Origin of the sequence: Pseudoduganella rhizocola (assembly GCF_045984285.3) — a bacterium.
Classification (GTDB): Bacteria; Pseudomonadota; Gammaproteobacteria; order Burkholderiales; family Burkholderiaceae_D; genus Rugamonas.
The window spans coordinates 725,726-768,066 of sequence record NZ_JBJQIK030000002.1 but is presented as its reverse complement, the minus strand read 5'-3'; the positions used below and the strand labels follow the sequence as shown (position 1 = coordinate 768,066).

42 protein-coding genes (1 of these 42 cut by a window edge) are annotated in these 42,341 nt (G+C 65.4%); 13 read left to right on the top strand and 29 right to left on the bottom strand.

Annotation, left to right across the window (positions count from 1 at the left end; translation table 11 throughout):
- From ACJRPG_RS07245 to ACJRPG_RS07215, 7 genes are all read right to left on the bottom strand, one after another.
- Positions 1 to 676, bottom strand: a 676-nt coding sequence (locus ACJRPG_RS07245; RefSeq protein WP_407999366.1) for an MBL fold metallo-hydrolase, incomplete at its 3' end; no start/stop codon positions are given.
- A 73-nt stretch (positions 677 to 749) separates the two neighbouring features.
- Positions 750 to 2,054: an acetate kinase gene (locus tag ACJRPG_RS07240; RefSeq protein WP_407999365.1), complete on the bottom strand. Its 1,305-nt coding sequence runs from the start codon at positions 2,052 to 2,054 to the stop codon at positions 750 to 752.
- 28 nt (positions 2,055 to 2,082) lie between these two features.
- A complete protein-coding gene (locus ACJRPG_RS07235) occupies positions 2,083 to 2,490 on the bottom strand; it encodes a hypothetical protein (RefSeq protein ID WP_407999364.1) in 408 nt (135 codons plus the stop codon).
- A 9-nt stretch (positions 2,491 to 2,499) separates the two neighbouring features.
- Positions 2,500 to 3,171 carry a C39 family peptidase gene (locus ACJRPG_RS07230; protein WP_407999363.1) on the bottom strand — a complete coding sequence of 224 codons (672 nt, stop codon included), beginning with the start codon at positions 3,169 to 3,171 and terminating at the stop codon, positions 2,500 to 2,502.
- A complete protein-coding gene (locus tag ACJRPG_RS07225) occupies positions 3,168 to 3,602 on the bottom strand; it encodes a hypothetical protein (protein ID WP_407999362.1) in 435 nt (144 codons plus the stop codon). Before ACJRPG_RS07225 ends, ACJRPG_RS07230 begins: the two co-directional genes overlap by 4 nt.
- Entirely contained in the window at positions 3,599 to 5,329 is a 1,731-nt protein-coding gene (locus tag ACJRPG_RS07220; protein ID WP_407999361.1) for a hypothetical protein, read from the bottom strand. Before ACJRPG_RS07220 ends, ACJRPG_RS07225 begins: the two co-directional genes overlap by 4 nt.
- A 289-nt stretch (positions 5,330 to 5,618) precedes the next feature.
- A complete protein-coding gene (locus tag ACJRPG_RS07215) occupies positions 5,619 to 6,977 on the bottom strand; it encodes a sigma-54 dependent transcriptional regulator (protein WP_407999360.1) in 1,359 nt (452 codons plus the stop codon).
- A 205-nt stretch (positions 6,978 to 7,182) separates the two neighbouring features.
- Between ACJRPG_RS07215 and ACJRPG_RS07210 the strand changes: the two genes are divergently transcribed.
- The gene (locus ACJRPG_RS07210; protein ID WP_407999390.1) at positions 7,183 to 7,737 is read left to right on the top strand and encodes a 1-acyl-sn-glycerol-3-phosphate acyltransferase; all 555 of its coding nucleotides are present in this window, start codon (positions 7,183 to 7,185) and stop codon (positions 7,735 to 7,737) included.
- A 3-nt stretch (positions 7,738 to 7,740) separates the two neighbouring features.
- On the opposite strand, the gene ACJRPG_RS07205 is transcribed toward ACJRPG_RS07210, so the two are convergent.
- The 12 genes from ACJRPG_RS07205 to ACJRPG_RS07150 form a co-directional block, all read right to left on the bottom strand.
- The gene (locus ACJRPG_RS07205; RefSeq protein ID WP_407999359.1) at positions 7,741 to 8,307 is read right to left on the bottom strand and encodes a HupE/UreJ family protein; all 567 of its coding nucleotides are present in this window, start codon (positions 8,305 to 8,307) and stop codon (positions 7,741 to 7,743) included.
- The gene (gene ureG, locus ACJRPG_RS07200; RefSeq protein WP_407999358.1) at positions 8,304 to 8,948 is read right to left on the bottom strand and encodes an urease accessory protein UreG; all 645 of its coding nucleotides are present in this window, start codon (positions 8,946 to 8,948) and stop codon (positions 8,304 to 8,306) included. Before ureG ends, ACJRPG_RS07205 begins: the two co-directional genes overlap by 4 nt.
- Positions 8,949 to 8,958: 10 nt before the next feature.
- Complete coding sequence (locus tag ACJRPG_RS07195; protein ID WP_407999389.1) at positions 8,959 to 9,633, bottom strand: urease accessory protein UreF; 675 nt, start codon at positions 9,631 to 9,633, stop codon at positions 8,959 to 8,961.
- Entirely contained in the window at positions 9,633 to 10,136 is a 504-nt protein-coding gene (ureE, locus tag ACJRPG_RS07190) for an urease accessory protein UreE (protein ID WP_407999357.1), read from the bottom strand. Before ureE ends, ACJRPG_RS07195 begins: the two co-directional genes overlap by 1 nt.
- A gap of 19 nt (positions 10,137 to 10,155) precedes the next feature.
- Entirely contained in the window at positions 10,156 to 11,856 is a 1,701-nt protein-coding gene (gene ureC, locus ACJRPG_RS07185) for an urease subunit alpha (protein ID WP_407999356.1), read from the bottom strand.
- Between the two features lie 10 nt (positions 11,857 to 11,866).
- Positions 11,867 to 12,184 (bottom strand): urease subunit beta, encoded by a 318-nt coding sequence (locus ACJRPG_RS07180; RefSeq protein WP_407999388.1) that lies wholly within the window; start codon positions 12,182 to 12,184, stop codon positions 11,867 to 11,869.
- 18 nt (positions 12,185 to 12,202) lie between these two features.
- On the bottom strand, positions 12,203 to 12,505 hold the full coding sequence (locus ACJRPG_RS07175; protein ID WP_407999355.1) for an urease subunit gamma: 303 nt from the start codon (positions 12,503 to 12,505) through the stop codon (positions 12,203 to 12,205).
- 11 nt (positions 12,506 to 12,516) lie between these two features.
- The gene (locus tag ACJRPG_RS07170) at positions 12,517 to 13,380 is read right to left on the bottom strand and encodes an urease accessory protein UreD (protein ID WP_407999354.1); all 864 of its coding nucleotides are present in this window, start codon (positions 13,378 to 13,380) and stop codon (positions 12,517 to 12,519) included.
- A 211-nt stretch (positions 13,381 to 13,591) separates the two neighbouring features.
- Positions 13,592 to 15,070: a DUF885 domain-containing protein gene (locus tag ACJRPG_RS07165; protein WP_407999353.1), complete on the bottom strand. Its 1,479-nt coding sequence runs from the start codon at positions 15,068 to 15,070 to the stop codon at positions 13,592 to 13,594.
- A complete protein-coding gene (locus tag ACJRPG_RS07160) occupies positions 14,976 to 15,332 on the bottom strand; it encodes a hypothetical protein (protein ID WP_407999352.1) in 357 nt (118 codons plus the stop codon). The genes ACJRPG_RS07165 and ACJRPG_RS07160 overlap by 95 nt, the downstream gene beginning before the upstream one ends.
- Positions 15,329 to 16,978, bottom strand: coding sequence for a SulP family inorganic anion transporter (locus tag ACJRPG_RS07155; RefSeq protein ID WP_407999351.1), 1,650 nt, complete (start codon positions 16,976 to 16,978; stop codon positions 15,329 to 15,331). Before ACJRPG_RS07155 ends, ACJRPG_RS07160 begins: the two co-directional genes overlap by 4 nt.
- Before the next feature lie 92 nt (positions 16,979 to 17,070).
- Complete coding sequence (locus ACJRPG_RS07150; protein ID WP_407999350.1) at positions 17,071 to 17,637, bottom strand: TetR/AcrR family transcriptional regulator; 567 nt, start codon at positions 17,635 to 17,637, stop codon at positions 17,071 to 17,073.
- A gap of 96 nt (positions 17,638 to 17,733) precedes the next feature.
- On the opposite strand from ACJRPG_RS07150, the gene ACJRPG_RS07145 reads away from it, so the two are divergent.
- From ACJRPG_RS07145 to ku, 4 genes are all read left to right on the top strand, one after another.
- Positions 17,734 to 18,792, top strand: a complete 1,059-nt coding sequence (locus tag ACJRPG_RS07145) for an aldo/keto reductase (RefSeq protein ID WP_407999349.1) — start codon at positions 17,734 to 17,736, stop codon at positions 18,790 to 18,792.
- A gap of 10 nt (positions 18,793 to 18,802) precedes the next feature.
- On the top strand, positions 18,803 to 19,936 hold the full coding sequence (locus ACJRPG_RS07140; RefSeq protein ID WP_407999348.1) for a thiolase family protein: 1,134 nt from the start codon (positions 18,803 to 18,805) through the stop codon (positions 19,934 to 19,936).
- A 145-nt stretch (positions 19,937 to 20,081) separates the two neighbouring features.
- Positions 20,082 to 21,071, top strand: coding sequence for an SDR family oxidoreductase (locus tag ACJRPG_RS07135; RefSeq protein ID WP_407999347.1), 990 nt, complete (start codon positions 20,082 to 20,084; stop codon positions 21,069 to 21,071).
- 10 nt (positions 21,072 to 21,081) lie between these two features.
- The gene (gene ku, locus ACJRPG_RS07130) at positions 21,082 to 22,077 is read left to right on the top strand and encodes a non-homologous end joining protein Ku (RefSeq protein ID WP_407999346.1); all 996 of its coding nucleotides are present in this window, start codon (positions 21,082 to 21,084) and stop codon (positions 22,075 to 22,077) included.
- Positions 22,078 to 22,176: 99 nt separating this feature from the next.
- Here ku and ligD read toward each other — a convergent pair whose 3' ends face one another.
- The gene (gene ligD, locus ACJRPG_RS07125) at positions 22,177 to 24,831 is read right to left on the bottom strand and encodes a DNA ligase D (RefSeq protein WP_407999345.1); all 2,655 of its coding nucleotides are present in this window, start codon (positions 24,829 to 24,831) and stop codon (positions 22,177 to 22,179) included.
- Between the two features lie 168 nt (positions 24,832 to 24,999).
- On the opposite strand from ligD, the gene ACJRPG_RS07120 reads away from it, so the two are divergent.
- On the top strand, positions 25,000 to 25,365 hold the full coding sequence (locus ACJRPG_RS07120) for a hypothetical protein (RefSeq protein WP_407999344.1): 366 nt from the start codon (positions 25,000 to 25,002) through the stop codon (positions 25,363 to 25,365).
- Positions 25,366 to 25,422: 57 nt separating this feature from the next.
- On the opposite strand, the gene bla (ACJRPG_RS07115) is transcribed toward ACJRPG_RS07120, so the two are convergent.
- The 7 genes from bla (ACJRPG_RS07115) to ACJRPG_RS07085 form a co-directional block, all read right to left on the bottom strand.
- Entirely contained in the window at positions 25,423 to 26,265 is an 843-nt protein-coding gene (bla, locus tag ACJRPG_RS07115) for a subclass B3 metallo-beta-lactamase (protein ID WP_407999343.1), read from the bottom strand.
- A 7-nt stretch (positions 26,266 to 26,272) separates the two neighbouring features.
- Positions 26,273 to 26,932, bottom strand: coding sequence for a purine nucleoside phosphorylase YfiH/LACC1 family protein (locus ACJRPG_RS07110; protein ID WP_407999342.1), 660 nt, complete (start codon positions 26,930 to 26,932; stop codon positions 26,273 to 26,275).
- Positions 26,933 to 27,041: 109 nt separating this feature from the next.
- Complete coding sequence (locus ACJRPG_RS07105) at positions 27,042 to 28,520, bottom strand: efflux transporter outer membrane subunit (protein WP_407999341.1); 1,479 nt, start codon at positions 28,518 to 28,520, stop codon at positions 27,042 to 27,044.
- A 1-nt stretch (position 28,521) separates the two neighbouring features.
- Positions 28,522 to 31,704, bottom strand: coding sequence for an efflux RND transporter permease subunit (locus ACJRPG_RS07100; protein ID WP_407999340.1), 3,183 nt, complete (start codon positions 31,702 to 31,704; stop codon positions 28,522 to 28,524).
- Positions 31,705 to 31,716: 12 nt separating this feature from the next.
- The gene (locus ACJRPG_RS07095; RefSeq protein ID WP_510183104.1) at positions 31,717 to 32,940 is read right to left on the bottom strand and encodes an efflux RND transporter periplasmic adaptor subunit; all 1,224 of its coding nucleotides are present in this window, start codon (positions 32,938 to 32,940) and stop codon (positions 31,717 to 31,719) included.
- 219 nt (positions 32,941 to 33,159) lie between these two features.
- Positions 33,160 to 34,017 (bottom strand): alpha/beta hydrolase, encoded by an 858-nt coding sequence (locus tag ACJRPG_RS07090; RefSeq protein ID WP_407999338.1) that lies wholly within the window; start codon positions 34,015 to 34,017, stop codon positions 33,160 to 33,162.
- Positions 34,014 to 34,238, bottom strand: coding sequence for a hypothetical protein (locus ACJRPG_RS07085; RefSeq protein WP_407999337.1), 225 nt, complete (start codon positions 34,236 to 34,238; stop codon positions 34,014 to 34,016). The genes ACJRPG_RS07090 and ACJRPG_RS07085 overlap by 4 nt, the downstream gene beginning before the upstream one ends.
- A gap of 168 nt (positions 34,239 to 34,406) precedes the next feature.
- Here ACJRPG_RS07085 and ACJRPG_RS07080 point away from each other — a divergent pair, with 168 nt between their 5' ends.
- The 5 genes from ACJRPG_RS07080 to ACJRPG_RS07060 all read left to right on the top strand — a co-directional run bounded on the left by ACJRPG_RS07080 (position 34,407) and on the right by ACJRPG_RS07060 (position 38,769).
- Positions 34,407 to 35,357 (top strand): LysR family transcriptional regulator, encoded by a 951-nt coding sequence (locus tag ACJRPG_RS07080; protein WP_407999336.1) that lies wholly within the window; start codon positions 34,407 to 34,409, stop codon positions 35,355 to 35,357.
- Positions 35,354 to 36,304 carry a D-2-hydroxyacid dehydrogenase gene (locus tag ACJRPG_RS07075; RefSeq protein ID WP_407999335.1) on the top strand — a complete coding sequence of 317 codons (951 nt, stop codon included), beginning with the start codon at positions 35,354 to 35,356 and terminating at the stop codon, positions 36,302 to 36,304. Before ACJRPG_RS07080 ends, ACJRPG_RS07075 begins: the two co-directional genes overlap by 4 nt.
- A 115-nt stretch (positions 36,305 to 36,419) precedes the next feature.
- Positions 36,420 to 36,896, top strand: coding sequence for a nuclear transport factor 2 family protein (locus tag ACJRPG_RS07070; RefSeq protein WP_407999334.1), 477 nt, complete (start codon positions 36,420 to 36,422; stop codon positions 36,894 to 36,896).
- 11 nt (positions 36,897 to 36,907) lie between these two features.
- On the top strand, positions 36,908 to 38,029 hold the full coding sequence (locus tag ACJRPG_RS07065; protein ID WP_407999333.1) for a sensor histidine kinase: 1,122 nt from the start codon (positions 36,908 to 36,910) through the stop codon (positions 38,027 to 38,029).
- A complete protein-coding gene (locus tag ACJRPG_RS07060) occupies positions 38,026 to 38,769 on the top strand; it encodes a LytR/AlgR family response regulator transcription factor (protein WP_407999332.1) in 744 nt (247 codons plus the stop codon). The genes ACJRPG_RS07065 and ACJRPG_RS07060 overlap by 4 nt, the downstream gene beginning before the upstream one ends.
- On the opposite strand, the gene ACJRPG_RS07055 is transcribed toward ACJRPG_RS07060, so the two are convergent.
- Together ACJRPG_RS07055 and ACJRPG_RS07050 are read right to left on the bottom strand one after the other, a co-directional pair.
- Complete coding sequence (locus ACJRPG_RS07055; protein WP_407999331.1) at positions 38,756 to 39,532, bottom strand: LytR/AlgR family response regulator transcription factor; 777 nt, start codon at positions 39,530 to 39,532, stop codon at positions 38,756 to 38,758. The genes ACJRPG_RS07060 and ACJRPG_RS07055 overlap by 14 nt on opposite strands.
- On the bottom strand, positions 39,525 to 40,799 hold the full coding sequence (locus ACJRPG_RS07050) for a sensor histidine kinase (RefSeq protein WP_407999330.1): 1,275 nt from the start codon (positions 40,797 to 40,799) through the stop codon (positions 39,525 to 39,527). Before ACJRPG_RS07050 ends, ACJRPG_RS07055 begins: the two co-directional genes overlap by 8 nt.
- 186 nt (positions 40,800 to 40,985) lie before the next feature.
- On the opposite strand from ACJRPG_RS07050, the gene ypfJ reads away from it, so the two are divergent.
- Together ypfJ and bla (ACJRPG_RS07040) are read left to right on the top strand one after the other, a co-directional pair.
- Positions 40,986 to 41,855, top strand: a complete 870-nt coding sequence (gene ypfJ / locus ACJRPG_RS07045) for a KPN_02809 family neutral zinc metallopeptidase (RefSeq protein WP_407999329.1) — start codon at positions 40,986 to 40,988, stop codon at positions 41,853 to 41,855.
- A gap of 63 nt (positions 41,856 to 41,918) precedes the next feature.
- On the top strand, positions 41,919 to 42,341 hold the 5' end (the start) of the coding sequence (gene bla, locus ACJRPG_RS07040) for a class A beta-lactamase (protein ID WP_407999328.1). 447 nt of this gene lie beyond the right edge of the window; only the first 423 of its 870 coding nucleotides appear in the window; its start codon is at positions 41,919 to 41,921; its stop codon lies off the right edge, out of view.

Below are 42,341 nucleotides of genomic sequence, written 5' to 3'. Positions count from 1 at the left end.
GGCCGGGTGTGTGGCCGAAGCTGGAGCTGGCCTTGATGCCGGGCACCAGCTCGGTGCTGCCTTCGAAGGGCTGGAACTTGCCGGCATCCGCATACGGGCCGAAGGCGCCCATCGCGCCCTGGAAATAGCCTTTCTTGTCGGCCGGCGCTTTCTCCAGGTTCACCTTGCTCAGCCAGAAGTCGGCGTCGCGCTTGTCGGCGCGCACCACCGCGTTCGGGAAGGCCGCCTTGTCGCCCAGCACCAGGCCGGAGGCGTGGTCCGGATGCATGTGGGTGATATAGATCTCGTCGATCTGCTCGGGCTGGTAGCCGGCGGCTTTCAGGTTCGCGATCAGCTTGCCCAGGGTCGGGCCGAAGGCGCTGGCGGCGCCCGTGTCCACCAGCACCAGCTTGCTGCCGGTGTTGATCAGGAAGGCGTTGACCGAGGTTTCGATCGGCGCTTTCAGGAAGCTTTTCTTGAAGGCGGCTTCGGTCTTGGCCGGTTTGGCATGCAACAGCTTGTCCATCGGCAGGTCGACGGTGCCGTCGTTCAGGACGGTCACTTCGAAGTCGCCGAGCATGGTGCGGTAGTAGCCGGGCGCCTGGGTCTTGACCATGGGCGCGGCGGCGAAAGCCAGGCTGCCAGCCAGGGCCAGCGCGGTAAACAGTACGGTGCGGCGGGCCGCGAGAGTTTTCATCATTCTGAGTTCCCTATTCTGGATATTGCCGGGAACGCTAAGATAGCGTAAACGGCAAGATTCCGTCAGGGGCTCAGAAATTCATCGGCAGCCGCACGGAAAGCGTGATATCGGGTGTGTCGCGCGTGAGGCCGGCGCCGACCGCCACGTTCAGCGTCCGTTTGGCGTTCAGGCGGTAGGAAAATCCCATCAGCAAGGTGCCCAGCTGGGTGCGCACCGAGCCCGGCACCACGGCGCCGTTCTGTTTGGTGCGTCCCATGGACGCATGGTCGTAGCCCAGGCTCAGCGAGGCGCGTTCGTTCAGCGCCAGACCCATGCCGAAATTGAAGCCCACCACGCCGCCCGGCTTCACCTCGCCCAGCGGTTCGAATTCCCCCGCCAGCACCTGGCGGCTGAGATTGCTGCGCTTGAAGTTGTGCAGGTAGCTGATGCTGCCGAAGAAGATCGCCGGGTCGCTCGGGAACAGCCAGGTCAGGTTGGGCTGGAGGCTGTAGAAGCCCGAGCCGGTGGGCAGGTCCAGCGGCAGGCCGGTGCCGCTGGCGTTCTCGCCCACGCAGCGCCGGGTGCAGTCGGTGACGACTTCGAAGGGATCGCGCCCGGTGCGGGTCTTCACGCGCAGGCCGGCAATGTAATACGGCTTGTCGACGCCGCCGTCGTTGAGCTGGTGGCGCAGCGCCAGTTCGACGTCGCCCAGCGCCTTGCCGCTGGTGTCGAATACGCGCTCCACCGCCGTGCCCGTGAACAGCTCGCGGCTCACGGTGGAGTCCGAGCGGTAGACATAGGGCAGGCGGACTTCGATCTCGGTACGGTTGCTCAGGCCGAAGCGCCCGGCCAGCGTGCCGGTCACGGTGTTGCGCTTGACCTCGCGCACATCGATCAGGCCGATCAGCAATGCGGGAATGATGGTGTAGCCCACCAGCGCCACCCGGTTATTGGAGGAATAGCCGAATTGCAGCGAGGGTTCCAGCACATACTTGCCCTTGGCCGTCAGCACGCCGGGCGCCTCGAAGATGGGCGCGACTTCCGGCGGACGCCCGTCGCGCCGCGGCGCCTGGCCCACGGTTTCGCGCGCCGGGGCGGCCGGAGCGGCTTGTGCCGGGGCGGCCGGCGTGGCTTGCGCCGGCGCCGCCTGCTGCGGCCCGGCGCCCCGCTCCGCCGCCAGCTGGGCGTCGCCGAGGCGGCGCTGGGCCGCCAGCTCGGCCTGCAGGGCCTGCAGCAATTGCCGCTGCGCCGCCAGTTCCTGCTTCAGTACCTTGAGTTGCGCAGCGAGCTCGTCGGCCGACCGGGGGTCGGCCGCCTCCTGCACGGCGAGGGCAATGGGACTCATGATGAGGGCCAGGCCGATTGATCCGGCGCGCAGGGTCTGGGCAAGCTGCATGCTGTACGTCCTCCTTGTTGTAGCCGCGCTAGCGCGGCGTCACGGCTTGCGACAGGCTCTGCCGCAAGCTGTCGCCAAAATTCAGGCTGGTCAGCGCCGACAGGCTGTTGACCGTGGTGTTGATCGTGGTCTGGCTGCTGATCAGTTGGCCGTTCAGGCTGTTCTGCACCAGCAGCGGTTCCAGCGCTGCGCTGCGCAAGGCCTCGACGGGCAAGGCGCGTCCCAGGTCGGGCAGGTTCAGCTGCCGCTCGGCCACCACGGCGCCGTTTACGCTGACCAGGCGCTCGATGCTCAGCGCCGTCACCAGCGGCGGGCCGTCGAAACCGCCGCGCGCTTCGTCCAGCGCGGCATCCGGCACCGGCACCCAGCCCGCTAGTTCCTCGCCGCCCACCGGCAGGGCGGCGCACAGCAAAAGGACGATTGCAAGGCGTTGCATGCTCTTTCCTTAAAATTCACCGTTGCCAAGCTTGGGCATGGTGACGCGCCACAGGCTGTCGCGCTCGATGACCTCGCCCGGCGCGACGCGCGGCGCCACCTGCCAGTCGCGCGCCGCGTTGAACGCCGGTTTGCCGGGCCAGCCGTGGATCACGAACAGCAGGCGGTTCTGCCAGATGCTGTCGAAGCTGCTGCGCGCGATGGCGCGCGTGCCGCCGGACGGATCGCCGATCAGCACGCGCTGCGCCTGCACCCCCTTGACCACGACGAAGTGCCGGTAGCCGTTCTCCATCACCAGCACGATGGCGGGAAACTGCGCCTCGGCCAGCTTGTCCAGCGGCTGCTGGAAGCCATCCGCCATGAAACCATGGGCAGCCAGGAAGCGTTTGATATCGAGCAGGGAAAAGCCCTGCTGGCGTATCTTGGCCTGGTCGCCCTGCAGGAACATTTCGCGGAAGGCCTGCTGCTCCGTCACCGGATAGTTGTAGTGGTAGCTGAGCAGCGTTGCCACCGCGGCCGAACCGCAGCTGAAGTCATACTGCTGGCGCACGGTCGTCAGGAAGCGCGCCTCCTTGAGGCTGGTCACGCGGAGCGAATAGCTGGCCCCGCCCACATTGGGCAGCTCCACTGCAGCGGCCTGGGCGCCGAGCAGGCATCCCGCGAGGACGAGGCGCAGCTTCATTTCATCTGTATGTTGACGATGGTCGCGTTCTGGATCAGCACATTGGCCCCGGAATTCTGGATGACCATGGGCAGCCCGTTCGCATTTGCAAACGCGCCGTCCGAGATCAGGTTGGCGCCGGTGACGACATTGGTGGCGCTGTTGCCGCTGACCGTGCCGCCCAGCTTCATATCGCTCCACGGGCGGTCCGTGCCGCCCCGCTGCGCCTCCAGCTGCTGTTCGGGCAGTGCGCCCGCCGGCGCCGCGGCAAGCCGCGCAGGCAGCATGCCCTGCAGCAGCGCCGCCACCGGCAATACGGTTGCCGGTGGCTCCGGTACCCCTGCCGCGCCCGCCGCCAGCGGCAGGCACAGCAGAGACAGCAGGACGGTCCCGGCGGACCGGCCCTGCCGCACCGGCGCCGCATGGCGCCGGATGGTACGGAAGGCGTTCATCTGCTGCCCACGGCCAGGTTGGCCTGCACGTTGACGCTCTGCTGGATCAGCGAGGAGAAGCCGTTGTTCTGGCTGACCACCATGATGCCCGCCGCCGACTGCCCCACACTGCTCATCGTGTTGGACATGTCGAAGGTGCCGGCGTTCACATTGTTGGTGCCGCCGGCGCCGCCGGTGCCGCCCGCGCCGGCGCCGCCCGTTGCCGTGCCCGCCGTGTTGGCGCCCGTTGCGCCGCCTGCGCCGCCGGTATTGCCGCCGCCGCCGGCGCCGCCCGCACCGCCGTCACCGGCCGTCGCGGTCCCGCCCGTCGCTGCCCCGCTGGTGGCCGCGCCGCCCGTGCCGTCGCCGGCCGCCGCACCGGCGCCGCCGGTATTCGACGCCAGGCCGCTGCTGCCGCCCGTGCCGCCGGCCGCACCGGCCGCACCGGCGCCGCCCGAGGCCGTGCCCGCACCGCCGGCCGCACCGCTGCCGCCGGCGCCGCCGGTGCCAGCCGCGCCGGCGCCGCTGGTGCTGGCGGTGGCCGCGCCGGCCCCGCCGGCACCCGTGGTATTGCCGCCGCCGGCCGCGCCCGCACCGCCGCTATTCGAGGCGCTGGCTCCCGATCCGCCCGCAGCGCCGGCCCCGCCGCTGCCGCCCGCAGCGCCGGCCCCGCCGGTTCCGGTGCCCGCCGTGGCGGTGGCCGCGCCCCCGGAGCCGGCCCCGCCTGTGCCGGCTCCGCCGCCGGCGCTGGTGGTCTGGTCACCCATGGTGGGCGGCGGACCGGCCGTTTCGCCGCTGCCGCCGCTGACGGTGCCGGTGGCCGTGGCGGGGCCGCCGCTGGCGCCGCCGCCGCTGCCTTTGCTGCCGGCCCAGGCGCCGCCCACTTCGGCATAGCCGCCGGCGCCGCCGGCCCCGCCGCTGCCGCCGCCGCCCCCGCTGCCGCCCTTGCCGCCGCTAGCCCAGCCGGTGCGGCCGCCATCGCCGCCGTTCGCGCCATAGGCATTACCGCTGTTGCCGCCGGATCCGCCGGTCGAATCGCCGATGCTGCCGCCGCTGCCGCCGCTGGCGCCGCCGCCGGCCCCGCCGTAGCCGCCGCTGCCGCCCGTGCCGGCGCCGCCGGCGCCGCCGGCCCCGCCATAGCCGCCGCTGCCGCCGGCCCCGCCGGCGCCGCTGGCCGCGTTCGCGGCATACCCCCCGCTGCCGCCGCTGCCGCCTTCACCCTTGCCGCCCATCACATGGCCGGTGGAGGCATTGCCGGCCGTGGCATAGGCGCCGTCGCCGCCGCGTGCGCCGTCGCCGCCATGGGCGCCGGCGCCGGAGCCGCCCTTGCTGTAGGCATCGCCGCCGGTGGCGCCGCCGCCGGTGCCGCCATAGCCCTTGCCGCCGTTGGCGCTGCCATGGTTGGTGGCCATATTGCCGATGTTATTGATCTGGTTGTTGGTGACGGTGCCGGACAGGCTGCTGGTCGCCGTAGCGCTGGACGAATTGAAGGAGTCGCTCAGTGTGGCGGTGGCGGTGGCGCCGTTGTTGGCGGCGGCGGCCCCTTCGGCCAGCGCGCGTGCCGCGCCCGAGCTGTTGTTGTTGTTGTCCGCCGAACTGGTGTTGGTGCTGGAGTCCTGGCTGGCGGTGCCGGCCCCGTTGTTTTGCGCCCCCGGGCCGGTCTGCGTGACGCTGGGATCGGTCGATTGCGCATAGGCGTTCGCGCTCAGCGCCAGGGCAATGGCGGTAGCTAACATCGATTTCTTCATGTTATTCCTCGCTGAAATGATTGGGGGGGGAGAACGACCGGCCGCCGCCCGGCGCACCGGTTCCCGCCTCCTGTCGCAAACTTGATGCCAGTCGGGCGCCCTGATGCATAAGCACTTGATATTGCTGGCAAATTTGTAGGAATATGCCCTATGTGGCAGCGGAATGCGCGCCTACGCCGGGTCCGGCTGTCACGGGAACGTGACGCGGACGCAAGCGCGCGTCATAGGAGAAGTGGAGATTGCGGTCCTGTCACAGCCGAGTGACATGGAGACACAGCCATACCGCGCCTCAGGCCTCATCCTGCGCTGCGCGCTTGCGGGATGGCAGCTCGATGCTGTGTTTGGCCAGCAGGCGATACAAGGTCATCCGCGACACGCCCAGTTCGCGCGCGATCGCCGTCATGCTCTTGCCGGCGCGCAGGCGCGCTTCGATGGCGCTGCGTTCGGCGCGCACCCGCGCCCCGTCCAGGCATTCCTGCAGCGCCGGCGCCGGCTCGTTGTCCAGGCCCAGGTCCTGCGCCAGGATCAGGTGCCCTTCGGCCATCACGGCGGCCCGGCGCACCCGGTTCAGCAGTTCGCGCACATTGCCCGGCCAGTGATGGGCCCGCAGTGCGGCCAGGGCGCGCGCGCTGAAGCCCTTCACGCGCCCGGCGCGCTCGGCCGCGTAATGGTGGAAGAAGTGTTCCGCCAGCGGCACCACATCGTCGCTGCGTTCGCGCAGCGGCGGCACTTCCAGGCCCAGCACGTTCAGGCGGTAATACAGGTCCTCGCGGAAGGTGCCGCGCTGCACCGCTTCGTGCAGCTTGACGTGGGAGGCGGCGATCACGCGCACATCGACCGGTATGCTGCGCGTGCCGCCCAGGCGGTAGATGGTTTTCTCCTGCAGGAAGCGCAGCAGGTTGCTCTGCTGCTCGAGCGGCAGGTCGCCGATTTCATCGAGGAACAGCGAGCCGCCGGAGGCCGATTCGATCAGGCCCGGCTTGCTGCGCATGGCCCCGGTGAACGCACCGCGCTCGTAGCCGAACAGCTCGGACTGGATCAGGTTGGCGGGCATGGCGCCGCAGTTGATGGGAACAAAGGGGCCGCCGGCGCGCAGCGAATGCTCGTGCACGGCCTGCGCCACCAGCTCCTTGCCGGTGCCGCTTTCCCCCCAGATCAGCACCGGCGCATCGGCCGCCGCCACCTTGCGGATCTGGCGGCGCAGCTGCGTGATCGGGCGGCTGCTGCCGGTGAGCCGCATGCTGCTGGTGGAAAAGCCGGAGGACGGCAGCTGGTGCAGGCAGGCCAGGCCGTAGGCATGGCCCAGGGCATGCCGCAGCCGCAAGGGATCCACGGGCCTGCTGTGGTAGTCGAAACAGTATTCGTGCACGAGTTGGCGGCAGCGCTGCGACTGCAGGGCCGGTTCATCCACCAGCGCCGTCCATTTCACCCGCCCGTGTTCGTGCAGGAAACGTTCGGCCTCGTCGAAATCACCGATATATTCGTCCAACACCAGCAGGCCGACCAGGGGACTGTTGTGGCGCAGCCACTGCGCCGCCTCCATCCAGCCAGCCTTTACGCAAACGTCGAAATCCCCTACCCCTTCCCCCAGCTCTTCGGTGCGAAAGCGCCGGTTGGCGCTCACGCACAGGAGCTGTCGTGATGTCATGTCTCGCGATTCCCGTGATGGTTGCAGTCCCGATGCTTGCTTGCTGTGCGTCACAAGCCCGGATAGAATGCGTCCGCAGATTTCACCACATGAAATAAAAATTTATTAATGGTGCAAACCTGGCATCAAATGGGGAGAACGTATGGATCAATATAGGCTAACGCCGGACAAACTGCCAACACTAAAGCAGCGGCTGGCTTTGAGGGTGCTCAACGCCTTCGGCTGGAATATGCGCTACCGTCCGCTTCCCGGCCCGCGCGGCATCGCCGTGATCTATCCGCATACCTCGAACTGGGACTTCATGGTCGGCGTGTTCGGCAAATGGGCGCTCGACCTGCCCTTCCGCTGGCTGGCCAAGGATTCGCTGTTCCGCATTCCCCTGCTCGGCAAGTGGTTCCTGGCGCTGGGCGGCCAGCCGGTGGACCGCAGCGCCGCCACCGGCATGATCCAGCGCCAGGCGGAACGCATGAACGCGGCCGACTGGTACTGGCTGGCGATTACGCCGGAAGGCACGCGCGGCTACCGCCCGCACTGGAAAAGCGGCTTCTACCACCTGGCCGTGGCCGCGAAGGTGCCGCTGTGCCTGATCTACATGGACTATCCGAACAAGGTGCTGAGCGTGGTCGACCACGTCACCCTTAGCGGCGACCAGGAAGCCGACATGGCAACGCTGCGCGCCGTGTTCGAAGGCCACCTGGGCAAGCATCCCGAGAAGGCCGCCCCCATCATCCTCAGCGAACGGCGCGAACACCCGCGCTGAGCGTCACAGCGCCATCAGCGCCACCCCGGCAGCGGCGATCGCCGCGCCGGCCAGGCGCAGCACCCCGCCCGCCGATACCTTGCCAATGGCCCGTCCGGTCCACAGCAGCAGCGCGCTCGCCAGCATGAAGCCCGCCGCGCTGGCGGCCTGCGGCAGTTCGTGGCCATGGGCGCTGCCATGCAGCACGGCGAACAGGCCCAGCAGCGCAGCGCCGGCCCACGAGGGCATGCGCACCGCGGCGGCCAGCAGGCAGCCGCTGAGCGCCACGGTGGCCGCGATGCCCGTCTGCAGGCCTGGAATGCGCAGCCCCGCCACGACGCTCAGGGCGCCCAGCAGCATCATGCCCAGGAAGGCCGGCAGCAGCTCTCGGCCGCCCCGCTGCTGGCGTGCGCTCCAGACGCCGGCGGCCAGCATGGCGAGCAGATGGTCGAGTCCGGTAAGCGGATGCAGGAGGCCGGCGAAAAAGCTGTCCGCCGCGCCGGCATGGCCCGGATGCGCCATGGCGGGCAGGCTGATGGCCAGCGCGGCAGCCGCGGCCGCAAAGCGTGCGGCGGTCTGGTTACGGTTCATGCGGTCTCCTTGCCGGCAAGCGCGCCGGGGCCCAGCAGGCCCTGTTCGCGGATGAAGTCGATCACGCGCGGCACGCCGTCGCCGCTGCGCAGGTTGGTGAAGATGAAGGGACGCCCGCCGCGCATGCGCTTCGCGTCCTGCGCCATCACGTCGAGGTTGGCCCCCACGTGCGGCGCCAGGTCGGTCTTGTTGATGATGAGGAGGTCCGAGCGCGTGATGCCCGGCCCGCCCTTGCGCGGGATCTTCTCGCCGCCCGCCACATCGATCACGTAGATGGTGAGGTCCGACAGTTCGGGGCTGAAGGTCGCGGCCAGGTTGTCGCCGCCGGATTCGACCAGGATCAGTTCCAGCTGCGGGAAATCGGCCTGCATGCGGGCGATGGCTTCCAGGTTGATGGAGGCGTCCTCGCGGATGGCCGTGTGCGGGCAGCCGCCCGTCTCCACGCCCATCAGCCTTTCGGCCGGCAGCGCATTGGCGCGCAGCAGGATCTCCATGTCCTCCCGCGTGTAGATGTCGTTGGTGATGACGGCCATGTCGTAATGTTCGCGCATGCCCTTGCACAGCATTTCGCACAGTGCGGTCTTGCCCGAGCCGACCGGCCCGCCTATGCCGACGCGCAGCGGATTCGAAGTTTGCATCATGGTTCCCTTCTCAGGATCGGTATAAACGGCCGTGCTGCACCTCGTGCTGCATCGACAGCAGGGACAGTCCCGGCGCCCAGTTCGACATGTCCGCCTCGCCGATGGACTGGGCGGCCAGCGCCGCTGCTTCGATGGCGGGCTGCAGCGACAGCAGCAGCTTCTGGCCCGCCACCTGCCCCAGCGGCACCGATTTCACGCACACCAGCACCTGGTTTTCGGTCCAGGAAAACAGCATGGCGAGCAAGGCCTCTTCATGCGGGATGCCGAGCGCGGCGACCGCGCAGGCATAGGCGGCGGGCAGCGGCACCTCCTGGTCCAGCATGGCCAGCACGCCTTCGTCCGCAATGCCCAGTTCCGCGATCAGGCGGCTCAGCGAGAAGCCCATCTGCACGCTCTCGGCGCGGAACTCCGCCGTATCGCGCGATGCCAGGCAGCGTTCGCTCAGTTCAGCCACGGCCTGTGCGTCGCGCCGCGTGAAGGCCTGCATCAGCCGCCAGCACAGCGGCGCCTCCCAGCGCGCGACGATTTCCGACAGATGCCTTGCGATCCACTCGCGCGCCGATTCCGCGTCGTGCACCATGCCCTGCTCCAGCGCGGCCTCCAGTCCCTGCGAGTAGCTGTAGGCGCCGACCGGCAGCGCCGGGCTGGCAATCTGCAGCAGGTGCAGCAGCTGCGCGGCCTGGATCATTGCACACCCTCGGGACGATGGATTTTCTGGCGCAGCGGAACCGGCGCAAGCGGATGCCCATGCTCATGGTGGTGGTGCCCGCCGCCGTACGCGCCGGATTCCGGCTCGAAGGGTGCGGACTCCTCATCAACCTGCGCGCCAAGGCCTAGCAGCATGTCCTTCAGCACAGCGTCGGCGCGGATGCGCAGGAAGCCCTCGCCCACCTGCGCCTGCGTATGCCGGTTCCCCAGGTGGAAGGCGCAGCGCAGCAGTGCCTGCGGGTCGGCGCAGCTGACGCGGTAGGTGGCTTCACGCGCGGCGAGCACCTGCACCACGCGCCCGTCATCGCCTTTCAGCAGCTCGCCGTTACGCAGCACCGTGCCGCGCACCGTGAATACCGCCACTTCTTCGCCGGTATCGAGCACCGCGCGCAGGCGGCATTTCTCGCGCAGTTCATAGGGCAGAACCAGTTTCGCGGCGATGCTTTCTGCAACAGGGACTTTGGTATGGAGTGTTAACATAAGGGTGTTGGCAGAAGCGTCAGAAAAGGAAATAGCGCTGCGCCAGCGGCAGCACCCGGGCTGGCTCGCAGACCAGCAACTGGCCGTCGGCGCGCACCTCATAGGTTTCGGCATCCACTTCCATATGCGGCGTGAGGCCGTTATGGACCATGTCCTGCTTGCGCAGCGCGCGCATGCCTTTCACCGCAATTACTGGCTTGTTCAGCTTGAGCTGCTCGGCGACGCCCGCATCGCAGGCGGCCTGCGACAGGAAGGTGAAGGACTTTTTCAGGCCGCCGCCGAAAGCGCCGAACATCATGCGGTAATGCACCGGCTGCGGCGTGGGAATCGAGGCATTGGGATCGCCCATCTGCGCCGCCGCGATCATGCCGCCCTTGAGGATCATGGAGGGCTTCACACCAAAGAACGCAGGCTTCCACAGCACGATATCGGCAATCTTGCCCGCTTCCAGCGAGCCGAGAACGTGCGATATGCCGTGCGTGATGGCGGGATTGATCGTGTACTTTGCGATGTAGCGCTTCACGCGGAAGTTGTCGTTGCGCGAAGAATCTTCCGGCAGCGTCCCGCGCTGCACCTTCATCTTGTGCGCGGTCTGCCAAGTGCGCATGATGACTTCACCGACCCGGCCCATGGCCTGGGAATCGGAGGACATCATCGAAATGGCGCCGAGATCGTGCAGGATGTCCTCCGCCGCAATGGTCTCGCGGCGGATGCGCGATTCGGCGAAGGCCACGTCCTCCGCAATGGCCGGGTCCAGGTGGTGGCAGACCATGAGCATGTCGAGGTGCTCGTCCAGCGTGTTGACGGTATAGGGCCGCGTGGGATTGGTAGAAGAAGGCAGCACATTGCCCTGCCCGACCGCCGCGATGATGTCCGGCGCATGGCCGCCGCCAGCGCCTTCGGTGTGGAAGGTATGGATGGTGCGGTCCTTGAAGGCCGCCAGCGTATGTTCGAGGAAGCCGCCCTCGTTCAGCGTGTCGGTATGGATCGCCACCTGAATGTCCATGCGGTCCGCAACGGACAGGCAGTTATCGATGGCGGCGGGCGTCGTGCCCCAGTCCTCGTGCAGTTTGAGGCCGATGGCGCCGGCCTGGATCTGCTCTTCCAGCGGCAGCGGCTGGCTGACATTGCCTTTCCCGAGGAAGCCCAGGTTCATGGGAAAGGCATCCGCCGCCTGCAGCATGGCATGGATGTGCCAGGGCCCCGGCGTGCAGGTGGTGGCGGCGGTGCCGACCGCCGGCCCGGTGCCGCCGCCGATCATCGTTGTGACGCCGCTCATCAGCGCCTCCTCGATCTGCTGCGGGCAGATGAAATGGATATGGCTGTCCACGCCGCCCGCCGTCACCAGCATGCCTTCGCCCGCAATGATCTCGGTCGCCCCGCCGATCGCCATCGTCACGCCGGGCTGGATGCCGGGATTGCCGGCCTTGCCGATGTCCGCAATGCGCCCGTCCTTGATGCCGATATCGGCTTTCACGATGCCCCAGTGCTCGATGATCACGGCATTCGTGATCACGGTATCCATAACCTGCGCATGCGGAAGCTGCGACTGGCCCATGCCATCGCGGATCACCTTGCCGCCGCCGAACTTCACTTCCTCGCCATAGATGGCGTAATCGCGCTCGATCTCGATGAACAGTTCCGTGTCCGCCAGGCGGATACGGTCGCCGGTGGTGGGGCCGAACATCTCCGCATAGGCGCGGCGTGGAATGGTCGCCATCGTGTGCGGTTCAGGGTTTGTCTTTGAGTTTGCCGTTCACGGCGCCATTGAAGCCGTATACCTCGCGGTCGCCCACCAGCTGCACCAGCTCCACCGTACGCTGCTGCCCCGGCTCAAAACGCACGGCGGTGCCGGCAGCGATATTGAGGCGCCTGCCATAGGCCTTCCAGCGCTCGAAGGACAGCGCGGGATTCACCTCGAAAAAATGGAAATGCGATCCGACCTGGATCGGCCGGTCTCCCTTGTTGGCAACGACCACGGTAATGGTCTCTCGGCCTTCATTCAGGCCGATGGCGCCTTCTTCGAGCTTGTATTCGCCGGGAATCATGATGGTATCCATGTCTTGTCAGGGAATGGGGTTATGGACGGTGACGAGCTTGGAACCGTCCGGGAAAGTGGCTTCCACCTGGATGTCGGGAATCATTTCGGGAATGCCTTCCATGACATCGCTGCGGCTCAGGATCTTGGTCCCGTCTGACATCAGCTGCGCCACGGTCTTGCCGTCGCGCGCGCCTTCCATGATCGCGGCGCTGATCAGCGCCACGGCTTCCGGATAATTCAGTTTCAGTCCGCGCGCCAGGCGGCGTTCGGCCAGCAGGCCGGCTGTGAAGATCAGCAGCTTGTCTTTTTCTCTTGGCGTGAGGTCCATGCGGGCTCCGTTCAGGTACGCCAGCTGCGGGGATCGAAGGCCTCGCGCTGCAGCAGGTGGGGACGCAAGGTGCGCCAGACGGCCAGCATCAATTCGCGTGCGGCCTCGCTGTCGTCGCCCAGATAGCGCACCGTCAGCAACTGCCGGATCTGCGAGGCGCCGAAGCGCAGCTCGGCGCTGAGCGCGCGGACCGACTGGAGGACGTCCTGGCGCAGCGGCGCGCCAACGGCGATCATGGTGGCGCACACCGACTGGCCGGCAAGCCCCAAGGGACTGCCGATCGCGGCGGGCGTCATGCTGCCCTGCTCCCACCACAGCAGCTTGCCGCCGCGCGAAATGCGCGTGCGCTGGCGAATGCCGCCCGCCGTGAAGCGCTCGCCGGACGCGCGGCGGCCGAGGCAGAAGATTTCGCAGCCGAGATAGCTGGCATCCCCCGCCAGCGCAATATGCTGGTCCAGCTCCACTTGCGCTTCATCGAAGAAAATGGCTTCCTGCGGCATCCACTCCACGGATGCGCCGGCGCCCACGGCCAGCGCCAGGCGCTGGCTGGAGACGCGGCCATTGGCCCTGTACCACTTGGCGGCGCCGGGCGTGGTGAGGAAAGCGTGGGCGCCGGGGCCGACGTCGGCATCAATCTGCAGCTGGTCGCCGCCCACCACACCGCCGGGCGGGTGCACCACGATGGCGTGGCAGACATGGGGCAGTTCGGGATACAGCGGCTTCTGCACGCGCAAGGGGCCGCAATGTTCGCGCGTCGTCAGGCGGGTGATGCCGTCCCGGGCGGAAAAGCCGAGCGTCAGCCGGCCCTGCCATGCGCTGTGCTGCGCATGGGCGTCTGGACTGCCGTCGGAACGGCGGATGGAACAGTCGGGCATGAAAGGCTCAGGTAAAGGCTACGCCGATCCTTTCTGCAATTTACATGCCAGTCCGGCCGGGGCAAATCCCCCGGTTGGCCGGACCAGTTTGCACCAGCGCACGGCATTCGCACCGCATTGGTGCAATCTGCCGCAGCTACAGTCCAGCCCGCCGGATGGCCGTACCCGTCCACCTTGGGGTCAGGCACCAAGGTGGACACGGGCTCTGCCGTTAGTATGGTCCTTTGCCGCCTTCGGCGATGAAGCGGTCGATGCGGGCGGCCAGCACCGGCAGCGGCACCGAGCCCAGTTCCAGCACGGTGTCGTGGAAGGCGCGGATATCGAACTTCGCGCCCAGCGCCGCTTCGGCCTTCCTGCGCGCCTCGATAATGGCCATTTCGCCGAGGTAGTAGGACAGCGCCTGGCCCGGCCAGGAGATGTAGCGGTCCACTTCCGTTTCCACTTCGTGTGCGGAGAGTGCGGTGTTCTCCATCAGGTAGCGCAAGGCCTGCTCGCGCGTCCAGCCCTTGGCGTGGACGCCGGTATCGACAACAAGGCGCGACGCGCGCCAGGCCTGGTAGCTCAGCATGCCGAACACCTCATACGGGGTTTCATAGATGCCCATCTCGGTACCGAGGCGCTCCGAGTACAGCGCCCAGCCTTCGCCGAAGGCCGAGATATAGGCGTTGCGGAACGGCGGACGGCCCTTCTGCTCCAGCGCCAGCGGCATCTGGAAGGCGTGGCCCGGCGCCGATTCGTGCAGGGTCAGCGCCGGAAGGCTGTACAGCGCGCGCGCCGGCAGGTTGTAGGTGTTGACCAGGTAGACGCCGGGACCGCCGCGCCCCGAGGTGTAGTACGGCGCCTGCTCGGGCGGCACCGGGATGATGGCGAAGCGGCTGCGCGGCAGGCGGCCGAAATACTGGTCGGCCTTGGCATCGAACTTCTTCGAAATCCAGGCGGCGCGCATCAGCAGTTCTTCCGGCGTCTTCGCGTAGAACTGCGGGTCGGTGCGCAGGAACTGGAGGAAGGCCGGCAGGCCGTCCTTGAAGCCCACCTGCGCCATCACCTGCTCCATCTCGGCGCGGATCCTGGCCATTTCGGCAAGGCCGATCTGGTGGATCTGGTCCGCGCTCATATTCGTGGTGGTGAACTCCACGATCTTGGACTGGTAATAGGCTTTGCCGTCAGGCAGGCGCTCGGCCGCCAGCGCCTCGGTGGCGCGCGGCAGGTAGTCCTTGCGCAGGAAGTCCAGCAGGCTGGCGTATGCAGGCAGCACGGATTCACGGATCGCCTTCAGTGCACCGGCGCGCAATTCCGCCTGTTCCGCGGCCGGAATGGAGGCAGGCATTTCCTTGAACGGTTTGAAGAAGGCCACGTCTTCCGGCTTCGCTTCGGCCACCATGGCCACCGATTTGTCGCGTCCCTGCAGCGTGACTTTCGGCGGCGTGAAGCCGCGCGCCAGGCCGGCGCGCATATTGTCCATCTCCTCGCGGAAGTAGCGCGGCACGTCGTTCAGCTGGCGGATATAGGTGCGGTACTCGGCGGCAGTGCGGAACGGCTTGCGCGCTTCGCCGGCGAGATTGGACCAGAATGCGGAGTCCGCATTGAGCGGCTTTTCATATTCGCGGAACTGCTGGTTCGCCAGCAGCGCGGCGATCTGCGCGCGGTAGACGGCAAAGTTGATGCGCTCCGCGGCGGACAGCTTCGCCACCGGCAGCCCATCCAGCTTTTTTCAGCACGCCTTCCCAGTAGCGCTGGCGCGCCAGCTGGGTGGCGGCATCCACGCGCGGCAGGTCGCCGCGAATGGCTTCCGTATCGTCCTCGTCGTCTTCCAGATGCTGGCTCTGGCGCCACTTCCACTCCTGCTGGTGGATGGCGCGGAACTGCGCGTCGGCCGATTGCGGCGCTGCTGTAACGGCCGGCGATGCAGACAGCGCGAGCGCTATGGCGAGGGCGATACTGGAAGGCTTCATGGTGTCTCTTTTTTTCTGGAGTGAAGGAAGTCGGCTGCGATGGCGGTGCTCAGGAAGATCTTGCCGTTCAGGATATCTGGCAGGCTGCTGTCGCGCAGGCGGTCCATGACCGGGCCCTTGACTTCGGCCAGGTGCAGGCCGATGCCGCGGCGCTTCAGGCTCGCATTCAGTTCGGACAGCGCAAACAGCGCCGTGGTATCGATGGAGTTCACGGCCGACATCACCAGCAGCAGGTCGCGCGCCGTGGGATGGGTGCGCAGCTCGTCCTCCACGCGTTCAGTCACGGCTTCCACGTTGCCGAAGAAGAGATTGGCATCCACCCGCAGCATCAGCATTTCGGGCTGGGTTTCCGCCGGATAGCGTTCGATATTGCGGAAATGCTCGGTGCCCGCAATGCGCCCCAGCACCGCGATATGCGGGCGGCTGGCACGCCAGATCAGGGTGCCCATCGACAGCACCACGCCCACCACCACACCCGCCTCGATGCCCAGCACCAGCACGCCGATACAGGTAACGGCCCAGGCCAGCGCATCGGCGCGGTCAAAGCGCCAGGCGGTGCGCAGGGTATCCAGTTCCAGCATGCCGAGCACCGCGACGATGATGGTGGCGGCCAGCACCGGCAGTGGCATCAGGGCCAGCCAGCCGGTGGGCGCGATCAGGGCGAGGCCGAGCAGCACCGCACAGATGATGCTGGCCAGCGGCGTAACCGCACCGGCCGCGAAATTCACGGCGGAGCGCGACAGGCTGCCCGTCACCGGAAAGCCGCCGCTGGCCATGCTCGCGATATTCGCGGCGCCGAGCCCGATCAGCTCATGGTTGCTGACCAGTTTCTCATTGCGCTTCTGCGCCAGCGTCTGTGCGGCGGACATGCTGATCAGGAAGATGATGAAGCCGATCAGGAGGCCCGGCTTGAGCAGCGCATACCAGTGCTGGGACGAGGTTGCGAGATTCAGCTGCGGCAGGCCGGAAGGCACGGCGCCGGTAACAGCCACGCCCTGCCCGGCCAGGCCGAACATCGCCACCAGCGCGGTCGCGCCCAGCACCACCAGCATCGGTGCCAGCTTGGAGGCGATATCCGCCTTGCCGGCGCCCATGCCGCAGCGCTGCAGCAGCGGCGACAGGTAAAGCCGGGCCAGCACCAGCAAGACGATGGCGCCAAGTCCCAGCGCGGCGCTGGGCAGATGCATGTGCGGGAACGATGCGCCGAGCAGGGGCTTCAGCTGTCCGTGGACGATCACAAGCGAGGAGCCGACGGTAAAGCCGCTCATCACGGGACGCGAGAAGAAACCGGCGAGGAAGCCCATGCGCAGCAGGCCGCACAGGAGCAGCACCACGCCGGCGATCAGCGCAAGCTGGCCGGCCAGCACGGCATGCAGGCCGGGACTGCCGTGTGCCAGCGGCGTGATAATGGCGCCGGTCATCAGGGCCACGATGGCCATCGGGCCGACCGACTGCGTCATGCTGCTGCCGAACATGGCATAGATGATGGGCGGCAGGATGCTCGCATACAGGCCGGCGACGGGCGGCAGGCCCGCCACCAGGGCATAGGCCATCCCCTGCGGAATCATCATCATCGCCACGATAAAGCCCGCGCCGACATCTCCGGCCAGCGCCTCGCGCCGATAGCTCCTCAGCCATTGCAGCATGCCAAACCCATCACACAATCAAAGGCGCAAGCCTACCACGGCTGAGTCCGCGACACGAGGGGCCTGGCCCCAAGGTGTCGCAGACTCGGCTGTTAGCGGGAGATGGTGGCGGCGACGGTGTCGAGGATTTCGGTGGCGGTGGCGGGGTCGTCCGCGGCGCGGGCGAGGATCAGGGCGCCGATCATGCTGGCGTAGCTGGTAATCGCCTGCGCTCGGCGCTCGGCGGGACTGCCGGAAGGCAGCGCATCCGCCAGCAGCGCGATCTGGGCCATGGTGCCTTCCGTGACCGCCTGCCGTACTTCGGGACCCACGCGCGCCACATCCGGCCCCAGCGAGGCCACCGCACAGCCGCGGCCGGGATTGTCGCGGTGCTTCATCGTCAGGTAGGCGCGCGCCAGCGCCGCAACCGGCCGCTGCGGGTCTTCGCTGACGATGCGGCGCCAGCGCTCGACCGAGCCCTGCATCGCCTTGCCGCAGGCTTCCGCCAGCAAGGCCTCCTTCGATTCGAAATGGCCGTAGAAGCCGCCGTGCGTCAGCCCCGCCCCTTTCATCAGGTCCGCCACGCCAATGCCGTCGAAGCCCTTTTCGCGGAACAGCCGCGCCGCCGTTTCAACGATGCGCTCCCGGTTCTGTGCTGCCTGCTCTCTGCTGACTCTCATGATGGCCACCTCAAAATTGCTTGACTTTATTAATTATAGTCGTAATATATGCAGCATACATGATGATCATCATCAAATCAACCAATGAGGTGTTTTATGAAATACAAATCATTCGGCCGCCGCTCCGGCCTGCGGGTATCGCAGCTGGCCCTGGGCACCGGCAACTTCGGCACCGGCTGGGGCTACGGCTCCGAACGCGAGGAGGCGAAAGCCATCTTCGACCGCTACGCTGAAGCCGGCGGCAACTTCATCGACACCGCCGACGGCTACCAGGGCGGCCAGTCCGAGCAGATGGTGGGCGACTTCATCGCGTCCAACCGCGACCATTTCGTGCTCGCCACCAAATACACGCTGGGCGTGGCCGGTGTGAACAACATCAGCACCACGGGCAACAGCCGCCGCGCCATGGTGCAGTCGGTGGAAGCCAGCCTGAAGCGCCTCAAAACGGACCGCATCGACCTGTACTGGGCCCACTTCCCCGACGGCGAAACGCCGGTGGAGGAAATCATGCGCGGCTTCGACGACCTGGTGCGCGCCGGGAAAATCGTCTATGGCGGCCTGTCCAACTTCCCCGCCTGGCGCGTTGCGCGCGCCGATGCCATTGCCGAGCTGCGCGGCTGGGCGCCGCTGGCCGGTATCCAGACCGAATACAGCCTGGCCGAACGCTCGGCCGACCGCGAACTGCTGCCGATGGCCGAAGCGCTGGGCCTGGGCGCAACCCTGTGGTCGCCGCTGGGCGGCGGCGTGCTGACCGGCAAATACCGCAACAATGAAGAAGGCCGCCTGCAGGGCTTTGGCGGCTTCCTGCTGCGCAGCGAAAAGAGCGAGCGCGACAAGGCAGTGGTCGATACCGTGCTGGACATCGCGCAGGAAGTGGATGCCAGCCCGACCCAGGTCGCCATCGCCTGGCTGCTGCAGCGCGATGCCGGCTCCGCCACCAGCCTCGTGCCCATCCTCGGCCCGCGTACGCTGAGCCAGCTGAACGGCACGCTGGACGCGCTGAAACTCCAGCTCTCGCCTGAGCAGATGGCGCGCCTCGGCAGCGTAAGCGCCGTGCCGCTGAACGCAGCCCAGCAAACCACGCTGGAAACTGCCGGCCGCCTGGCGGGCGGCACGCCGGAGCTGTTGCTGCCGTCCGCCTTGCCGGCGGCATGAGGAGCGCACCATGAAAGCTGTTATCAGCGCCTATGCGCGCACGCCCTTCCACTTCGCCCGCAAGGGCAAGCTGGCGGAAACCCGTCCGGACACGCTGGGCGCACAGGTCGTTACCGGCTTGATGCAGCGTACCGGCCTCGATCCCAGGCTGATCGACGACGTCATTCTCGGCTGCGCCTATCCGGAAGCCGCACAGGGCAACAACCTGGCGCGCATTGTCTCGCTGCTGGCGGGCTTCCCTTTCGAGGTGCCGGGCATGACGGTGAACCGCTTCTGCGGCTCCTCGATGTCGGCGATCCATATCGCGGCGGCGCAGATCGAAGCCGGGCTCGGCGAAGCCTATCTCTGCGTGGGCGTGGAATCGATGAGCATGGTGCCGCAGGGCGGCTTCAACTTCTCGCCGCATCCGCAACTGCTGGAGAGCACTGATACCTATATCAGCATGGGCAACACGGCTGAGAATGTGGCGCAACGCTATGAGGTATCGCGCCAGGACCAGGAGCAGATGGCCTACGAGTCGCACCGCAAGGCGGCAAGCGCCCGCGAGACCGGTTTGCTGGCAGACGAAATCGTTCCGGTGCTCGCCGCCAATGGCGAAACGGTGGTGGAAGACGGCTGCATCCGTCCCGGCACCTCGCTCGAAGCGCTGGCCGCCCTCAAACCGGCATTCCGCGACGACGGGGTGGTGACGGCCGGCACCTCCTCGCCGCTGACCGATGGCGCCTCCGCCGTGCTGGTGACGAGCGAGGAATTTGCCCGCAAGCATGGGCTGAAACCCCATGCGCGCATTATCGGCATGGCCTCCGCAGGCGTGGCCCCGGCGATCATGGGCATGGGGCCGGTGCCCGCATCGCGCAAGGCATTGGCGATGGCCGGCATCGACGCCGCGCAGCTGGACGTGGCCGAAGTGAACGAAGCCTTCGCCTCCCAGGCGCTGGCCAGCATCCGCGAATTGGGGCTGCGGGCTGAGATCGTCAATATCGACGGCGGCGGCATGGCCATCGGCCATCCGTTGGGCGCCACCGGCGCGAGGATTACGGGCAAGGCCGCGGCCCTGCTCGCCCGGCGCGGCGGGAAATATGCCTTGGCCACACAATGTGTTGGCGGAGGACAAGGTGTTGCAACAGTCCTTGAAGCAATCTGATTAGTGTGAGTGTCTTTTGGCGGCAACCGCATCTCCCTGCGGCGGCCGCCTTTTTTTCGGGCGGCGCCTGCATATGTGAACGGCCGCACGGTCTGGGAAGCGGCCAGCGGCAATACTGAGCTCTTGCGAAACAAGGAGTGCAGTCATGGCAAATTCCGAGAACAAGGCAACAGAGAACCCCGGCAACCTGCAGCGCGAGATCCAGCAGCAGCAGGACCAGAAAGACCAGGCCAAAGGCAAGCAGGAAGAGAAAAAGGAAGCGATGCAGGCCGGAACCCATGCGTTCCCCGCCCCGCCGCTGCCCAAGCAGCATCTCCACAAGCCCGGCATAGAGGCCGAGATGCAGCTCAAGCCCCAGTTCATGGCCCCCGACTATTGCGGCAGCGGCAAGCTGCAGGGCATGACGGCCATCATCACAGGCGGCGATTCCGGCATCGGCCGCGCGGTCGCGGTGCTGTACGCGCGCGAAGGCGCTGACATCGCCCTCATCTACCTCAGCGACGAGCAGGAAGACGCGGTCGAGACCAAACGCCATATCGAGGCGGAGGGCCAGCGCTGCATCCTGATTCCGGGCGACGTGCGCGATCCGCAGTTCTGCAAGCACGCAGTGGAGGAAACCGTGCAGGCCTTCGGCCGGCTCGACATCCTGGTCAACAACGCGGCCTTCCAAGAGCACGCGGATTCGCTCGAAGACCTCACCGAAGAGCGCTTCGACCTCACCATGAAAACCAATATCTACGGCTACTTCCACATGGCGAAGGCCGCGCTGCCGCACCTGAAGCAAGGCGCCTCCATCATCAATACCGGCTCGGTAACAGGCCTGGCGGGCTCGAAGAAACTGCTGGACTACTCGTCCACCAAGGGCGCGATCCACGCCTTCACCATGTCGCTGGCCTCGAACCTGATCGAAAAAGGCATCCGCGTGAACGCTGTCGCGCCGGGACCGGTGTGGACGCCGCTGAACCCCGCCGACCAGTCGCCGGACATGATCGCCGAGTTCGGCGCCTCGACCGACATGAAGCGCCCCGCACAGCCCGAAGAACTGTCGCCGGCCTATGTATTCCTCGCGTCACCAAGCTGCGCGAGCTACATCACCGGCATCGTGCTGCCGATTACCGGCAGCGTAGGCTCATAGGAGAACGATCATGGCCCGCTCACTCTGGAAAGGCGCCATCAGCTTCGGACTGGTCCACATTCCGGTCGAACTGTATTCGGCCGTAAAAGAGCATGAGCTGGACCTGACCATGCTGGACAAGCGCGACTTCTCGCCCATCGGCTTCCGGCGCTACAACAAGAACACGAACAAGGAAGTCACCTGGGACAATATCATCAAAGGCTATGAATACCAGTCCGGCGAATACGTGGTGCTGTCGGACGAAGACCTGAAGCAGGCCAACGTGAAAGCCACGCAGACCATCGACATCATGGCCTTTGTCGATTTCAGCGAAGTGCCGCTGACCTACTATGAAACCCCCTACTACCTCGCGCCGGGACGCGGCGGCGACAAGGTCTACGCCCTGCTGCGCGAAACGCTGCGCAAGGCGGGCAAGATCGCGATTGCCACGGTGGTCATCCGCACCAAGCAGCACCTGTGCGCGCTGGTGGCGGCGGAAGAAGGCATCATCATGAACACGCTGCGCTATGCGGAAGAAATCCGCGACACCGAGGGCCTGAAGCTGCCGGCAAAAGGCACCAAGGCTGCAGGCATCACGGACAAGGAACTGCAGATGGCGCTGTCGCTGGTGGAAGGCATGAGCGAGGAATGGGCGCCGGAGCAGTACCGCAACACTTACCATGACGACGTGCTGAAGCTGGTCGAGAAAAAGATCGCGGCCAAGCAGACCAAGACCATCACCATGCCATCGAAAGAAGGCGAACCTGCCCCGTCGAGCAACGTGATCGACCTGGTGGCGCTGCTCAAGCAAAGCCTGGGCAGCAAGGGCAAGGCGGCGGCGGCCGAGGATACCGCAGACGAGGAGGAAGAGGAATACATCGCGCCGCCGAAGCCGAAGAAAGCGGCTCCGCGCGGCGCCTCCACCAAACGCACCACAGCGCGCCCCGCCGCCTCCAAATCCGCAGCCAAGCCAGCCGCCAAGCGCGCCACCGCCACCAAATCCCCCACCCGCCGCAAAGCCGCCTGACGCTACGGCTGACTGACACCATGGGGTCAGGCCCCCGCTGTCATACTCAGGCACCAGTGTCATACTGACACCAAGGTGCCTGACCCCAGGGTGTCATGGTCACGCGAGTTTTTTCATGGCTTTGGTGATGCTGACGGCGCTGGCGGTGTAGTTTGCCCACGGGGTGTTGCCGTCGTCGAGGCGGTCGTGGACGGTGGCGACGGTCCAGTGGTCGCCGCCGCGCAGGTTTTTCAGTTCGCTCCAGTCCACCGGAACACTGATGCCGAGGCCGGAACGGGTGCGCGCCGACCATGCGGCCACCGTGGTGGCGCCGCGGCCGTTGCGCAGGTAGTCGATGAAGATTTTGCCGACGCGGTTTTTCGGGCCGCTCTTGAATGCGAAACGGTCCGGCAAAGTCAGCGCCATGTGCTCCACGATGCGCTTGCTGAAGTCCTTTACCGTATCCCAGTCATGCTGCGGCTTGATCGGCACCACCACGTGCAGGCCCTTGCCGCCGCTGGTCTTCAGGAAGGACGGCAGGCCGAGTTCTTCGAGGAAGGCGCGCATCAGCTCCGCCGCCTCCTGGATCATGGGCCACGTCACGCCCTGGCCCGGGTCGAGGTCGAAGATCATGCGGTTGGGTTTTTCGTAGTTCTTGCCGAAGGCGTTCTGGGTGTGGAATTCCACCACGTTCCATTGCGCTGACGACAGCAGGCCCTGCACGGTGGCCACTTCCAGCATCGGCGGATGATCGGGGTCCAGCTCCTGCGGGAACTGCTTCACGCCCGGCAGCTTGCCGACTTCGGAGTGCTTCTGGAAGAACAGCTCCCCGCCCACGCCGGCCGGCGCACGCACCAGCGCCACGGGGCGGCCCTTCATGTGTTCGAGCATCAGCGCGCTCACCAGTGCGTAGTAGCGCACCAGGCCTATCTTGGTGATTCCGCTTTCGGGATCGATCAGCCGGTCCGGATTCGTTACCTTGAGCGAGGCGGGAAGCTTGCTTTCCACGTCCGCAGCCGCCTTGCGCGGTGATGCGGCTTTTGCCACGGGATTGCTTTGTGTGTGCATCGTATCCTCCACATGCGCGGTCTTCTCGCGCGTGATGCTGCTGGCCTTCTTGTCCGTGCGCAGGCCCTGGAACACCGAGTGGCGCACGGAGCCGCTGCCGGTCCACTCGCCGAAGCTCACCTCCGCTACCAGCGTGGGCTTGACCCAGTGCGCTTTCTTGTCGATCGACTTCGGCGACGCGAATGCGGGTTTGTCCGCAGCGAGCTTTTTCAGTTTCGCCGTTACGTCGCGCAGCGTGGTTTCGTTAAAGCCTGTACCCACATTGCCAGCATACTGCAGCTTGCCCTCCGCGTCATAGTAGCCAAGCAGAAGCGAGCCGATGCCGGTGCGCGAGCCTTTCGGATCCGTGTAGCCGCCGATGACGAATTCCTGGCGCAAGCCGCATTTAAGCTTGATCCAGTCGCCGGACCGGCGCGAGGTGTACAGCGAGTCGCGGCGCTTGCCGATGATGCCTTCAAGCCCCATGCGGCAGGCGGCAGCCACCATTTCCTGCGGCGGCGCGTCCAGCATGGCGCTCAGGCGCACAGCGTCGCTGGCTTTTTTGGCGAGCACGGTTTCGAGCAGTTCGCGGCGCTGCATCAGCGGAACCTGGCGCAGGTCGTAGCCGTCGAGGTATGGAGCGTCGAAGATGAAGTAGACGATATCCTTGGTGCGCTGGCCATCGAAGGCTTGTTGCAGCAGGCCGAAATTGGGACGGCCGGTTTCGTCGTGCACCACAATCTCGCCGTCGTACCATCCGTCGGGCAGTTTCATCTTCGCGAGCGCCGCGCGCAGCGGTTCGAGCTTGCCGGTCCAGTCGTTGGCATTGCGTGTGATGAGGCGGATGTCCTTGCCTTCCACGCGGGCCAGCATGCGGTAGCCGTCGAACTTGACTTCGAAGACCCAGTCTTCAGGAGACGATGGCGGGCCGTCTACCAGCGTGGCGAGCTCCGGCGACAGCATCTCCGGCATCGCGGCCCTGTCGCCCGCTGCGGCGGGCTTCCTGCTGCGCTTGCGCTTCGGCGCGGCGTCTCCGTCCTCTGCCGCATCGGCGACTTCGGCGACGGCGGCACCGGAACGCTCGGATTTTGCTGCGGCGCGCGCGCGCTTCGCCGGCGGTGCAGCGTCGGCGGCAGGCGGCGGCGTCGACGCGGCCTGACGGGGCTTGGCTGCCTTCGGCATGCCGAGCTTCTTCACGCTGTCCGGCATTTCGTCCACCACGCTGAACTCGCTGGCCGGACGCACGTAGTCATCCTTTTCCTTGATGAGCAGCCATGGCTCCTGCTTCTCGCCGCGTCCCTTCATGCGCACCAGCACCCAGCGGCCGTGCATCTTGTGGCCGCGCAGCTCGAACTTCAGGTTCCCCTCGCGGTAGCCTTTGCGCGGATCGTCCAGCGGGTGCCATGTTCCCTTGTCCCAGATGATCACCTTGCCGGAGCCGTACTGGCCTGGCGGTATGGTGCCCTCGAACTGGTTATATGAAATGGGATGGTCTTCCACATGCACGGCCATGCGTTTATCGTGCGTGTCGTAGCTGGGCCCTTTGGGAACGGCCCAGCTCTTCATCGTGCCGTCGAGTTCCAGCCGGAAGTCGTAGTGCAGCCGCGACGCCCAGTGCTTCTGGATGACGAAGACACGGTTTTCCCCGCCCTCCTCGCCGCCTTCCGCGGGTTCGGGCGTGATATCGAAATTGCGCTTGGCCTTGTAGGCCTTCAACGAGTCAGCCATAACGCCAATGTAGGCTGCGCGCGGCACGGCATCAGTACGCTCGCTAACAGAGCAGGCCAATTGTAAGCAGGTGTAAAGACCGTCAACTACGCGCTCCGGCATCGCGTTTTTTGCTCAGTGACACGGGAAATGTGCACTACGTTCAAAACTAACTTAGAGGAACACACCATGAAGAAAGTCATCGCTACCCTGATCGCCGGTCTGTTTGCTGGTGCTGCCTTCGCACAGACTCCCGCACCTGCAACCGCACCGGCCGCAAAAGCCGAAGCCAAGGAAGCCAAAGAAGTCGCCAAGGCTGAAGCCAAGGAAGCCAAACAAGTAGCGAAAGCTGAAGCGAAAGAAACCAAGGCAGCCGCCAGCGCTGCCGCCGATGTGGCAAGCGCCAAGGCTGATGCCAAGGAGAAGAAGGCCGAAGCGCATCACAAGGCGGCCAAGGCCAAAGCGGACGCCAAGCACGAACATGCCGCCGCGACTGCAGCCACCCCAGCCACTGCCGCAACGCCAGCCGTTGCCGCAGCTCCGGCGAAGAAATAATCACCAGCAAAAAAGGCCCGCGATAACGCGGGCCTTTTTTGCTTTGAGCGAGCCGCATCAGGGCTTCGCTTTTTCCTCCGCCAGCACCGTCTCCAGCCGTGCCGCACCTTTTGCTGCGTACTTGCGGCAGGAATCGGGATCGATCAACGACGCATTGCCGAGCTGCGGGCGCTTTTCCACGCGCGTCCATAGGTCGCCCGCTTCAGGGTGCGCCGTCACCAGGATGTCGCACTTCAGCGCCGCGACGCGTGCGAAAGTCTTCTTCAGGTTCGCAACTACTTCCGGATGGCTGCTGAACCTGTAGCCCGGTGCGCCATAAGCCGTAATGCTGTCGCCGTAGACCATGTTCGCCGTGCGGCCGCCTTCCGCCGATTGCCAGGTCCAGCTCACGCCGCCCGGCGTATGGCCCGGCGTGTAATGCGCCGTCACGGACAGTGGACCGACCGTCACCACCTCGCCATCGCGCACTACCCGCGTTGCAGCAGCCGGCGCGAACTTGCTCAGGTCGCCGAATTGCGGGTCGTCCTTGCTCGCTTCGCCGGTCTTCATCACGGCCACGCTCAATGCACTGCCCACCACCACGGCGCCGCTCACACGTTGCAATTCTGCGATGCTGCCCACGTGGTCGTGGTGCTCATGCGAGGTCAGGATGTATTTGATGTCTTCCACCTTGAAGCCCAGCTGGCGGATATGCGGAATAATCTGCTCGTGCGATTTCGCGGTGCCCGCATCGATCAGGATATGGCCCGCCGGCGAAGTAATCAGCACTGAGCTGACGCCTTTCGGACCGACGTAGTAGCTGTTGCCAAACAGCTGGAAAGGCTCCTGTGGATCGTCCCAGCCGGCGAAAACAGGCAGCGAGAGGGCCAACAGGCTTGCTGCGGCGATAGTCTTCTTCATTGTTGTCTCAGGGTTTAGTGATGAAAAGCCCGGCGTGCTGCTGCGAGTTGCGGTCGCCGCGGCGGTAGCTGCGATACACAAGTTCGCCATCGGCGGCGCGCCCGCAGCAGGTGCAGCCGCCAACATGGTCGATTTCCGTCACACCCGCCTGCCGCAGCTGGTGCTCGGCAACGGGACGCAGGTCGAGGTGGCGGTAGGCCGGCAGCACCGCTTCACGCGGCAGCGCCGTAAAACGTCGCGCAAAGTCCTCCGCCAGTTCTTCGCTCACTTCGTAGCATGGCGCGCAGATGGTGGGGCCGACCGCGGCCACCCACTGCCCTCGCCCACCCAGTTGTTCCAGCACGGCAGGAATGATGCCGTCATACAGGCCGCGCCAGCCCGCATGCACGGCGGCCACCTGCGTGCCGTCGCGCCGCGCAAGCAGCAGCGGCACGCAGTCGGCGGTAATCACGCTGACGGGAATTCCGGGGGTGGCGGTGTAAAAGGCGTCGGCATCGCCGACAGGCTGCTGGGGCTCGATGATATTGACGGCGCGGATACCGTGCACCTGGCGCTTATTGGGACGGAGATCCCACAGTTCCTGAAGCGCTTCAGGTACCAGTTCGGACGCGGTGCCGAAACCATGGCGGACATTCGGGATGCTGCTGAGCAGTGCGCTCGTAATCAAAACCGGACCTCGCTTGCATGCTTAAACAGCAGCATGATAGCGAAAAAAAGGGCGGCCGCCTACGCGGACCGCCCAAAGGGCTAATCGCCTACTTAAAGCTGACTTGTGCTCAGTTGCTGGCCTGTGCCGTATTGACCGCGGCGCCGCTGTCCCAGCCGCCGCCGAGGGAGCGGATCAGGGCCACGGTCGTTACCGCACGGTTGCCGCGCAGCTGTACTGCGCTGCGTTCAACGGCTGCCAGGTTGCGCTGCGCATCCAGCAGTTCGAGATAGCTCGAACGGCCGGCGTCATACAGCTTCTGCGCCAGGTCGGCGGAACGGCGTGCCGACACCACGGCATCTTCGATCTGAGCGGTCTGGCCGGAGAGGATGCGCAGGCCCGCCAGGTTGTCTTCCACCTCGGCGAACGCCGTCAGCACGCTTTGGCGGTAAGTGCCTACCGACTCTTCAAGCGCGGCTTCGCTGCGGGTGATGTTGGCGCGGTTCCGGCCACCGTCGATCAGCGGCATGGACATCAGCGCGCCCAGCACCCAGGAACGGCTGCTCCACTTGAATACGTCCGAGAAGTGGTCCGACACGCCGCCGCCATTGGCGCTGATATTCAGCGCCGGGAACATGGCGGAGCGCGCCACGCCGATACGGGCGTTGGACGCTTCCATCGCACGCTGCGCAGCGGCGATGTCGGGACGGCGCTCCAGCAGCGCGGATGGCAGGCCGGCCGGGATCACCGGCATCAGCGCGGAGTCCAGCAGCGGGCTCACGCCGGCCGTGAAGGCGGCAGCGGGCTTGCCCAGCAGGACGGCCAGCGCATGCTCGGCCGTGGTGCGCTGGCGTTGCAGGCCGATCGCTTCGGCACGGGTGGTGGACAGCTCGGTCTTCGCGCGGGACAGGTCGAACTCGCCGATATCGCCCAGGTCGAAGCGGCGCTGGTTGACCTTCACGCTCTCTTCGCGCAGACGGACCGTCTGCTCCACGGTCGCCAGCTCGGCGTCCGTGGCACGCAGGCGGAAATAGGTCTGGGCTACGTCGGCCTGCAGCGCCAGCAGCACGGAGCGGTAGTTCGCTTCCACCGTCGCCGCGTCGCCGCGTGCCGCGGCAACGTTGGACGACACGCGGCCGAACAGGTCCACTTCATAGCTGGCGGTCAGGTTCGCCGTGTAGCTGGTCTGCGGCTGCACCGGGGTGCCGGCCGGCAGGCCCAGTTCCAGCGCCGAAGCGCGGCTGCGCTGGGCGCCCACGCCCACGCCGACCTGCGGAATACGGTCCGCTTCGGCGATGCCGGCGATGGCGCGGGCCTGCTTCACGCGGGCCGCAGCCACGGCCAGGTTGGCGTTGTTGCGGGTGGCTTCGGCGATCAGCTCATTCAGGGCCGGATCGTTGAAGGCCAGCCACCACTCGCCGCGCGGCTGTTGTTCGGCGGGCTGCGCCACCTTCCATTGCGTGCCGTCGGCGGCGATTTTTACTTCGGCCTGCGGCTCCTTGAAGGCAGCGGGAACTTCCATCGCAGGCTGTTTGAACTCAGGCGCAGCGCAGGCTGTCAGCAGAATTGCCATCAGCGGCGCCACTCCCATGGCGATCATGCGGTTCATATTAGTGGCTCCCTTCCAGTTGTGCGGCCGCCTTGTCGGCAACCGGGGATTTCTTCTCAAGCTTCACAGCCAGGGTACGCAGCAGCACATAGAACACCGGCGTGAGGAACAGACCGAAGAAGGTCACGCCCAGCATGCCCGCGAACACTGCAACGCCCATCGCATGGCGCATTTCCGAACCCGCGCCGCTGGAGAACACCAGTGGCAGCACGCCCATGATGAATGCGATCGACGTCATCAGGATCGGACGCAGACGCAGGCGGCAGGCTTCCAGCGCGGCTTCAACGATCGAACGGCCGTGGTCTTCCAGTTCGCGGGCGAACTCCACGATCAGGATCGCGTTCTTCGACGCCAACCCGACCAGCACGAACAAGGCGATCTGGGTGAAGATGTTGTTGTCGCCGCCGGTCACTTTCACGCCAATCAGCGCGCACAGGATCGACATCGGCACAATCAGGATCACCGCCAGCGGCAGGGTCCAGCTTTCATACTGCGCAGCCAGCACCAGGAACACCAGCAGGACGCACAGCGGGAACACATAGATCATGGTGTTGCCGGCCAGGATGTCCTGGTAGGTCAGCTCGGTCCATTCATACGTAATACCCTTCGGCAGCGTTTCCTTCGCCAGTTTTTCCATGATGGCCTGCGCCTGGCCGGACGACACGCCCGGTGCCGGGCCGCCGTTCATGTCGGCCGCCACGTAGTTGTTGTAGCGCTGCACGCGGTCAGGACCATAGGTGTCCTTGATCTGCATCAGCGACGACAGCGGGATCATCTCGCCCTTCACGTTGCGCACCTTCAGCTGCGCGATCTGTTCGGCCTGCGAACGGAACTGCGCGTCAGCCTGCACCCGCACCTGGTAGGTACGGCCGAACTGGTTGAAGTCGTTCACGTACAGCGAACCGAGGTTGATCTGCAAGGTCTGGTAGATGGTCGCCAGCGGCACGCCCAGCTGCTTGGCCTTCACGCGGTCCACATCGGCAAACAGCTGCGGCACGTTGATCTGGTAGCTGGAGAACACGCCTGCCAGCTCCGGGGTCTGCCATGCCTTCATCTGCAATGCCTGCACCGCCTTGTACAGTTCATCCGGACCCAGGTTGCCGCGGTCTTCGATCATCAGCTTGAAGCCGCCGGTGGTGCCCAGGCCATTGACTGGCGGCGGCGACAGCACCATCACGAAGGCGTCTTCGATCACGCCCATGCGCTTGTTCACTTCAGCGGCAATCGCTTCTGCGGACTTGCTCTTGTCCTTACGCTTGTCGAAGGACTCCAGGCCCACGAACACGATACCGGCGTTCGGCGCGTTGGTGAAACCGTTGATCGACAGGCCCGGGAAGGAGATCGAGTTCTCCACGCCAGGGATCTCCTTGGCGATGTCGGACATCTTGCGGATCACGGCGTCGGTGCGGTCCAGCGATGCAGCGTCAGGCAGCTGGGCGAAGCCGATCAGGTACTGCTTGTCCTGCGCCGGCACAAAGCCCGGCGGCACAGCCTTGAACATGAACAGGCCGGCCACTGCCAGCAGTGCATACACCGCCAGCGAGATCGATTTCCGGCGCAGCACACCCTTCACGCCTGTTTCATAGCCATGCGAAGCACGGCCGAAGAACTTGTTGAAGGCCTTGAAGAAGCGGCCGAACACCTTGTCCATGAAACGGGTCAGAACATCTTTCGGCGCGTCATGGGATTTCAGCAGGGCCGCCGACAAGGCTGGCGCCAGGGTCAGCGAGCTGAATGCCGAGATCACGGTCGAAATCGCGATGGTCAGTGCGAACTGGCGGTAGAACTGGCCAGTCAGGCCGGACACGAAGGCGATCGGCACGAACACGGCGCACAGCACCAGTGCAATCGCGATAATCGGGCCGCTCACTTCCTTCATGGCCTGGATGGTGGCATCGCGCGGCGACAGGCCGTTCTCGATGTTGCGTTCCACGTTCTCCACCACCACGATCGCATCGTCGACCACGATACCGATCGCCAGCACGAGGCCGAACAGCGACAGGGTATTGATCGAGAAGCCGAAGCCCAGCATCACGGCAAAGGTACCCACCACCGACACCGGCACAGCCAGCAGCGGGATGATGGAAGCACGCCAGGTCTGCAGGAAGATAATCACCACCAGCGCAACCAGGATGATCGCCTCGACCAGCGTGTGGATCACGGAGTCGATCGACTCACGCACGAATTGGGTCGGGTCGTATACGATATCGTATTCGACGCCTTCCGGGAAATCTTTGGACAGCTCCTTCATGCGGTTGCGCACGTCCGTGGACAGCTGCAGCGCATTCGCATTCGGGGCTTCGAAGATCGGGATTGCCACCGCCGACTTGTTGTTCAGCAGCGAACGCAGCGCATAGGAGTTGGAGCCCATCTCCAGGCGCGCCACATCCTTCAGCAGCGTGGTGGCGCCGTCTTCATTGGTCTTCACCACGATATTGCCGAATTCTTCCACCGACTGCAGGCGGCCCTGGGTATTCACGGTGAGCTGGAAGTCGGCATCCTTGGCAGGACCCTGGCCAATCACACCGGCCGCCACCTGCACGTTCTGCTCGCGGATCGCCTGCACCACGTCGCCTGCGGTCAGGCTGCGCGCCGCCACCTTCTGCGGATCGAGCCAGACGCGCATCGCGTAGTCGCCGGAGCCGAACAGCTGCACCTCGCCCATGCCATGCAGGCGGGCCAGCTGGTCCTTGATGTTCAGCACCGCGTAATTGCGCAGGTACAGGTCGTCGTAACGGCCATCCGGCGATTTCAGGTGGACCACCATGGTCAGGTTCGGCGAAGACTTCACCGTGGTCACGCCAATCTGGCGCACCTCTTCCGGCAGGCGCGGCAGCGCGCGCTGCACGCGGTTCTGCACCGCGGTTTCCGCCTGTTCGACATTGGTGCCGATGGCGAAAGTCACGGTCAGGGCCAGTGCGCCGTCCGAAGTATTTTGCGAGGACATGTACAGCATGTTCTCGACCCCGTTAATCTGCTCCTCAAGTGGCGCAGCAACGGTTTCGGCAATGATCTTCGGGTTGGCGCCAGGGTACTGCGCACGCACCACCACCGAAGGCGGCACCACGTCCGGGTATTCCGAGATCGGCAGCTTGAAGATGGCGATCAGGCCCGCGACGAAGATAATGATCGATAAGACGGCCGCGAAGATCGGCTTATCGACAAAGAAGCGTGAGAAATTCATCGCTGTGTTCCTTTATTGTTTGGACGAAGCCTTCGTGCCGGTATCGGCAACGGCGACTTTGTCGTCTTTTTTCTTTTCAGGTTGCTGCTGTGCGTTGGCCAGGTTGGCGTCCATGGCAACCGGCTGCGCAGTGACCGGGGCCCCCGGACGCACGCGCTGCAGGCCGTTGACCACGATCTTCTCGCCCGGCTTCAGACCTTCACGCACTACGCGCAGGCCATCGATAGTCGGTCCCAGCTTCACTGGGCGGTACTCGGCCTTGCTGTCCTTGCCCACCACGAACACGAACTTGCGGTTCTGGTCTGTGCCCACGGCGCGGTCGTTGATCAGGATCGCGTTGCTCTGGTCCGCGCCGCCGCCCAGCTGCACGCGGGCGAACAGGCCGGGCGCCAGCGCGCGGTCGGCATTGGCGAAGGTGGCGCGCATGCGCACGCTGCCGGTCTGCGGATTCAGCTGGTTGTCCACGAATTCCAGCTTGCCCTCGTGCGGGAAGCCTTCTTCGTTGGCCAGGCCGACCTTCACCACCACCGGCTGGCCTTTGTGGGCCTGGGCGCCGACGCGCAGGTAGGTGCCTTCATCGCCGTCGAAGCTGGCGTAGATCTTGTCCAGCGAGACCACGGAGGTCAGCACAGCCGAGGCGTCCACCAGGTTGCCGACGGTGATTTCCGCTTTCGATACGCGGCCGTTGATCGGCGAGACCACCTGGGTATAGGCCAGGTTCAGCTTCGCGGACTCGTACTGCGCCTGGGCGGCACGGGCATTGGCGTCCAGTTCCTTCAGGCTCGATGCGCGTTCGTCATATTCGCGCTGCGCGATGGCCTTGTCGGCCAGCAGGCGTTCGGCACGGGTCAGCTCCAGGCGGGCCAGCTCGGCGCGCGCTTTGGCGGAATTGGCCGCCGCTTCGGCACGCGCGGCTTCGGCCGCATAGGGACGCTGGTCGATCACGAACAGCACATCGCCCTTCTTCACTTCACTGCCCGGCTTGAAATTGACGGCGGTGATGAAGCCGCTGACGCGGGCGCGGATTTCAACGTGGTCGATCGCTTCCAGGCGGCCGGAGAACTCCTGGGTTTCCGATACCTGTTTTTCGATCACGGTGGCAGCAGAGATCGGAGGACCGCCCGCAGCAGGCGCTTCCGCGGCCTTGCCCTTGGCGCTGTCGCAGCCGGCCAGCGTTGCCGCTGCCAGGCCGGCGACGGCCAGCGCTGCGATCATCGGTCGCGCCTTAGCTGTCATTTCTTTAAAGTTTTTCATTTTTAACCCCTTTTTCTATGAAAAATAATAATGATTTGAGCGGTACCCTCTGCCGCCTGCGAATCGCAGGCAAAAGCGGGCCCACCGCGCTGAAATAGCGCGTTTTTCAGGAACTGCTGGTTTGGAAAGCCGGTGTTTACGCCTGTCGCAGCAATATACTGTTAGCCCGACAATATGTAAACGAAATTGTTGATATATCCATTATGCCGGTGGGGCCTCCGTCCCTCCGTCGCCGGCAATAAAGGCCGCGATCTCGCCCATCGCAAATACGCAGGCGCATTCATTTCTGCCCCCCGGTTCCAGCGGCGGCGGCGGGAGGCGCTTGACGGTCGTCGTGATGCCGCAGGCAATCAGCTTCGCACCGTATTGTTCAGCTTCGTCGCGCAGCGGATCTTCCTCGGCGGAAAGGATCAGCGCTGGCGGCAGATTCTTCAGGCGGCTCGACTGCAGCGGCGAGGCGTACGGATGGGTACGGTCGGCCGCATTCGGCAGGTAGCCACGGTAAGCGGCGGCGCACTGGTCGGCCACGGCGGCTTTGTCCGGGCAGCTCGGCAGTTCGCGCATGGAGCAGGTGGACAGGCCGGGATCCAGCATCGGCATGATCAGCACCTGGCCTGCCAGCGCCGGACCGCCACGGTCGCGCGCCATCAGGGCCACCACGGCCGCCAGGTTGGCGCCGGCCTCGATGCCGGATACCACCAGGCGCTTGCCGCTCCAGCTCAGCTTGGTTTTATTCTTCTTCGCCCACATCAGCACGGCATGTGCGTCTTCCACCGCCGCCGGGAAGGGCTTCGTGGTGGCCAGCGTATAAGCCGCCGCCAGGCCCACGGTATTCGTATTCATGCTGACGAGATGGCTCAGGAACTCCTGGCCCTCGTCGATCGAGCCGCCGACAAAACCGCCGCCGTGGAAAAACACGATCAGCGTGTCGCGCTTGCCCGCGCCGCCTGCCGTGAACAGGCGCCCCGCCAGCGGACCTTCCGCACCGCCGACTTCGATGTCGCGCAGTTTCAGGTCGGCTGCCAGCGGCGCCAGTTCGTGCAGGGTGTCCTTTTTCATTGCTGGGCCACCTTTTCGCCGGCGTCGGCGGTCAGCACTTTCAGGGCCGACTGCGGTTTGGCCGACTGAGCGCCGCGCAGCACTTCGGTGCGCAGCGCGTCAAAGCCCCGGGCTTCCACGCTTGCCGCCTGGGAGAACTCATCGGTGTACACCATGCCCGCCAGCGCGAGCGAGCTGAGCGCCACTGCTACCGTTGCAAAGATTCCATCACGATGTTTCATCTCAAACTCCTGTTGTGCCGCTAAAAAGTTGCATTTACCTTGATGCAGTGCGTCAACTATAGACTTGTTCTACAATCTGATAAATACGCTAACGGCGAAATCATTGTTCAGAATTCGGAACAATGACAACTGGGTGACAGGGTTTGGACGAGCAAAGGGCGCAGGCGGATGAACAAATTGCAGGCGATGGAGGTGTTTGTGCAGGTGGTGGACGCCGGGGGCTTCACACGCGCCGCCGAGGTGCTGCAGCTGCCCAAGGCCACGGTTTCCACTCTGATACAGGGCCTGGAGACGGCGCTTTCCGTCAAGCTGCTGCACCGCACCACGCGCCATGTGTCGGTCACGGCCGACGGCGCCGCCTATTACGAGCGCTGCCTGCGCATCCTGGCCGATGTGCGCGAGGCCGAGGAATCGCTGTCGCGCACCCGGCTCAGCCCCAGCGGGCGGCTGCGGGTGGATGCGCCGACCGGTTTTTCCAGCGAAATCCTGGTGCCCGCCCTGCCCGATTTCTTCGAACGCTATCCCGATATCCAGCTTGAACTGGGCAGCAGCGACCGCCCGGTGGACCTGATCGAGGAAGGCGTGGACTGTGCCGTGCGCGGCGGCGCGCTGGGCGATTCCACCCTGATCGCGCGCCGCATCGGCGTGGTCAATTTTTTCACCGCCGCCTCCCCCGGCTACCTTGCGCGCTTCGGCACGCCCACCCACCCGCGCGAGCTGGTGAACCACCGCTGCGTCAACTACTTCTCGGCCAAGACCGGCAAGATCTACGACTGGGACTTTACGCGGGACGGCGAACGCATCCAGGTGCCGATGCCGGGCGTGATTGCGCTGAACGACTCCAACGCCTATGTGGTGGCGGGCCTGTCCGGCCTGGGCGTGATCCAGATGACGGACTACCTGCTGGACAAATATGTCGCTGACGGCAGCATGGTGCGCCTGCTGCCGGACTGGGTGACGGACCCGCTGCCGATCCATGTGGTCTACCCGCAGAACCGCCACCTGTCGGCCAAGGTGCGCGTGTTCGTCGAATGGGTGTCCGAACTGCTTGCCAACCATCCCGGCATGCGCATGCGCGCGCCTGCCGCCCAGCCACTTGTACCGGAGGCCGCCATATGAGCCACAAGATCGTTTTCCTGGACCGCGACAGCCTGATCGCCAATGTGCGCCGCCCCGTGTTCGGGCACGAATGGACCGAATACGCCGCCAGCACGGAGGCCGAAGCCGTCGAACGCCTGCGCGGCGCCACCATCGCCATCACCAACAAGGTGCCCCTGCGCGCGGACGCGCTGGCCCGGCTGCCGGAACTGAAACTGATCGCGGTGGCCGCCACCGGCACCGACATCATCGACCTGGACGCCGCGAAGCAGCATGGCATCGTGGTGTCGAACATCCGCAACTACGCTTATGCAGCGCTGCCCGAGCACACCTTCGCGCTGATTCTCGCGCTGCGCCGCAACCTGCTGGCCTACCGCGCCGACATCGAGGCGGGGCTGTGGCAGAAATCGCCCCGTTTCTGCCTGTTCCACCACCCTATCCGCGACCTGCACGGCAGCCGCCTCGGCCTGCTGGGCTATGGCGCGCTGGGCAAGGGCGTGGCGCAGCTGGCCCAGGCCTTCGGCATGGAAATCGTGGTCCATACGCGCACCCCGGCCCACGACCCGCTGGTGCGCAACGTGAGCTTCGACGAGCTGCTGGAAACCTCGGATGTGCTCAGCCTGCACGCCCCGCTGAACGACAAGACGCGCAATATCATCGGCGCGGCCGAACTGAAACGCATGAAACCCTCGGCCATCCTGATCAACACCGCACGCGGCGGCCTGGTGGACGAAGCGGCGCTGGCCGACGCGCTGATCGCCAACACCATCGCTGGCGCCGGTTTCGACGTGCTGACGCAGGAACCGCCGCCCGAAGACCATGTGCTGCTGAACCTGCGCCTGCCCAACTTCCTGCTCACGCCCCATTCCGCGTGGGCCAGCACCCAGGCCATGCAGACCCTGGCCGACCAGCTGATCGACAACGTGGAAGCTTTCGGGCGCGGCCAGCCGAACAACGTCGTCGGCTGAGCGCCACACGGCCAACCGGTTCGGCGCAGCTGCTGCACGGCCTGGCGCAGCGGGGTGGCTGCGCGAAAGCGCCTCCAATAGAGTCGGAAGCTCCTGACACTATCGGAGAATAATAATGAAATATTTTGCAAGCCTGCTCATTGCGGGCATGCTTCATCTCGGCTGCGCGGCTGCCGCGCAGGCGGAACCGGTGCGCGAAATCGAGCAGCTGGTGCAGCAATTCCAGCGCAATATCATCGACAAGGACGCCGCCGCGCTGGGAGCCCTCTTCCTCCCCGAGAACAACAGCTGGCTCACCGTGCTGGATGACCAGGAGTTTGCGGCGGCGAAGGCGAAACACGCCGACATGCCGCGCGTGCGCCCGTCCAGTTACAAGGGCTTCGTGAAATTCATCGGCGAGAGCAAGCTGCCGGTCGAAGAAAAATTCTACAACGTCCGGATTCATACCAACGGTTACATTGGCACGGTGTATTTCGATTTCGACTTCCTCGAAGACGGCAAGGTCACCAACCGGGGCGCCGAATCCTGGCATGTGGTGCGCACGGAACAGGGCTGGAAAATCAGCTCGATGGTATTTTCCATCGGCCGCTGAGGGACGCTAGAATGGCTCTTTCACGTAAATTACCCATCATGCCATCGTCGCCCATCACGATTGCCGCGCCGCGTATCGACCTGGCAGCGGTGCCGCGTTCCCTGCCGATGCTGGCGGCGCTGGCGATGGCCGCCTGCATGGCCGTTCTCAGCCTGCCGGAATACGGGCATGGCTACTCCCTGCTGTTCAGGGCCATGTTCCTGTGCAGCGACCTGGTCTGGCTGTTCCCCCTGGTGATGATCCAGCGCTGGATGTGGCGGCGCGAATATAGCTGGCCGCGCACCTTGCTGATCCTGCTGGCCGCCACCTACGCCATGACGCTGGTGAACAGTGTTATGGCGCAGGTGCTCGCCGTCGAACTGGGCTTGCATCCAACCTACTATTGGCAGAACCTGTACCGGGGACTCGACGGCTGCTGGCTCGCGCTGCTCGGCTTCTGCGCCGTGCATACGGGCGCCGCGTATTATGTGGCGCTGGGCCGCTCGCAGCTCGACATGGCGCAGGCGCAGCTGGCCGCGCGCGATGCGGAGCTGCACGCGCTGCGCTACCAGCTGCATCCGCATTTCCTGTTCAACACCCTGAACGCCATCTCGGCCCTGATCGTATCGCAGCGCAACCGCGAAGCGACGCGCATGGTGACGCGGCTGGCTGAATTCCTGCGCGCCACGCTGGAAGAAAACGGCAAGCACGAACACTCGCTGGCCGAAGAACTGGCGCTGACCGATACCTACCTCAATATCGAGAAGGCCCGCCTCGGCGAGCGGCTGCAGGTGGATACGCGCATCGGCCCGCGGGTACTGAACGCCATGGTGCCCTACCTCATCCTGCAGCCGCTGATCGAAAACGCCATCCGCCATGGCATAGCGCGCATCCAGGGCACAGGCCGGCTCGCGCTCTACCTCGAATGCGAAGGGAATACGCTCGTCATCCGTGTGGATAACGACGGCGCGGGCGAGGCCGAATCAGGCGGCGAAAAAGGCATCGGCCTGGCCAATATCGCCGAGCGGCTGGCCAGGCTGTACCCCGGCCAGCATGAGTTCAGCCATGGACGCGGCGCGGATGGCGGCTACTCGGTCCGCATCGTCCTGCCATTGCGGCAGGCCCAGTACGCAGACATGGTAAGGGCCGCATGATGCGCGTTGCGATCATCGACGACGAACCGCTGGCGCGCAGCGGCGTGCGCGCCCGGCTGGAGGAACGGCGCGGCATCGAAGTGGTGGCCGACTTTGCGGATGGACTGGCGGCGCTGGAAGGGATTCCGCAATGTCGGCCTGACCTGGTGCTGATCGACATCGAGATGCCGGGCATGGATGGGCTGAAAGTCCTGTCCGCGCTCAAGCCTGAGGAGCGGCCGATGGCGATCCTGCTCACGGCATACGACCAGTTTGCCTTGCAGGCGTTTTCGCTGGACGTCGTCGACTACCTGCTCAAGCCGATCGACGATGACCGCTTCGAGGAAGCGCTGGAGCGCGCGCACCGCGCCCTGCCCTACCGCCGACCCTCGCTGGCGGGCGCCCCGAAGGAGACCTATACGCAGATGTTCACGGTGCGGGTCGGCGCCAAACAGGTGTTCGTGCGCACGGTGGACATCAGCTGGATCGAGGCCGATGGCGACTATGCGGTGCTGCACGCTGCGGGCAAGCGCTTCATGGTGCGCGAATCACTGCAAAGGCTGGCCGGCCAGCTCGATCCCGCGGAATTCGTGCGGGTGCACCGTTCGGCCATCGTGCGCATTTCCCAGCTCAGCGAAATGCGCTGCCTGAGCAACCAGGACGCCTTGCTGCGCCTCCAGGACGGCACCCCGCTGCGCGCCAGCCGCACCTATATCCGGCAGCTGCGCGCCCTGCTCGACAAACCGGCTACATATTCCTGAACTGGGTCATGAAGGGCTGGCTGACCTGCAGCGTCTCCGGCCGGTTGCGCAGGCGCAGCACCCCCTTGCCGAATTCGTCGCGCGTGATGGCGGAAACCGCCTTCAGGTTGACGATGGTGGAGCGGTGAATCTGCTTGAAGATGTCCGGGTTCAGCACCGTCAGCAGTTCGCAGATCGGCTTGCGCAGCAGCGCCTCCCCTTCCGCCGTCATCACCACCGTGTACTTGTTATCCGAACGGAAGTAGCACACATCGTCGATCATGATCAGGCGCGTATCGTTGCCTGAACTGGCGGTGAGCCAGGTCAGCGCGGGCGCCTTGCTGGCCGGCTTCAGCGTGGCGTTCAGCTGCTGCAGCAGTTCCGCCAGCGCCGCAGGCTGGGCGCTGCCGCGCGCCGCGCGTTCCTTCAGGCGCTGCACAGTGGCCGCCAGCCGTTCGCGGGTGACGGGTTTGAGCAGGTAGTCCACCGCGCCTTTCTCGAAAGCGTCGATCGCGTACTGGTCGTAGGCCGTAACGAACACGATCTGCGCGCGCAGGCCCTGCTCCAGCATGGCCTGCGCCACGTCCATGCCGCTCATGCCGGGCATGCGAATGTCGAGGAAGACCACGTCCGGCTGCTGCTGGCTGATTTCTTCCAGCGCGCTGCCGCCGTCTTCGCAGGCCGCCACGATATCCAGTTCCGGCCAGGCGGCGCGCAGCTCCGTCATCAGCGCGTCGCGCAGCAGCGATTCGTCCTCCGCAATGATGCAGCGCAGTTCAGACATGGTTCGCGCTTTCCTTCTGCGGCTGGTCCACGCCGATGGCGGGCACGGTAATGGTTGCCGCCACGCCTTCCGGGAAGTTGGACACGATGGACAGCGAGGCGCCCGCGCCGTAGATCAGGTTCAGGCGTTCCCGCACATTGCGCAGGCCGATGCCGGTGCCGCCGCCATCCTGGCTGAAGCCGCGCCCGTCGTCGGCCACGGTCACGGAAACGGTGCCGCTGGTGGCCGCGGCAAAGATCCAGATCGTGCCGCCGCCCGGCTTCGGTTCCAGCCCGTGCTTGATGGCGTTTTCCACCAGCGTCTGCAGCATCATGGTCGGGAAAGGCACGGACAGCAGGTTGGCCGGCACCTGGATCTGCGGCATCAGGCGTGATCCCATGCGGATCTTCAGGATGTCCAGGTAGGCGCGCGCCCGTTCCAGCTCCGCGCCGATGGTGGACAGCGCGTCCTCGGTGCGCGGCATCGAATGGCGCAGGTAGAGGATCAGGTTGCCCAGCATTTCATCGGCGCGGGCCGGGTCGCTGCGGGTCAGGATCTGCGCGCTGGCCAGGGTGTTGTACAGGAAGTGCGGCTCCACCTGGGCATGCAGCAGGTTCAGTTTGGCCACCGTCAGCTCCTTCTCGGTGACGGCTTCCTTCACGTCGGCCTGCTCGCTGCGGCGGCGCTGGGCCACGCGGCGGGTCAGCGAACGCGTGATGGCTTCCGCGTTTTCGAGGTTGGTGCCATCATCCACCAGGAACCAGTCGGTCCAGGCAGGACGGGCCGGTTCGCAGATCAGCATGAGGCTGCCCGCGCCGTCGTTCGGCGTGACCATGGCCAGGATCTGGTTGCGGCTAACGCCCAGCAGGCGGGCCAGGCGCATGCCGCCGCTTTCAGCCGCATAGGGATCGATGCGGCGCACACGGGCCCTCACCTGCAGGCTGTCGCGGGCGCTGTCCACCTGGTCGCTGCCGGGCAGTTCGCGGATCGCCGCGTCCACCATATCGAAGGCTTCGCCGGCCTCGAACGGCACTTCGATCTGGCGCCGCTGGCGGCTGGATACGGTGCTGCTGTTGAAGCGGCCGGCAATCAGGTGCACGCGCCGCAGGTGCGAGAAGGCCACCACGATCACATAGCTAACCAGCACAAAGCCGCCGAACACGACCCAGCCGCCTTCAATCTGGTCGCCGTCGTCGAAAATGAGTTTGATCAGCGTAATCGAAGCCGCCATATAGACGAGCGTCCAGGCCAGCGCCAGGCGGAAGAGGTAAAAGGCTCCAGTGATCACAATTATTTCCTTGAAGGGATACGGATTGGAAGTGACGATAGCAGATCGCCGCCAGCCGCTGGCGGTTTTACGACGAAATCCACGGCGCGCCGACGAAGCCCGGTTTCCGCGCGATGAAATGGGCGCGTGCGCCATCCGCCAGCCGTTCCACGTATAGTCAAAAAAACCACAAAAAAGGAGTGCGGCATGAAATGGGAAGGCAATCGGGAAAGCGATAATGTGGAAGACCGCCGCGGCGGCGGCGGCGGGGGCGGTTTTGGCATCGGCGGCAGGTCCATCGGCATCGGCGGCGTGATCGTGGCGCTGATCGTATCCTATGTGTTCGGCATCAATCCCTCGACGGTGCTCAGCCTGATGAGCGGCGGCGGCGTGCCGGTGCAGCAGCAGGCCGACGGTCCCACCAGCAAACCGGAAGACCAGATGGGCAAGTTCGCGTCCGTGGTGCTGGCCGACACGGAAGATACCTGGGGCGCCCTGTTCCGGCAGGAAGGCCAGGCCTACCAGCCGCCGCGTCTCGTGCTGTTCGAGAATGCCACCGGCACCGCCTGCGGCACCGGCCAGTCGGCCACCGGGCCTTTCTACTGCCCGCTGGACCAGAAAGTCTACCTGGACCTGAGCTTCTTCCAGCTGATGCAGGAGCGCTTCCGCGTCAGCGGCGAATTCGCACAGGCCTATGTGATTGCGCATGAGGTCGGCCACCATGTGCAGAAGCTGATGGGCATCAGCGACCAGGTGCACAATGCGCAGCAGCGCGCCTCGCAGAAAGCGGGCAATGCGCTCTCCGTGAAGCTCGAATTGCAGGCCGACTGCTTTGCCGGACTGTGGGCGCACCACGCCAACCGCTCGCGCCAGATCCTCGAACAGGGCGATGTGGAGGCCGCGCTGAAGGCCGCAACAGCCATCGGGGACGATGCGCTGCAGCGCCAGTCGCAAGGCCAGGTGGTACCGGATTCCTTCACGCACGGCTCCTCCGAGCAGCGCGTGCGCTGGTTCCGCACCGGACTGGAAGGCGGCACCATCGCGCAGTGCGACACCTTTAACGCAGCGCGTTTGTAAAACATTCCACACGCACTTCTTCGCAGGTACAATCGCCCGCATTGTCCACCTGAAGGAGTGTTCATGACCGTCTCACCCAAGCGCCGCCTCGTCCTGGCGGCCGCCGCCCTGCCACTGGTTCCCGGCTTTGTGCACGGCGCCGTGCCCGGAAAAATCGAGGACGCCTTTACCGCGCTGGAGAAAGAGCTGGACGGCCGCCTCGGCATTTATGCCATCGACACCGGCACGGGCCGCGAATTCAGCTACCGCGCCGACGAAGCGTTCGCGATGTGCAGCACCTTCAAGATGATGCTGTCGGCGGCAATCCTGCAGAAAAGCCTGGCGCAGCCCGGCCTGCTGGCCAAGCGCATCCGCTACACCAAAGCCGACATGGTGTCCCATGTTCCGATCACGGAAAAACACCTGGACGACGGCATGACGGTGCAGGAACTGTGCGATGCCACCATGCGCTACAGCGACAACGCCGCCGCCAACCTGCTGATGAAG

Excerpts from the sequence above, each read along its gene's own strand:
- ACJRPG_RS07240 (WP_407999365.1), bottom strand. The coding sequence starts at position 2,054 with ATGCAGCTTGCCCAGACCCTGCGCGCCGGATCAATCGGCCTGGCCCTC.
- ACJRPG_RS07235 (WP_407999364.1), bottom strand. The coding sequence starts at position 2,490 with ATGCAACGCCTTGCAATCGTCCTTTTGCTGTGCGCCGCCCTGCCGGTG.
- ACJRPG_RS07230 (WP_407999363.1), bottom strand. The coding sequence starts at position 3,171 with ATGAAGCTGCGCCTCGTCCTCGCGGGATGCCTGCTCGGCGCCCAGGCC.
- ACJRPG_RS07225 (WP_407999362.1), bottom strand. The coding sequence starts at position 3,602 with ATGAACGCCTTCCGTACCATCCGGCGCCATGCGGCGCCGGTGCGGCAG.
- ACJRPG_RS07220 (WP_407999361.1), bottom strand. The coding sequence starts at position 5,329 with ATGAAGAAATCGATGTTAGCTACCGCCATTGCCCTGGCGCTGAGCGCG.
- ACJRPG_RS07215 (WP_407999360.1), bottom strand. The coding sequence starts at position 6,977 with ATGACATCACGACAGCTCCTGTGCGTGAGCGCCAACCGGCGCTTTCGC.
- ACJRPG_RS07205 (WP_407999359.1), bottom strand. The coding sequence starts at position 8,307 with ATGAACCGTAACCAGACCGCCGCACGCTTTGCGGCCGCGGCTGCCGCG.
- ureG (WP_407999358.1), bottom strand. The coding sequence starts at position 8,948 with ATGATGCAAACTTCGAATCCGCTGCGCGTCGGCATAGGCGGGCCGGTC.
- ureE (WP_407999357.1), bottom strand. The coding sequence starts at position 10,136 with ATGTTAACACTCCATACCAAAGTCCCTGTTGCAGAAAGCATCGCCGCG.
- ureC (WP_407999356.1), bottom strand. The coding sequence starts at position 11,856 with ATGGCGACCATTCCACGCCGCGCCTATGCGGAGATGTTCGGCCCCACC.
- ACJRPG_RS07180 (WP_407999388.1), bottom strand. The coding sequence starts at position 12,184 with ATGATTCCCGGCGAATACAAGCTCGAAGAAGGCGCCATCGGCCTGAAT.
- ACJRPG_RS07175 (WP_407999355.1), bottom strand. The coding sequence starts at position 12,505 with ATGGACCTCACGCCAAGAGAAAAAGACAAGCTGCTGATCTTCACAGCC.
- ACJRPG_RS07170 (WP_407999354.1), bottom strand. The coding sequence starts at position 13,380 with ATGCCCGACTGTTCCATCCGCCGTTCCGACGGCAGTCCAGACGCCCAT.
- ACJRPG_RS07160 (WP_407999352.1), bottom strand. The coding sequence starts at position 15,332 with ATGAAGCCTTCCAGTATCGCCCTCGCCATAGCGCTCGCGCTGTCTGCA.
- ACJRPG_RS07155 (WP_407999351.1), bottom strand. The coding sequence starts at position 16,978 with ATGCTGCAATGGCTGAGGAGCTATCGGCGCGAGGCGCTGGCCGGAGAT.
- ACJRPG_RS07150 (WP_407999350.1), bottom strand. The coding sequence starts at position 17,637 with ATGAGAGTCAGCAGAGAGCAGGCAGCACAGAACCGGGAGCGCATCGTT.
- ACJRPG_RS07145 (WP_407999349.1), top strand. The coding sequence starts at position 17,734 with ATGAAATACAAATCATTCGGCCGCCGCTCCGGCCTGCGGGTATCGCAG.
- ACJRPG_RS07140 (WP_407999348.1), top strand. The coding sequence starts at position 18,803 with ATGAAAGCTGTTATCAGCGCCTATGCGCGCACGCCCTTCCACTTCGCC.
- ACJRPG_RS07135 (WP_407999347.1), top strand. The coding sequence starts at position 20,082 with ATGGCAAATTCCGAGAACAAGGCAACAGAGAACCCCGGCAACCTGCAG.
- ku (WP_407999346.1), top strand. The coding sequence starts at position 21,082 with ATGGCCCGCTCACTCTGGAAAGGCGCCATCAGCTTCGGACTGGTCCAC.
- ligD (WP_407999345.1), bottom strand. The coding sequence starts at position 24,831 with ATGGCTGACTCGTTGAAGGCCTACAAGGCCAAGCGCAATTTCGATATC.
- ACJRPG_RS07120 (WP_407999344.1), top strand. The coding sequence starts at position 25,000 with ATGAAGAAAGTCATCGCTACCCTGATCGCCGGTCTGTTTGCTGGTGCT.
- bla (WP_407999343.1), bottom strand. The coding sequence starts at position 26,265 with ATGAAGAAGACTATCGCCGCAGCAAGCCTGTTGGCCCTCTCGCTGCCT.
- ACJRPG_RS07105 (WP_407999341.1), bottom strand. The coding sequence starts at position 28,520 with ATGAACCGCATGATCGCCATGGGAGTGGCGCCGCTGATGGCAATTCTG.
- ACJRPG_RS07100 (WP_407999340.1), bottom strand. The coding sequence starts at position 31,704 with ATGAATTTCTCACGCTTCTTTGTCGATAAGCCGATCTTCGCGGCCGTC.
- ACJRPG_RS07095 (WP_510183104.1), bottom strand. The coding sequence starts at position 32,940 with ATGACAGCTAAGGCGCGACCGATGATCGCAGCGCTGGCCGTCGCCGGC.
- ACJRPG_RS07090 (WP_407999338.1), bottom strand. The coding sequence starts at position 34,017 with ATGAAAAAGGACACCCTGCACGAACTGGCGCCGCTGGCAGCCGACCTG.
- ACJRPG_RS07085 (WP_407999337.1), bottom strand. The coding sequence starts at position 34,238 with ATGAAACATCGTGATGGAATCTTTGCAACGGTAGCAGTGGCGCTCAGC.
- ACJRPG_RS07080 (WP_407999336.1), top strand. The coding sequence starts at position 34,407 with ATGAACAAATTGCAGGCGATGGAGGTGTTTGTGCAGGTGGTGGACGCC.
- ACJRPG_RS07075 (WP_407999335.1), top strand. The coding sequence starts at position 35,354 with ATGAGCCACAAGATCGTTTTCCTGGACCGCGACAGCCTGATCGCCAAT.
- ACJRPG_RS07070 (WP_407999334.1), top strand. The coding sequence starts at position 36,420 with ATGAAATATTTTGCAAGCCTGCTCATTGCGGGCATGCTTCATCTCGGC.
- ACJRPG_RS07065 (WP_407999333.1), top strand. The coding sequence starts at position 36,908 with ATGGCTCTTTCACGTAAATTACCCATCATGCCATCGTCGCCCATCACG.
- ACJRPG_RS07060 (WP_407999332.1), top strand. The coding sequence starts at position 38,026 with ATGATGCGCGTTGCGATCATCGACGACGAACCGCTGGCGCGCAGCGGC.
- ACJRPG_RS07055 (WP_407999331.1), bottom strand. The coding sequence starts at position 39,532 with ATGTCTGAACTGCGCTGCATCATTGCGGAGGACGAATCGCTGCTGCGC.
- ypfJ (WP_407999329.1), top strand. The coding sequence starts at position 40,986 with ATGAAATGGGAAGGCAATCGGGAAAGCGATAATGTGGAAGACCGCCGC.